This is a genomic window from Candidatus Cloacimonadota bacterium, from assembly GCA_021734245.1.
Taxonomy (GTDB): domain Bacteria; phylum Cloacimonadota; class Cloacimonadia; order Cloacimonadales; family TCS61; genus B137-G9.
In genome coordinates this window covers 1-57,671 of record JAIPJH010000003.1, presented here as the reverse complement: position 1 = coordinate 57,671, position 57,671 = coordinate 1, and the positions used below count along the sequence as shown (strand labels likewise).

At 38.2% G+C, this 57,671-nt stretch carries 39 protein-coding genes and 1 tRNA gene (1 of these 40 running past the window's edge); 18 read left to right on the top strand and 22 right to left on the bottom strand.

Annotation, left to right across the window (positions count from 1 at the left end; translation table 11 throughout):
* The 4 genes in view from K9N40_01125 to K9N40_01110 are tightly spaced (at most 20 nt apart) and all read right to left on the bottom strand, a layout consistent with a single transcriptional unit that may run on beyond the window.
* On the bottom strand, positions 1 to 420 hold the beginning of the coding sequence (locus tag K9N40_01125) for a GNAT family N-acetyltransferase (protein ID MCF7813062.1). The gene continues 708 nt to the left of window position 1, outside the view; the window shows 420 of its 1,128 coding nt (coding positions 1-420); it begins with the start codon at positions 418 to 420; its stop codon lies off the left edge, out of view.
* Between the two features lie 20 nt (positions 421 to 440).
* The gene (locus K9N40_01120) at positions 441 to 1,619 is read right to left on the bottom strand and encodes a hypothetical protein (GenBank protein ID MCF7813061.1); all 1,179 of its coding nucleotides are present in this window, start codon (positions 1,617 to 1,619) and stop codon (positions 441 to 443) included.
* Positions 1,619 to 2,233 (bottom strand): glycerol-3-phosphate acyltransferase, encoded by a 615-nt coding sequence (locus K9N40_01115; protein MCF7813060.1) that lies wholly within the window; start codon positions 2,231 to 2,233, stop codon positions 1,619 to 1,621. Before K9N40_01115 ends, K9N40_01120 begins: the two co-directional genes overlap by 1 nt.
* A 14-nt stretch (positions 2,234 to 2,247) precedes the next feature.
* Positions 2,248 to 2,943, bottom strand: coding sequence for a YggS family pyridoxal phosphate-dependent enzyme (locus tag K9N40_01110; GenBank protein ID MCF7813059.1), 696 nt, complete (start codon positions 2,941 to 2,943; stop codon positions 2,248 to 2,250).
* A 274-nt stretch (positions 2,944 to 3,217) separates the two neighbouring features.
* Between K9N40_01110 and K9N40_01105 the strand changes: the two genes are divergently transcribed.
* On the top strand, positions 3,218 to 5,527 hold the full coding sequence (locus tag K9N40_01105; protein MCF7813058.1) for a T9SS type A sorting domain-containing protein: 2,310 nt from the start codon (positions 3,218 to 3,220) through the stop codon (positions 5,525 to 5,527).
* Between the two features lie 612 nt (positions 5,528 to 6,139).
* Here the strand turns inward: K9N40_01105 and K9N40_01100 are convergent.
* The 6 genes from K9N40_01100 to K9N40_01075 all read right to left on the bottom strand — a co-directional run bounded on the left by K9N40_01100 (position 6,140) and on the right by K9N40_01075 (position 18,509).
* Positions 6,140 to 9,424, bottom strand: a complete 3,285-nt coding sequence (locus K9N40_01100; protein ID MCF7813057.1) for a S8 family serine peptidase — start codon at positions 9,422 to 9,424, stop codon at positions 6,140 to 6,142.
* A 513-nt stretch (positions 9,425 to 9,937) separates the two neighbouring features.
* Positions 9,938 to 12,388 (bottom strand): C10 family peptidase, encoded by a 2,451-nt coding sequence (locus K9N40_01095; protein MCF7813056.1) that lies wholly within the window; start codon positions 12,386 to 12,388, stop codon positions 9,938 to 9,940.
* A gap of 27 nt (positions 12,389 to 12,415) precedes the next feature.
* Positions 12,416 to 14,728: a T9SS type A sorting domain-containing protein gene (locus tag K9N40_01090; GenBank protein ID MCF7813055.1), complete on the bottom strand. Its 2,313-nt coding sequence runs from the start codon at positions 14,726 to 14,728 to the stop codon at positions 12,416 to 12,418.
* Positions 14,729 to 14,775: 47 nt separating this feature from the next.
* Entirely contained in the window at positions 14,776 to 15,774 is a 999-nt protein-coding gene (gene gap, locus K9N40_01085) for a type I glyceraldehyde-3-phosphate dehydrogenase (GenBank protein ID MCF7813054.1), read from the bottom strand.
* Between the two features lie 28 nt (positions 15,775 to 15,802).
* Positions 15,803 to 16,777 (bottom strand): class II fructose-bisphosphate aldolase, encoded by a 975-nt coding sequence (locus K9N40_01080; protein MCF7813053.1) that lies wholly within the window; start codon positions 16,775 to 16,777, stop codon positions 15,803 to 15,805.
* Between the two features lie 16 nt (positions 16,778 to 16,793).
* Complete coding sequence (locus K9N40_01075; GenBank protein MCF7813052.1) at positions 16,794 to 18,509, bottom strand: tetratricopeptide repeat protein; 1,716 nt, start codon at positions 18,507 to 18,509, stop codon at positions 16,794 to 16,796.
* Positions 18,510 to 18,660: 151 nt separating this feature from the next.
* On the opposite strand from K9N40_01075, the gene K9N40_01070 reads away from it, so the two are divergent.
* The 15 genes from K9N40_01070 to K9N40_01000 all read left to right on the top strand — a co-directional run bounded on the left by K9N40_01070 (position 18,661) and on the right by K9N40_01000 (position 38,162).
* Positions 18,661 to 19,113, top strand: coding sequence for a PTS sugar transporter subunit IIA (locus K9N40_01070; protein MCF7813051.1), 453 nt, complete (start codon positions 18,661 to 18,663; stop codon positions 19,111 to 19,113).
* Complete coding sequence (locus tag K9N40_01065) at positions 19,103 to 20,077, top strand: PorV/PorQ family protein (GenBank protein MCF7813050.1); 975 nt, start codon at positions 19,103 to 19,105, stop codon at positions 20,075 to 20,077. Before K9N40_01070 ends, K9N40_01065 begins: the two co-directional genes overlap by 11 nt.
* A gap of 726 nt (positions 20,078 to 20,803) precedes the next feature.
* Positions 20,804 to 22,897: a glycine--tRNA ligase subunit beta gene (glyS, locus tag K9N40_01060; GenBank protein MCF7813049.1), complete on the top strand. Its 2,094-nt coding sequence runs from the start codon at positions 20,804 to 20,806 to the stop codon at positions 22,895 to 22,897.
* A gap of 52 nt (positions 22,898 to 22,949) precedes the next feature.
* Positions 22,950 to 24,158, top strand: a complete 1,209-nt coding sequence (locus tag K9N40_01055) for a pyridoxal phosphate-dependent aminotransferase (GenBank protein ID MCF7813048.1) — start codon at positions 22,950 to 22,952, stop codon at positions 24,156 to 24,158.
* A gap of 6 nt (positions 24,159 to 24,164) precedes the next feature.
* Positions 24,165 to 24,416 carry a hypothetical protein gene (locus tag K9N40_01050; GenBank protein MCF7813047.1) on the top strand — a complete coding sequence of 84 codons (252 nt, stop codon included), beginning with the start codon at positions 24,165 to 24,167 and terminating at the stop codon, positions 24,414 to 24,416.
* 31 nt (positions 24,417 to 24,447) lie between these two features.
* Positions 24,448 to 25,347 (top strand): sugar kinase, encoded by a 900-nt coding sequence (locus K9N40_01045; protein MCF7813046.1) that lies wholly within the window; start codon positions 24,448 to 24,450, stop codon positions 25,345 to 25,347.
* A gap of 267 nt (positions 25,348 to 25,614) precedes the next feature.
* On the top strand, positions 25,615 to 26,436 hold the full coding sequence (locus K9N40_01040; protein MCF7813045.1) for a lipoate--protein ligase family protein: 822 nt from the start codon (positions 25,615 to 25,617) through the stop codon (positions 26,434 to 26,436).
* A gap of 99 nt (positions 26,437 to 26,535) precedes the next feature.
* The gene (locus K9N40_01035; GenBank protein MCF7813044.1) at positions 26,536 to 29,589 is read left to right on the top strand and encodes a carboxypeptidase-like regulatory domain-containing protein; all 3,054 of its coding nucleotides are present in this window, start codon (positions 26,536 to 26,538) and stop codon (positions 29,587 to 29,589) included.
* A gap of 33 nt (positions 29,590 to 29,622) precedes the next feature.
* On the top strand, positions 29,623 to 30,438 hold the full coding sequence (locus K9N40_01030) for a MotA/TolQ/ExbB proton channel family protein (protein MCF7813043.1): 816 nt from the start codon (positions 29,623 to 29,625) through the stop codon (positions 30,436 to 30,438).
* Positions 30,439 to 30,449: 11 nt separating this feature from the next.
* Positions 30,450 to 30,866 (top strand): biopolymer transporter ExbD, encoded by a 417-nt coding sequence (locus K9N40_01025; protein MCF7813042.1) that lies wholly within the window; start codon positions 30,450 to 30,452, stop codon positions 30,864 to 30,866.
* A gap of 9 nt (positions 30,867 to 30,875) precedes the next feature.
* Positions 30,876 to 31,283, top strand: coding sequence for a biopolymer transporter ExbD (locus K9N40_01020; GenBank protein ID MCF7813041.1), 408 nt, complete (start codon positions 30,876 to 30,878; stop codon positions 31,281 to 31,283).
* 7 nt (positions 31,284 to 31,290) lie between these two features.
* Entirely contained in the window at positions 31,291 to 31,926 is a 636-nt protein-coding gene (locus tag K9N40_01015; protein ID MCF7813040.1) for a TonB family protein, read from the top strand.
* A 23-nt stretch (positions 31,927 to 31,949) separates the two neighbouring features.
* Positions 31,950 to 34,970, top strand: a complete 3,021-nt coding sequence (locus K9N40_01010; GenBank protein ID MCF7813039.1) for a hypothetical protein — start codon at positions 31,950 to 31,952, stop codon at positions 34,968 to 34,970.
* A 13-nt stretch (positions 34,971 to 34,983) separates the two neighbouring features.
* Complete coding sequence (locus K9N40_01005; protein ID MCF7813038.1) at positions 34,984 to 36,009, top strand: PorV/PorQ family protein; 1,026 nt, start codon at positions 34,984 to 34,986, stop codon at positions 36,007 to 36,009.
* Between the two features lie 44 nt (positions 36,010 to 36,053).
* Positions 36,054 to 38,162 carry a T9SS type A sorting domain-containing protein gene (locus K9N40_01000; protein MCF7813037.1) on the top strand — a complete coding sequence of 703 codons (2,109 nt, stop codon included), beginning with the start codon at positions 36,054 to 36,056 and terminating at the stop codon, positions 38,160 to 38,162.
* Positions 38,163 to 38,227: 65 nt separating this feature from the next.
* Here K9N40_01000 and truA read toward each other — a convergent pair whose 3' ends face one another.
* The 12 genes from truA to groL form a co-directional block, all read right to left on the bottom strand.
* On the bottom strand, positions 38,228 to 38,977 hold the full coding sequence (truA, locus tag K9N40_00995) for a tRNA pseudouridine(38-40) synthase TruA (GenBank protein ID MCF7813036.1): 750 nt from the start codon (positions 38,975 to 38,977) through the stop codon (positions 38,228 to 38,230).
* Positions 38,965 to 39,603 carry a hypothetical protein gene (locus K9N40_00990; GenBank protein MCF7813035.1) on the bottom strand — a complete coding sequence of 213 codons (639 nt, stop codon included), beginning with the start codon at positions 39,601 to 39,603 and terminating at the stop codon, positions 38,965 to 38,967. The genes truA and K9N40_00990 overlap by 13 nt, the downstream gene beginning before the upstream one ends.
* A gap of 13 nt (positions 39,604 to 39,616) precedes the next feature.
* The gene (locus tag K9N40_00985) at positions 39,617 to 42,304 is read right to left on the bottom strand and encodes a tetratricopeptide repeat protein (protein ID MCF7813034.1); all 2,688 of its coding nucleotides are present in this window, start codon (positions 42,302 to 42,304) and stop codon (positions 39,617 to 39,619) included.
* 8 nt (positions 42,305 to 42,312) lie between these two features.
* Complete coding sequence (gene hutH, locus K9N40_00980; protein MCF7813033.1) at positions 42,313 to 43,836, bottom strand: histidine ammonia-lyase; 1,524 nt, start codon at positions 43,834 to 43,836, stop codon at positions 42,313 to 42,315.
* Between the two features lie 19 nt (positions 43,837 to 43,855).
* On the bottom strand, positions 43,856 to 45,382 hold the full coding sequence (locus K9N40_00975) for an aromatic amino acid ammonia-lyase (protein ID MCF7813032.1): 1,527 nt from the start codon (positions 45,380 to 45,382) through the stop codon (positions 43,856 to 43,858).
* A 32-nt stretch (positions 45,383 to 45,414) separates the two neighbouring features.
* Entirely contained in the window at positions 45,415 to 46,071 is a 657-nt protein-coding gene (locus tag K9N40_00970) for a hypothetical protein (protein ID MCF7813031.1), read from the bottom strand.
* Between the two features lie 16 nt (positions 46,072 to 46,087).
* Complete coding sequence (locus K9N40_00965; protein MCF7813030.1) at positions 46,088 to 46,759, bottom strand: hypothetical protein; 672 nt, start codon at positions 46,757 to 46,759, stop codon at positions 46,088 to 46,090.
* Positions 46,760 to 46,769: 10 nt separating this feature from the next.
* Positions 46,770 to 47,648: a hypothetical protein gene (locus K9N40_00960; protein MCF7813029.1), complete on the bottom strand. Its 879-nt coding sequence runs from the start codon at positions 47,646 to 47,648 to the stop codon at positions 46,770 to 46,772.
* Between the two features lie 10 nt (positions 47,649 to 47,658).
* Positions 47,659 to 50,844, bottom strand: a complete 3,186-nt coding sequence (locus K9N40_00955) for a T9SS type A sorting domain-containing protein (protein ID MCF7813028.1) — start codon at positions 50,842 to 50,844, stop codon at positions 47,659 to 47,661.
* A 13-nt stretch (positions 50,845 to 50,857) separates the two neighbouring features.
* Entirely contained in the window at positions 50,858 to 52,072 is a 1,215-nt protein-coding gene (locus tag K9N40_00950; protein ID MCF7813027.1) for a PorV/PorQ family protein, read from the bottom strand.
* Between the two features lie 101 nt (positions 52,073 to 52,173).
* Positions 52,174 to 52,260 (bottom strand) — tRNA-Leu (locus K9N40_00945).
* A 267-nt stretch (positions 52,261 to 52,527) separates the two neighbouring features.
* On the bottom strand, positions 52,528 to 54,165 hold the full coding sequence (gene groL / locus K9N40_00940) for a chaperonin GroEL (protein ID MCF7813026.1): 1,638 nt from the start codon (positions 54,163 to 54,165) through the stop codon (positions 52,528 to 52,530).
* Between the two features lie 445 nt (positions 54,166 to 54,610).
* Between groL and K9N40_00935 the strand changes: the two genes are divergently transcribed.
* Positions 54,611 to 55,015, top strand: coding sequence for a UPF0158 family protein (locus K9N40_00935; protein MCF7813025.1), 405 nt, complete (start codon positions 54,611 to 54,613; stop codon positions 55,013 to 55,015).
* A 158-nt stretch (positions 55,016 to 55,173) separates the two neighbouring features.
* A partial coding sequence (locus K9N40_00930; protein ID MCF7813024.1) for a hypothetical protein occupies positions 55,174 to 57,671 on the top strand: 2,498 nt, incomplete at its 3' end.

Here is a 57,671-nt window from a genome sequence, read left to right as displayed (position 1 = left end):
TTCAAAACCGTCCACCAGAAGTCCGCATTCATCGTTGGTAGAAAAATTCATCGGACCGCGAAGAGTATCTTTTCCACGCTCTTTGTTCCAGGCATAAGCTTCATCGATCAATTCATTGGCTACAGCCTGATCATTTATGCATTCAAAGAAACCGAAAAATCCTACTTTATCTTCGTGAAATTTATTGTGTTGAGTATTGGTTTGAGCCGAAATTCTACCTACAATTTCTCCATTTTTTTCTGCCAGGAAAAGCTGGACTTCCGAATGTTCATAATAAGGATTCTTTTTCGGATCGAAAAACTTTTTCTGCTCACTAATGATAGGTGCAACCCAATACGGATCATCTTTGTAAAGTTGAAACGGCAGCATTATGAATTGTTTCAAATCTTTTTTAGTTTCTACAGGAAATACATTTATCATCAAATTCTCCTCAAATTCCGTTAGATCTTCTTTTCGTAAATAGTGTAGGTTTTGCTGTCTTCCGAACCCATCATCTCGATGATTCTTATCACCATTTTATTGTCTTCCAAAACCCAACCCATATCGCAATAAGTATAACGAGTTCTGGTGTATTGCTTCTGTTTCCAGATCATCACGCCATCCAAACCAAGACGGCGGAATTTCGGTTTCACTCCCAGATAACCAAGTCGGAAGCCTTTTGTTTTTTTGGCTCCTAAAATCAATTTGATAGCTCTTATCAATTCCAGATGACGGAAGCTACCAATTCTTTTCAATTTTTCGGCAACGTTTGGCACACCACCGAAAAACGCAGCTGGTTCGTCTTTTATGTACAAGAAGATAAAAAGTTTTTTATCCATTATCATCAGCATATCATCGATTATCTGATCAAATTCTTCCTGTGTGAATGGAACAAAACCATAATTATCATTCCAGGCTGCATTATAGATTTCCAGCATTTCTTTTTTGCGAACATCCAGCGGTCTTTCATTCCAGGCTTCTATTTTCACATCGTAGCGATCGATGATCTTCTGACAGATTCTTTCCAGTTTTTCTTCCATAGGATTTTGCGGAATTACTTCCCAGGAAAGTACTCGTTTCACAGGTTTCATTCCCAGTTTTTCTACCAGTTTGGGATAGTATGGTTTATTGTAATGATAATACATCACAGGTCGTGAATCGAAACCTTTGGTCATGAAGCCGGGTGTTGCATCATTTACCGGCAGATTCTGCGGTCCGCGCATCGTGTCCATTCCATGTTTTTTCAGGAATTTCTCCGAGGCTTCCAATAAAATTGCTGCAGCTTTTTCATCTTGGAGGCATTCAAATTGTCCGAAAAATCCGGTCTTATCCTGCCAGTGTTCGTTGTGGCGATGATTGACAAAAGCGTTGCATCTGCCCACTAATTTCTCATTTTTATAAACCATAAAAAAACGCATCTCTGCATGCTTGAAGAAAAGATTTTTCGATTCAAAGAATCCTGTCATTCCAATCAATTTAAAACCAAGATATTCATAATCCAGAAGTGGCACGTAATTTGGTTCATCTTTGTACAATTCCCAATGAAAATCCACAAATTTTTTCAGCAGTTTTTTTTCAGCTTTGGATTCATTTCCAAAACTAACCAGCTCAAAACCATCGATTTGTTTTTTTTCGATCATCAGATCTCTCCTAATTTCTTAGAAACTATGAAATTTATAATTCCCATCAAAATAGCTGCAATAAACATTTTTCCTACTAAAGACATGGAATGAGTGAAAAAGAAAGTAAGAAATGGCGGCAGCAGAACGATCATGTATTGAGCAAAACGAATTTGCTTGAAAAATCCCACGATCAATAGTGCCAGAAAAGCCACGATTATCATCGGCCAGGGAGCAAAAAATGTAACGAAGCCAATATAAGTAAAAATTCCGCGTCCACCTCGAAAATGATGAGAAACAGGCAAACAGTGCCCAACCACCATCATGAAACCGAGAATCAGCAAATGATTTTGCGTTCCGATATCTGCTCCGATCCAATTTTGAACTGCCGACAATCCCAAAATATAATTGATAAGAACCAGGTAGAAGAAGACTTTTCCAAAATCGATGATGCCGGCAAAAATACCCAGTGGTTTTCCAATATTGTTATAGATGTTCAAAGTGTCGGGATGTCCGGTTCCGACTTTATAAATATTGATAGATTTATAATTTTTCGTAATGATCTTAGCCATGGAAAGGCAGCCCAGACAGTAGGAAAGAAGTGCCAGGATTATAAAACTGATGATTGATAACATGGTTTGTCCTTTTGTTAATAATTTCTGCTGCCGAAAATAGCTGAACCGATGCGGACGATGTTTGCTCCTTCCTCAATTGCCAATTCAAAATCGCTGGTCATTCCCATGGAAAGATATTTCATTTCTACGTTTGGAATTTTGGTATCTTTCACTATTTCCGATAATTCTCTCAGCATTTTAAAACAAGCTCTTATTTCATGCTGATTATCTGTAAATTTTCCGATCGTCATCAAACCTTTCAAATGCAAATTTGTAAGCTCAGAAATCTGTTTTACAAACTTAATTGTATCTTTTGGTTCGATGCCGAATTTGCTTTCTTCACTTGATGTATTCACTTGAACCAGAAGATCTTGTTCACGGTTGTACAATGTAAGATAATCATTCAATTTACGAGCTGTAGAAAATTTGTCGATGGAATGAATAAGCACAGGATTCAGCGGCATCAATTTTTTTATTTTATTGGATTGCAGATGACCGATAAAATGAAATTCGCTGAATTTTCCGGATAGTTGCGGAATCTTCTCCTCAGCTTCCTGAATTCTGTTTTCACCGATAGATCTTATGCCATTTGCCAGAGCTTCTTCGATGGTTGAAACGGGATGAGTTTTGGTAACAGCCAGCAGTTTTATCTCAGAGGAGTTTCTTCCGCACTTTTTTGCCGCAGCTTCGATACGGGATTTTACTTTTGCAATATTCTGCGCTATCGACATCTAACTTCCTCGTATATAATATTTTTCATAAACCATTTAAACGAATTTGAAAGTGTGTTTGTGTCAAGCAAAGAGTTTGAAATGACGCCATAGAAAGCGCAAATAGATTTGCATCGTTTATTTATTGTTGTTAATAGTTGATGAAAGGTGATAAAATTTTTTTTTGTTTCAAAATTTATTGCTTGACTCGAGCCTAGTTAATCAATACCTATCTAACTATAAGAAAAACAAAAAAATTAGAGATTTTGGATCATAAATAATTCAGGGAGGAATTATGAGGAAAATTTTAATAATTTTATCGTGTTTTATGTTTTTAGCAGGATTTTTGTGGGGACAGACGGAGATTGACACGTGGCAAAAATTGTCCGATGTCAGAAGTACTTTAACTGGTGACTATGTTTTAACTGGAAATTTAAGTAAATCTACTTCAGATTACTATACAGTACTATTTCCAGGAAAGACTTATAAGAATACTTGGGCAACAGGAACATATTATGTAAATGATTTAGTGTTGCACGATGGAATTTATTATTATGCAACCGTAGAAACTTCAAATGAGCCACCCCATGAAGATTGGGCAGAAGCTGAAGGTTGGAATCCAATCGGTGGTGGAGGAACAGCTGATAAATTCACAGGAACTATTGATGGAGATGGTAGTAACAACTACACTATTTCTGACATCTACATCAACCACCCCGATACGCCCAATGTCGGCCTCTTTGGACACATTGGTCGAGGCGCAGTTATAAAAAATCTTGGTTTAGAAACCGTCGATGTGAAAGGAGCCAGAGGTACCGGAAGTCTGGTGGGTAGAGTTACTGGTGATGAAACAACTTTTATTGAATATTGTTATGCGAATGGTGGTACAGTTGTTGGTGATGGTGCAACCGGTGGCTTGGTTGGTTCAAATAACAGCCATAGCACTTCGCCAAGTAACAGAAATGAACACCCTACGATTCAATATTCCTGGGCAAATATTGCTGTTTCTTGGTCTCAAAAATCCGGAAGTGGTGCAGATAAATTTGGAGGTTTGGCAGGATGTAACCAAAAGGGGAATGTCTTCTTCTGTTATGCCAGAGGTACTGTGACTGTAGACAATGATCCAGCGGTTACAGTATCTAATGATGATGGATCCGTTCCCTCGAGAATAGGTGGATTAATTGGTTGTATTTTAATCAGGGGTTTGGTAGAAAGTTGTTATTCTACGGGTTTGGTAACGACTAATGGCTCAGTAGCCAACGTTGGTGGATTAGTCGGCAGAGGCGGAACTGGCGGTGCCGGTGGTAATGCCTATGATAGCTTCTACCAAAGTCCAGTTACTGTTGATACCGAAGATATTGTTAATCCTAATCTGTTGAATGCTCCTGTTGGGTTGGTTGCATATACACCTGCAGGTGTTACGCTAAAAAATCAAACAGAAATGCAAACTCAATCGACTTATACAGATGCCGGTTGGGATTTTGATAATATTTGGACTATTTCTGGTGGTTATCCTGAATTAAGTAGTACTATGCCCACTATTTATAGTGTTGTATTAACAAATGGAAATTCATTTAATCCATCTGTCTCTCCTGGCAATTCAGACCAGACTATTGGGCGGTTTGCCTTAAATTTGGGATCTACTGGGACGAGTTATCTCGAGCGAGTAACTGTAAAACTGAATGGAACAAGAACTGGAGCATCAAACTTCAAATTATGGGAAAGTACAGATGAAAATTTCGGTTCGGGTACTCAATATGGATTAACAGTTTCATCCGATCCAGGTACGGGTGGATCGGTAAGTTTTGCAAAATCAGGTTTTACAATTAATACTTCAACAAAATATTACTTTCTTACCTGTGATGTAGCTTCTGATGCTACAGGTTCAATTGATGCAGAACTTTTTGATAGTTCAAGTTTACTTTTCTATGCAGGTGAATTGTCTGAAGATTATTTTGGAACAGAAGCAGATCCTATACTGCAACCCTTATCAGGTGATGATGCAACTCTTCCCGTCGTTCTTTCCGATTTTTCAGCTGAAATTGTAAATTCAACTCCGGTTATCAATTGGACAACCCAATCTGAAACTGAGAATCTGGGCTGGAACATTTATCGCAGCGAAAGTGAAAACGGCTGGCAGAATAATGATATTCTACAGATAAATAATGACCTGATCGCCGGCATGGGAACAACTACTCAGCCAACCGATTATCAGTTTAGTGATACGTATTCAGTAGAAGAAAACTCAACATATTATTATTGGCTGCAAAGTGTAAGTTATTCACAGGAACTTGAACTTTACGGACCAGTTTCATTATTTTATACTCAAAATGGAATACCTGAAATTCCTGCTAAATCCTGCTTATATGCCAATCATCCGAATCCATTCAATCCACAGACATCCATTTCATTTGATATTGCCGAGGGAGAAACTGGCTCGCTTTCGATCTTTAATATGAAGGGACAAATGATCTTGCAGAAAGATTATGAAGCAGGACAGCACAGTTATAATTGGAATGCAGACAACATTTCATCAGGCTTGTATTTGTATCGATTGGAAACTGATGAATTCAGAAGCACAAAGAAAATGCTGCTTCTAAAATAATTAACAGAACTGAATAACTTTAAACCTTCCAGGTTTTTGCAGACCTGGAGGGTTTTTCAGACTGGAGTTCAGTTCCATCTGGACTTCAGGATGAATACAACTAGAAGTTTCAATTTAATCGTCCTCGATCATTAAATATAAACTTCGGGACGAAGTTCAGAAACATACAGACTCCACGAGACGTGTAGTCCAACTTCCTTTTTAAATAATGAGTAGTAAAGTTGAGCGAAATCTCACGAGATGCTTCCGTTTTCGCAAAGCTTCGCCGGACACAGTCGTGGGCAAAGCTAAAAGTTAACTCAGGATGACGGTTTGTTTTTTCAACATTCGGATGAATCCAGAGGACACAATCCGAAGTTTCTGAACCTCGGAATGTACGAAGTTCTTCCGAGTGTTGTAAAACTTACTCCATTAATAATAAACATTCGGATGAATCCAGAGGATACAATCCGAAATTTCTGAACCTCGGAATGTACGAAGTTCTTCCGAGTGTTGTAAAACTTACTCCATTAATAATAAACATTCGGATGAATCCAGAGGATACAATCCGAAGTTTAGCATAAAAAAAATCCCGGCACCATTTCTGATACCGGGAAGTCTAAATTCTAAAATTTATTTAAGCATTATCATTTTGCGAGTACTTGTGTAACGTCCGCCTGCACGCATTTTGTAGAAATAAATGCCGCTTCCTACGGATTTGTTATTATCATCTTTTCCGTTCCAGGTAATCAGATGATTTCCTGAACTTTGATGTTCGGAAACAAGGTGCTTAACCAGCTGTCCTTTCACGTTAAAAATATCGATTTGAACCAGGCCATCTTCTGCAAGGCTGTAATTTATATTCGTGGTTGGATTGAAAGGATTGGGATAGTTTCCGCCAAGCATATCAACCAATGTAGGAATATTATGTGGATTGGTTCCTGTTGTAGCATCGTAGGCATTTCCTGTTCTGCGCGGATTGCGTTTATAATTTGCCCAGGAAACATATCCAGTTGGATTTTTGTAATCTACCAGAACGTAGGCAGTTTGATTTGGAACCAGAATTTCGATATCACCATCACTATCTGTATCGGCAATTGCGGCACTGGTTTTTATTGTAGAGCCCAGATTAACCGGAAAACCAACCGTTTCACTACCCGTAATATCGATGGAATGAAGATAACCGGAGTTATCACCAAAAACAATATCCTGTGTTCCATTGTCGTCCATATCTGCCAGAAGCGGAGTGGATTCTACACTAACGCCAAGATCTACAGGGAAGTTGGTGAATGGTGTTCCCTGATTATCAACAACAAACACTTTACCATTCGCAGTTACGAATGCTGCATCATCAATTCCATCGTTATCAAAATCGGATGTAACAATTGAAGTTTTGATCTGGTTTCCGATGTTTGTTTCAGAAAGCAGAGTTCCATCATGATTTATCACGAAGAACATGCTTCCCAGAGTTCCCACCAGAACTTCGGGTTCATCATCAGAATCTACGTTTGCCACGATCGGTCCGTGCCAGGAACCCATTCCCAAAGCATAAGGCCAACCCGCAAGTTGTGCTCCCGTACTTGTATCGATCACATCAAGAGAACCGGTCAAAGTTGCTATCACGATATCCATATTTCCATCTGCATTTAAATCTCCGATTGCAGGAGAACTGAGCATTCCACCACTAAGAGCTGCCGGGAAATTGGCGAATGATGTTCCGTCATTTTTGATAACATGAGCCTGACCACCAATGAATGTAGCTGCTACCACTTCATTTATGCCATCGCCATCAACATCAGAAATCATGGGAGTTCCTTTTATCGAACCACCGCAATCATAATCGAAGATCGTTCCACCATTATAATCGTAAGCGATCACGTGTCCTGCTTCATTGGCAATAACCATATCTTCAATTTCATCACCATCGATTTTGCCAATAGCAACTGCTCCGGTTATTATTCCACCAGTATCGATAGCATCAATAACTTCTGTTCCATCTGCATTCATTACATGCAGCATTCCCATTTGATCGCCATAGATAATTTCTTTATCTCCATCATCTTCCAAATCGACAATAACACCAGCAGACGCTGAGGCTCCACCCACAGAAACAGGCCAACCAGCTTGAACAAGAGTTAACTCAATTGTAAGTTCTCTATCAACTTCGTAGGGATAATCGAAAGTGTCATTTGCATTGAAAGTAATTGTTAAAGGAAGTTCATAAGATGAAATATCACTGGGAGTTTCAAAGCTGAATGGGGAAGATGTATTCCAAACAGTATCGCCACCAGTCAAGTCTGGGAATGTAATTGTATCTGAAAGGAATGTTACATCAGGATTTGTTGTGCTGATGGTTGCAGAAACTCCAAAAGCCACAAACCAGTCGGGAGTATTTGTGATTTCCAACATCAAATTTACAATTTCTCCAGGATTTGGCAGGCCGTCACCATCTCCTGTTTGTTCAAAGAAGCTGTAATCTGTAATATGAAGATCGGGAATAAGATCGTACATGCAACCAGTAAAAGAATTTATTCTGCCAGCGCCCAGCATTCCCACATAATCAGGATTAACAGCATCGATATTATCGCAGGTATCTTCCAACCGTTGCTTCAGAGCCATCGGATCAAGATCGGGATGCAAAGTTTTGATGAGAGCAGCAACTCCGGCAGCAACTGGAGAAGCCATGGAAGTTCCACCATAAGAAGCGTAGCCATTATTGGCAATAATTGTGGAATAGATATTATCTCCAGGAGCGGAAACATCTACGGGATCACCATAATTTGAGAAGTTTGCTTTCTGATCGCTGTTTGGACCTGTGGCTGCAACGCAAACTGCATTTGTAGCATTTCCAGGATAATGTGGATAAATTCCAATATCCAGGGCATCGTTTCCAGCTGCACAGACTACCATAGAACCTTGAGCAACCGCATAATTAACCGCCGTATTAGAAGCTGCTCCACCACCGGAACCGCCCCAGCTGCAATTAATAATATCAGCGCCAGAATCGGCACAATAATAAATCCCGTTATTTCCATAGTAAATGCTACTGGATGATGTATTTGTGGGAGCATGACGAGAAGAGATAAGTTTTACATTCATAATAGAGCCAACCACTCCGATGAAGTTATCTCCAACTGCACCTGCACAACCTGCTACGTGAGTTCCATGATCATTATCTGCGTAACTTTGATATGATTGGTTGCTCTGTGATCCATAAAAATTCCAACCGATACAATCATCGATCTTGCCATTGCCATCATCATCCAATCCATTTCCACCACTTACTGTTCCATTGGCCCAGTTTATGGTCATTGGATTTCCACCTGAAGTTGAATTCAATTCTGCTTCGTTTACCCAGATGTTATCCTGCAGGTCATTATGATTCCACATTATTCCTGAATCGACAATTCCAATTACGATCTCATCATCTCCGGTAGTATAATCCCAGGCAAGTTCACTCTTTATGTATTCATGATGCCATTGATTGGAATAAGATGGATCATTCGGTTCGTACGCAATTCGCAATATGGGATCGTATTCAGCAAAAATAATATTGGGATCTTTTTGTAATTCTGCTATTGCTTCTTCGATATTATCATTATGCTCCAGGTAAATTCGATAAATACAGCGAGGATAAATTCCATTATCATTCCAATCCAGATCTTTTACAAAATCGATGGTTTGCTGTACATCAGTAAAACGAAATTCCTGAGCAAGCGCATCAAAACTTGATATTCCTGTAGTCACGATTCCATCGGTGATTTCATAATCTAAAACAGACTCGCGATTACCGATGGCATCCCATTCAAAACAGGCTACAATAACCTTCTCATAATATTTATCTGCATCATAGGCAGGTACTTCTGCTACCATTGAAAAGGTCAGACAAATCGTTAAAAACATAATAATTTTCTTCATAATATTTCTCCTTTATTTATCTTTTCACTTATGAATATACAAGAAAATTATGTTTATTTAATGCTGTCAAGCTTGACTAAAATATAAATGGAAAATAGAAGATTGTTTTATCTCTCGGAATTTAAGAATTTTCTTTATTATTCTTACTCCAATTTAAAAAAATTATATTCTAAAGTCGAGTCAACATTCAGACGTGTCTCGCACGTCGTTCTTGTGTCTCCGTTACAGTAAGCCATCACAGGCGGGAAGGTTCTCTTTCGCAACTACGAGAAGTAAAGCTGAAAGAAATCCCGCGAGATATTTCGAATGTGAAGCTAAAGTCACCCTGAGCTTGACGAAGGAAATGGTGTGGTATATTCATTTAAGAATTGTCATATACCTCGAGTCCGTTCATATGACAGTTTTTTTTGGTTCTAAACATTCGGATGAAACCAGAGGTTACAATCCGAAGTTTCGAAAAAAAACCGGCACCATTTCTGATGCCGGAGAATTCTGAAATCTAAATTCGGATTTCTATTTAAGTAATATCATTTTTCTTGTACTTGTATATCTTCCACCGGCACGCATTTTGTAGAAATAAATTCCGGAAGATACATCTTTTTCAAGGTTATCTTTTCCGTTCCATTCTACTGAATGTTGACCTGCTGTTTGTTCATTTGCCACCAGAGTTTTTACCAGCTGTCCTTTTACATTGTATATTTCAAGTTCTACAAAACTGTCTTCAGCAAGACTGTAATTGATTGTTGTGGTCGGGTTGAATGGATTTGGATAGTTATTTCCAAGATCATTTGCGAATATGTTTGCTGTGTTATTATCTGAACCTAGAGTTTGAGTTATGATAGTTCCCTTGATGCAGAGGTTAAAATCAAAAGCTCCCGGTAGAGGAATCCAACCTGTTGTACGAACATATCCACCTTTTCCTGTGATCATAGGACCTGCATCGTGCCAGGCTGCAGGAATGGTTCCACCCAGAGAATGAATTCGATATCCTACATAATATTCAGCATCAGGATCGACAACAGCAAAATCTTCTAAAGTAGCATCTGCCCATTCACCATCTGTAAAATCTGTAACCTGCTTTTCAGAAACAAGCAGATTACCTTTCCATATCTGAGCATAGATCTCACCATCAGCAGGATTGAATGGAGCAATGAAACTTACTTTTGCTACTGCATCACCATCATAATCTGCAATGTCATCTTCAGCCAGCCTGATACCACAACTCATATCGCTGAGGAATTGGAATTTATCAGTGGGATCGCCAGCAAAATGCAATACGTGATCGTTGGGATATTCTTCCAGATTGAAATCAATATTCTGATTTGTAGCAGTTACTTCATAGAACTGTTCTTCAAAATAGCTGCCTGCCAAACTTGCTACGGCCTGATATGTTCCCGGCATTACACCCGGAATAGAGAAATTACCTGAAGCATCTGCCAAACCAGAAGTAATAAGAACATCATTCTGATAAACATTCACATGAGCATTTTCTGCACTTACAGGAGCTGTAACTGATCCCGATAAAGTTGTAAAATCATCCAGATAAATAATTACAGTGTTATTATTTTCATCGATTTGAACAGTTTCAGTTTTGTAGTAATAACCACCATCATCCAATTCAATTGTGGCAGTTGCCACATAAGTTCCGGCATGCATATAATCCGTGCCGAAATATCCGTTTGGATCATCAATGTCGAATTCGTAGTAGCGTGGACCTTCCAAAGTAAGGAAAGTTTGATCCAATGGCGCATTGTTGGCAAACACCATGCCAGTCATTTCAAATGGTACAGTTCCGCCTTCGATGTTTCGGATTGCTGAGTGAATTTGATTATATCCGGAAGGCATGTTCAATGGAATATCATACCAGCCGTTTTGATAGCCGCCCCAACCCATGTTCAGGTGGAAGTAATCTGTGTCTTCGTTCCAACCGTCACAAATAATAGCGTGTCCGCTGCCACCATTGGAAAGGATGCCAAAATAAACAGGACGGGCTTCCATCATGTCGATCTTGAGATCGTTGTAAAAAGCTGCATTTGTATAGCCTACGTATGTAGCGGTATCATAACCAAATTTATTCAAAAAAGCTGTATGAACGTCGGAAGAATAGGCACCTGAAGCGTTTGAACTGTAACCCATTTGAACTGCAATACCGGAAGCAAAATTGATCGCAGCGATCATATCGTTTGTGATAGGATAGCCAAGTTGATAGGCGATCATGGCATCGGTAAGATGGTCGTTCAATTCCGGGAACGAGGGGAAACTAAGAGCTACATGATCATCATCGATGTGAATTGCCGGACTGGTATAACTGGAATAATAGTCATCATTGTCATTGAAGCTTACCGATCCGATATAACGATGATAATGCAGGATTTGGGCAATAACTGTAGCAACACAACCAGTTACACTACGACCGCCATTTTGCGGATCGATCGGGCACATTGTATTGTAAGGAGAAGGAGATTGATCCCACTCAGTTTCCACCCAGCCTTCTGTAGCTGAATAACCAGCCGGAGGCCAAACTGTATCGCGGCTGTTGGCAAAACTGATGCTGCCGTTCTGATATTGCTGCCAGAGGTCGTTGTTAGCCTGAATTATATCGGGATTTGTATAAGGAATTGCTGCCAAACGCGAACGCATATCTGCTTCCACGAAAAGATATCCCACATTTCTATCTTTGTCTTCTACAGTGAAGTCGTTTCTGAAAGAATAGCCGACCACAGGTTTTATATCGGTATCGGTAGAAACAATTATAAATCCTTCAGGTTCAAGATCGTAAACATAAGCCAGCATTGTATCATCATCATCGAGCATATAATGGGTACTTTCAATATTTCGTGAAGTTTCATCCCAGGCTCGTAAATGCTGAGTTGCTGTTTGAAGTGCAGAATCTTCATCGATCCTGACTGCAAACATTGAACCTAATAACAAAGTTATAACGAATGCTATAACAAATTTTTTCATTTTTCCTCCTATGCCGCAGACAAAAAATTATTTCATCAACAACATCTTCTTATTTTTTTCTATATTCTCAATTCTTATCTTATAATAATATACACCACTACCAACCGCTTGCCCAAAGTTATTTTTTCCCTGCCAGATAATCTGCTGATTTCCTGCTGGTAAATTTTGCTTAATAAGATTGCGAACCAATTGCCCCTTCGTATTGTAAATATCCAGTTCCACAAATTTTTCTGAAACCAGATTAAAACTGATCGTTGTAGTGGGATTGAAGGGATTCGGATAATTGGAAAGTTGAATATCATCAACAGGAATTAATGGATCATTACTTGTAGGATTTACAGGAGCGGTATCAACAATTGTTCTTATCATCAATTCACCCGAAGAGATCATGTTCCAGCCATTTGCATTATCGTAGCTGAAACCGGAAGAATCTTCATCCAGACCGATCTGAGGTGAATTTACAAATTGAATATAACCGGCAAAGAAGCTGCCGGAACTGAATTCCTGAACAGCGTTTGACGGAATTTCAATTGTATTCCAGCCAAGTTGGAGCTCATCAGCATCTATGCTGATCGGAAATCCGGTCAATTCAGTATCGGGAAGGTCATTGTCATTCTGCCAGGCAGAAATAACGAGCGGCCCATCTGAAATGGAATCGAGATAAATTTGTAAATGAGTGAATGAGACATTTCCAGATGAAAAATCTGGTTCAAATAAAACAGCAGCTTTTTGTAAATTCAAAAGCAGTATTCCAGTTTCAACCGTACCGTCATCATGTTGCAGAATTTCTGCAGATTGGTTGGGAACGAAGATCCGCTCAAGATTGGAAAAATCAGATTCTCCCTCAGCAAAAACAGCAGTAACAGCATAGATATTAATTTCATTTTCAAATGGATCATTATCGATAAAATTCACATCTGTACTGGAAGCGATAAATTCAAATTCATTATTTTCTAATTTCCGATAAATGTTGAATTCCAGAGGTGCTGTTCCTGCCATTCCCCAATAAAGTTGTACATAATAATCATTTAAAAGAATAGCAACCAAATCACTTGGCGGCATTCCAGCATAAGAAGAAGCAGTAATTTTGAAATCATCGATTTTGATACCGAAACCTGAAGGCGTGTTTCCGTTGGAATGAAATCCCAATCGGAATTTTGCATACTGTCCGGCGATCGCAGAAAGGTCGTTGTAACCAGCCCAACCTTCCGATAAAAGTGTCCAATTATCAACTGAACCGGTAAAAACCACATTCAGCAGATTCGGGTCACCAGTTGGATTGGAAATGGAATTCCAATTTGACCACTCGTCATTTTCATAATAACTCACTTCCACCGAAAAATAATCACAATCGGGAAAGAGCGAGTCATCAAGAGCTGTTTGCAATAGCAAATCTACATAGATCTCTGAATCGGCAGGAAGAAATACTGAGCCTGTTGTCAGATAGTTTTTCATGTTGGAATTGTATAAATTAGTTTCAACATCAAAGCATCCAGCGGCAGAATTTCCATTTTGCGTAAATGCATGCCACAGATCGCCGCCGATCGGTGTATTGGTGAAGCCGTTGAAACCGGCAGTTGATTCGCCATCGTTATAAAAAACACCAGCTACATCTATTTCATCGATAAAGATACCGGAAAAATCGGGATTGGTGGCAGTGGAAGTGTTTTCGTCGGACGCAAATGCAAAACTGATGATAACATTTTCACCATGATATTCTGTGGGGATCACTACTTCGGTGCTTTGCCATGCGGTAGATCCGCCCCAGCCGGGAATTCCGGGATCTCCGTCGGGATCTTCACCATGAATTTCACCAAATCCATATAAGCTGTTGCAATTGTAAGCTGGATTACAATTGGTCAAAATTTCGGCATTTTCATAATCCTGACCTGCAAGACGGATACGAACGTTCAAGCCATCCCAGCCATCGAAATTTTCGTAATTACCTGGTTCCTCGATCGCGCGATATTGCTCGAAACTGAGAACCATGTTTCCCGAACCTGGTAAGCTGATTATCGGTGTATCTAAAACTTGATACCAGCCGTCCAGATAACCGCCGTTATTGCCTGTAAAGGTGTCGGCCATGCGCCAGGAACTGCCTTCCTCGCCAAAAGCGTTGTAAGGACTTGTAAACCAGTAGGAGCCGGGATCGGTTACGTCTTCGGAACTCCAGTTCAGTGGAATTCCGTTTTCAAAATCTTCTATAAAAATTACAGTATCATCCCGATTGGAGCCGTTAAATACACTATCGGGTTCATACTGCACGATGTTCAACGTATTACTAAAAAGTAAGCCTGTCAGAAACAGGCTCACTAAAATCAATATAATTATTTTTTTCATTAAAATAACCTTACAATTATTTACAACTTCAAATAATGATGCAGAAATTATTCCAAAGAAGTAAGTCTTTCAATAAGATCTACCACGCGACAAGAATAACCCCATTCATTATCGTACCAGCTCAGGATTTTTACTGCTTTACCATTTACCATGGTGCAATTCGAATCAAAAATCGAAGAAGCGGGATTACCGATGATATCGGTGGAAACCAGAGGTTGTTCTGAATATTCCAAGATTCCTTTCAAATTGGTTTCTGCTGCTCTTTCCATCAAATTATTTATCGTATCTTTTGTGGTTTCTGTCTTCAGGGTGATCGTCAGATCTACAAGTGAGCCATTTGGAGTTGGAACTCGAACAGCCATTCCATCGATTTTTCCCTGTAAGATGGGAATTACTTTTCCTGTAGCAGAAGCGGCTCCTGTAGTAGTTGGAACAATATTTACAGCTGCAGCACGAGCGCGTCTGAGATCGCTGTGTGGAAAATCCAGAAGACGCTGGTCACCGGTGTACGAATGGATCGTTGTCATAAAAGCAGATTCAACTTCAAAGTTATCGGTGATGACCTTCATAACCGGAGCAAGACAGTTTGTTGTGCAAGATGCATTTGACACAATTTCATGGTCTGCCTGCAGGATTTCATCGTTCACTCCCAGAACAATTGTTGCATCGACTTCATCTTTGGCAGGAGCAGAAATGATGACTTTCTTGGCACCGGCCGTTAAATGTTTTGCTGCTTCTTCTCTTGTACGGAAAACACCTGTAGATTCTACTACCAGATCGATATTCAAGGCTTGCCAGGGCAGATTTTCCGGTTCTTTTTCGGCAAAGATTTTTATCTCTTTTCCATCTACCAGGATGGCATTGTCTTTTACTATTACATCATGTTTGAATTGACCGTGGACAGAATCAAATTTGAGAAGATGAGCCAATGTTTTGGCATTTGTAAGATCGTTTATTGCAACAATCTCAAAACCTTCTCTTTCAAATAATTCTCTGAAAACTAAACGTCCGATTCTTCCAAAACCATTTATTGCTATATGTTTCATTATTTTCCTCCTAAAAAAAATTGTGAAATCAGATTAAAATCGATTTGCCTGCACTGCCGGAAATTTGCACTAATTCTTCTACGGAAGCCTGCATGGCATTTTCACTGTGAATGATCCATTTACGGGGATCAAAGCGTTTTTTGTCGGGCATGTAATCATCTTCCGAAATGCCGTCCGGTTTGGCGATAGCATCTTTTTCTTTTTCCCAATAAGCTTGAGTTTCTCTGGCAAAATCCATCTGATAATGAGTATCTTTATTGATCTTAACCACACCGTTTTTGATGGCATCCATCTGCTGTTTTGCTGTAAGACCGGAAGCTCCGTGCAGCACGATTCCGGTTTCCACGTTATTCTTAATAAGAAGATCATCAATTTCTTTTATCAGATCGAGTTTAAGTGTTACTTTTGATCCTTTGGTAACTCCATGGTTCGTTCCCACAGAAGCTGCGAAAAGATCTACGCCGGTTTTCTGGACATATTCCAGGGCTTCTCCGGGCTGTGTGTAAAGTTCGGTATCCGATACGATTTCGTCTTCTGTTCCCTTGATGTATCCGATCTCTCCTTCTACCAGAACTCCATGTTTATGAGCTACTTTTACTACTTCTTTAGAAATGCGGATATTTTCTTCAAATTCCTCTTTGGAAGCGTCGATCATTACCGAAGAAACAAGATCATTTTCGATGCAGTAAACCACAAAATCAAAGTAATTTGGTGTAGCATGATCGATGTGCAGACCAACTCCGGAGTTTTTGAATTGTGATGCGATAATTTTCAGCATCGCTGAAATAAGCTGAGCACCAGCCTTTATATCATTGGTATTTCCGGCAGCATATTTACAGGCTCCGGCACTCATCTGCAGAAGTCCGTCTGATTTTTGAGCTTCATAACCTTGAACGATACCACGTATCTGGCTGTCGAATACTATATTCGATGCGATAATTCCAAATCGTTCTTTTTTGGCTTTATCAAATACTTGTTTTAATTTATCTCCTGTATAAAACATCTAATTCCTCCCAGGTTTATTCATTTGTATTTTCATTTCCTTCCGATTCGAAGATCTCTTCAAAATCGTGCTTTCCATCGATCTCATCGATCATGAATTGAGCAGATTCGTGAAGTTCTTCTTCCGGATAATCATTGATCACATTTTCGAAACATTCACGAGCTTTTTCTTTGTCGTCCATTTCTTCGGAATACAGGAATCCTTTCATGAACATGGCTTTATAATCATCTTCATTGTTCTGATAATGTTCGATAATCTTGTCGTAATAAAAGATTGCATCGCTGAATCTGCGGCGTTTTTGTGCACTTTCTGCTTTTTCGAAATATTCCTTGGCAGTTAAAACTACAACCATTCTTTCAGGATATTTTTTCAGATTATATTTCTCTTCCAATTCTTTGCTGACAGATTCAAAATTTGCCTGAGATTCATTCTTTAGTTTCTGTTTTTTTACTTTTGTTACGATCTCATCAAAAGGCGTAGCTACTGCTTCGATGTTGTCTACTACATGGAAGAAAGTCCAGACATCTTTGGAATTTTGGAAAACCTTACTCAGTTTTTTTGGTTTTGTTTTCCACACATATTCGCTGTAAACTTCGTCTTTTCCAAGACCAGGAATAATTCCGTTATTGTAAACATGATCTAACATTCCATCTTTTTTCTTGTATTCGGAATGCTCTTCGATCAGTTTGCTGACTCCTTCCTGATCTCCTTTTTTAAGCATTTTCTTAACTTGTTTGCGCATCTTTTTGGCTTCATCTTTGGTGGCAAAGCCAAATGCCTGGATCTTTCGATATGGATTGGTGCTGAACAGTTCAATATTTTCATCGTAATACTTTTCAAGACTGAGTGTATCTAATTCAATTGAATCTACAACGAGTCTGTTGTAAATTGTTCTCAGCATCATATTGCGATGAATTTGTTCAATTGTTTCCTGAATGAATTCTCTATCTTCATAACCATTGGCAATAGCTTCCTGGAAGAAGAGTTCCAATTCGGTAATGTTTTCCAGATATCTTTTCAGGTTATCATTTGTTTTGATCGCCATTTTGTTCTGATCCGGCATGAGATCCCATTTCTCTACCAATTCTCCCACGGTTAATTTTATATCGTCAATATTACTGTCTATCAGAACTTGATCTGCATTAACAAGATTGCTATCGATAGCCGATAAATTGAATGCCATAATTGCATCTTCATTATAAGTTACATCATACTTTTCTTCAAATCTGGTCTTGTATTTTGTAAAAATTTCCTGTTCTTTTTGCGGACGTAATCTTTGTTCAACTTCTGCTGAAGCTTCTTCGTAGGTTTTACCAGGAAAAAGTTCAGAGTGTTGATTGAAATATTCCACCTTTTCTGCTTCTGTAAATTTGATCTCTTTATTCACCAGATCTTTTTTCAGTTCACCTAAATATACAGATTTAATCTGAATGTCGATCTGACTAAAATAACGCTTATCTTGTTTCACATTTTGTTCCAGAGCTTCTCTATAAAAAAGTTCTTCCACGCAAAGATCATCCAAGAGATCTGCTTTTCCTTCAGGAGTTGAGTATTTGGGTTGATAAATGGGAGGTATTTTTTCGATTCTTGCTTCCAGTTGCCCCATTGTAATATTTCCACCATCAAATTCTGCGACAACTGTTTCAGCTGGAACTCCTGCAGCAGAGATAACAGAAACGAATCCAAGTAAAAGCGCAGTAAGTAAAATGTGCATAATTTTTTTCTTTAACATGTTTATAAACCTCTCTTATTTATTAATCTGCATCACAAAAATTATTTGACTATTTCAAGTCAAGGAAATAAATGGATGAATTTTAAAAGCCGAAGTAAGTGTTTGGGACATAATTTTAGAAGCTTCGAGTTTGGTTTTGGGAATATAATTTATGAAAATTTTTGATGAAAATCTGATAGAGATGGGTCATTATGCGCTGGATAAAAAAAGCTGCCTTTACGAGATGGCTGAACTTCTGGAAAAAAGACAGATAATTTCATCAGCAGATGATTTTTTTGACGTGATAATGGAACGGGAAAAATTGATGTCTACTGGAATCGGCAGAAAAGTTGCAATCCCACATGCCAGAACAGAAGTAGCTCTGAAATTAAAAATAGCTGTTTATCTGCTTGACAACGAACTTGAGTACGGAGCAATTGACGGTGAATCGGTAAAGATCATCTTTATGGTGGCTGTTCCAGATTCAATGAAAGAAATATATATGAAGGTGTTAAGTGCGATCTCAAACTTCTTTCGCAATGAAGAAAAAAGGCAGGAGATTTTGAATTGCACTTCTCTTGAAGAAATGTGCAAAATCCTGAAAGGAATTGAAAATGAAGTATAATTTATCATCGGCAAAAAACACAAAATTTAGCGTTTTGTGTATCTTACTTCTCATCCCGATCTTTCTTGTTGGGATCGATGAAGATGCAGGAACAACCGGTTTCACATTTTTAAAAGTTATTTACAGTGCAAGAGCTGCAGCGATGGGAAATGCCTATACTGGGCTTTCCAATGATGCAAGTGCTGTTTTCTTTAATCCGTCTGGCTTGGTTCAACTTACAAAAAATGAAGCTCAAATTACGTATATGAGTTATCTGGATGGTGTGAATTGCGGATCTGCAGTTTATGGCTACAAGTATGATGAAAAAACTTCGTTTGGATTTTTTGCTAAAGGCTTGAATGCCAGCGAAGATAGAACTATCGTCGATGAATATGGGCAATATGCTGGAACTGATGGAACTTTTGGAGTTTCAGATTTTGTGGTCGGTATTAGTGCAGCCAGAACTTTATTGCCAATTCTGGACTTAGGTGTAAATGTAAAATTTCTGCAGGAATCACTGGATGATCAATCGGCTACTGCTGCAGCTTTTGATGTGGGAATTATGCATCAAACCACAAATAAAAATCTTAAAGTAGGAATTGCGCTGCGAAATATTGGTAAACAGCTTTCTTATTTTACTGAAAATGAATATGAAGAAAAAATGCCGATCACTGCAACTTTGGGTTTTAATCTTCATCCTAATGAAAAATTATATGCAACTTTAGATATTTATAAACCGCTGAATTACGATTATCTGGGCAGGATCGGAGCTGAATATAAAATCCATGAAATGTTGTTTTTAAGAGCAGGATATAAAACCAATGCTTCCGATTGGAAAACCGGCGGCGATGATGAAGCTCTGGCAGGAATGTCATTTGGTTTTGGCCTGAATTTACAACAGTACAAACTCAAAATGGATTATGCTATTTCTTCCTACGGTGATTTGGGCTTTGTAAATCAGATAACGATGGGATATTTATTTTAAACAAAACCGCGATTAACGCTGATGAACACGGATAGGATCTTTTAAATTCCGTCATTCTGACGATGCTTTCACGCTGCTCTCTGGAAGAATCTCATTTTCCTTTACAAGAAGTAAAGCTGAAAGAAATCCCACCAGATCCTTCCGTCTTCGCAAAGCTTCGCCGGACACAGTCGTGGGCAAAGCTAAAAGCTACCTCAGGAAGACGGCGTTTTTTATCTTTTTAATCGAAAGAATTCCTCGCTGCTCTGCATCGGGGTTTTCCAAATTTTCTCCCCTGTTTGAGGGGAGATCCGGCAGTTGCCGGAGAGGGGTAAATAATGAAAATTCGATTTTCAGCTTGCTGAAATTAATTTAGCGAAATACACCTTGGCTCTGCCACGGTGATAGTCAAATTTAAGAATTTTCTTTATTTATCGACCTGGCAGGTCGACCTACACTCCAGCTATTTCTCGTTCCCAAATTCCGTTTGGGAATGCAATTTAGGCAAAACTTCTGTTTTGCAGTAAACTTCCCATTTCGTACTTCGTTCACGAGTCAAGTCTGCAGGAACTTGATAATAAAAGTATGTGAGAGAAGGTTTCGGAAAGAAAAACCTCTTCAATTTCAGTTTTTTGCAAATGATATATTTGTTACAATTATCTTCCAGATCAAAGAATTTATCTCAAAAAAGGTTAGACATAAAAGTTGTAATTTATTTTTTGGAGCAAATTAATTTTTGGGGTGAATATGCCGACAAAAGATTTTTTGTTTGAGCTTGGCGTAGAAGAAATTCCAGCAGGATATATCGGGTCTGCAATAAAAAAACTACAATCACATTTCGAAACACGGTTAAAAGAAGAAAAATTATCATTTTCACATATCAAGACGTTCTCCACTCCTCGACGTTTTGCCATCAAAATAACCGAATTACAGCAAAAGCAGGAAGATGAAATTATTGAAAGAGTAGGACCGGGAAAAAAAGTAGCTTATGACGCAGATGGCAATCTTACCAAAGCAGCTTTGGGTTTTATGCGAGGAGCTGGTGCTTCAGCGGAAGATATCTTCATAGTCGATTCACCGAAAGGTGAAAAAATTGCTGTAAAAAAACAAATTAAAGGCAAAGAAACCAAAGATATTTTAGCACAAATTATTCTGGAGACTGTTCCGAAAATCAACTTTCCGAAATCGATGAAATGGGGTGATACAAAACTAAATTTTGCCCGTCCTGTTCGTTGGATTTTAGCTCTTTGGGACGATGAGATTTTAACTTTTGAAATCAATGGTTTGAAATCTGGGAAAAAAACTTTTGGAAATCGCTTCCAGAAACTGGATAATCCCATAGAAATAAATAAAATAGATAAATATGAAGATAAATTGAAAGCGGTTTTTGTAATACCAGACCGAAGTAAAAGAAAAGCCTTGATTGAAAATCAACTGAAAGTACTTTTCGAAAACTCCGATAAAGAGATCGTTGAAGATAAAAATTTACTGGAAATTGTAACCGATCTGGTTGAATTTCCTACAGCAGTAATAGCAGATTTTGACAAAAAATATCTGCAGCTACCGCAAAAAGTGATCACTTCCACGCTTTCTCAACATCAGAAATATTTTGCAGTGAAAGATCAATCGGGAAAGATCACCAATAATTTTGTATTCATTTCCAATGGCGATCCGAATTATTCCGATCTGATAAAACTGGGAAATGAAAAAGTAATAACTGCCCGATTGGAAGATGCCAATTTCTTTTATCAGGAAGACACCAAAATTAAATTGGAAGAGTTTGTTCCAAAATTAAAGGAAGTTACTTTTCAGGAACAATTGGGAAGTATATTTGAAAAAACTGAGAGAATCGTAAAAATTACAGAAAATCTGCTTTCCAAAATAAAAATAAACGAAAAAGATAAAATTACTGCAAAAAGAGCAGCATATCTTTGCAAAGCCGATCTTGTTACGCAAATGCTTGGAGAAAAAGAATTCACCAAATTACAGGGTTATATGGGAAAAATGTATGCAGCTGCTTGCGGAGAAACAGATGCTGTAGCAGAGGCAATTTATGAACATTATCTTCCAAGAGGTGAGCGTGATGCACTGCCATCTTCAATTGCCGGAGCTCTTGTAGCGATTGCTGATAAACTGGATACGGTTTGTGGAATTATCGGTGTTGACATGATCCCGACCGGTTCCAAAGATCCTTTTGCTTTGCGTCGTGCCGCCAATGGAATCGTGCAGATAATCGATGCTTTCGATCTGGAAATAGTTCTTCAGGAATTGATAAAAGATACTTTCCAAATTCTGGAAGATAAACTTCCGAAATCACATAATAATCTTGATTTTGTGTTGGATTTTTTCCGCCAAAGAGCGGAATGGCTTCTGAAACAAAAAGACATTGAATACGATGTTATCGAAAGTGTAATGCACATCGATTTTTCAGTAATTCCTGATCTGGTGAAACGAGCTTCAGCTCTGCAGAATTTTAAAAAACGTGATGATTTTATCAAACTCGTTCTCGGTTTCAAACGTGTTTCCAATATTATCGCAGAGCAGGAAGATATTTCTGAAATTAAGGAAAAGTTGCTTCAAGAAGAATCTGAAAAGGTTCTTTTTGCAGAATTAGCAGAATTGAAACATAAAGCAGAAAAGCTGCTTTCCAATAAAAAATACGAAGAAATTTTGGAAGAACTGGTTAAGTTTGGATATTTTATCGATAAGTTTTTCGATGATGTTCTGGTGAATGTGGAAGAAGATGAAATTCGCCTGAATCGTTATAATTTGTTGAATGAAATCAGACAGCTTTTCCTGGAGATCGCTGATATTTCCAAGATCGTAGTAGAAAGCGAATAATATATTTTTTAGAATTTTAATAGAAAATGAAGATTAAATAGGAAGGAATGATATGAAAATTCAGATTTCTCATCGGGCAAAAGCAATTAGACCTTCTCCCACACTCACTGTTTCGGCCCTGGCAAAACAGATGAAAGCAGAAGGAATCGAAGTAATAAACTTTGGAGTTGGTGAACCTGATTTTAACACACCGGATTATATAAAAAAAGAAGCTCATGTGGCTTTACATCAAAATTTTACACGCTATACCGATACATCAGGAATCCCAGAGCTGAGAAAAGCGATTTCAGAAAAATTGAAGCGTGATAACAATCTGGATTGTGATCCGACTGATATTCTTGTTTCTCCTGGTGCAAAAGCTTCCATTGTTTTTGTGCTTATGACCATCTGCGATCCTCGTGATGAAGTTCTTATTCCGTCTCCATACTGGGTCAGTTATACAGCGCAGGTGGAAATGGTTGATGCCTTTCCGATCTTGCTTCCCACAACAATGGCTAAAAATTTCAAGATTAATGCCAAGCAACTGGAAGAAACAATTTTAACCCTCAGCAGTCCCAAAGCTTTGATTCTGAATTCTCCTAACAATCCAACCGGAACCGTGTATACGATGAAAGAACTTGAAGAGATTGCTGAAGTTTGTTTGAAACATGAGATCGTGATAATTTCTGATGAGATTTATGAAAAATTGATTTATGACGGATTGGAACATGTTTCGATTGCTACAATTTCTCCTGAAGTTCGTGAGCAGACAATTTTGATAAATGGACTTTCCAAAGCTTATGCAATGACTGGTTGGAGATTGGGTTATGCTGCTGGGCCGAAAGAAGTTATTCGGCGTGCCAGCAGAATACAAAGTCACACAACATCCTGTGTGAATTCCATGACGCAGAGAGCAGCAGTTGCTGCCCTTAGAAATGGTGATGACAGCATCATAAAAATGAGAGATCAATTTGAAAAAAGACGAAATTTTTTAGTAGCAGAATTAAATAATATTCCTAATATAAAATGCCGTATGCCGCAAGGTGCATTTTATGCAATGCCAAATATTCAATATTACCTGCAAAATAACAGGCAGGGCATCAAAGACACGGTAGACTTTTGTGAATATATGCTAAAAGAAAATAGAGTTGCAATTGTACCAGGATCAGCTTTTGGAGCAAATAAATTAGTAAGATTCTCATATGCCAACAGCATGGAAAATATCGAAGAAGGATTGAAACGGTTTAGAAACGGTCTGGACGAAATGTTGTATCGTAAATAAAGAATAATGTCTTACAATAAATTTAAAGAAGAACTGGAAAGAAGAATACACGAACGCAGAAAACAGAAAACTAATTCCTGGTTCAATCTTATAATTCGTATCCTGGCTCTGGTTTTTGTTGTCATGATTATTCGCTATTTCGGATCGCTCCGTGCCAAAAAATATGAAATGATGCAAAAAAGATATGAACAACACAAATCTCAGGTGGAAGATGACAATCAATCCGATCTGAAATTGCATAATGAAAGGAATGAATAATGGAACTTGTACAACTGAGGAGTGAATAATTATGGATCTTGTAATTGTCGGTTCTGTTGCTCTGGATGCAGTTAAAACTCCTTATGGCCAAGTAGATCGCGTACTGGGTGGTTCTGCTGTTTATGCCTCAATGGCAGCCCGGTATTTTTGCAGACCTGGAATCGTGGGAGTAGTAGGAGAAGATTTTCCAGCCGAATATTTGAAATTGATTAAGGATCAGGAAATAGATACTTCTGGATTGCAGACAAGAAAAGGTAAAACTTTTTTCTGGAAAGGAAATTATAATAATATGAATTGCGCGGAAACGCTGGATACTCAATTGAATGTTTTTGCCGATTTTGATCCAATAATTCCTCAAGAATATAGAAAAACAAAATACATCTTTCTGGGAAATATCGATCCTGTTCTTCAATTGGAAGTTCTGCAGCAAGTTGAAAATCCTGATCTAACAGCAATGGATACAATGAATTTCTGGATAAATGGTAAGCGAAGTGAATTGTTAGAAGTTATCAAAAAAATCGATGTTCTTTTTATTAACGAAGATGAATTAAGAATGTTAACGGTTGAAAAAAATATTCTGAAAGCTGCCAAAGAAGCCTTGGAATATGGGCCACAATTAATTGTTTGTAAACGCGGAGAATATGGAGCTTTTGTATTTGGAGAGGACTTTCTTTTTTATTGTCCGGCTTATCCAATATTTGATGTTATCGATCCAACTGGAGCGGGAGATTCTTTTGCTGGGGGTTTCCTGGGATATTTGGCTCAAGCAGGAAAGATTGATAAAGAAAGTTTCAAAAAGGCAATGCAGCTTGGAACTATCACTGCTTCTTTTTGTGTAGAAGATTTCAGTTTGAATAAACTATCAAAAATCGAACTGAAGAAGATCGAAGCAAGAGCAGGATCACTGCAAAAATATGTTTCTTTCAAATAGAGTTTTATGCGGAACAAAATGCCACATATTGTTGAAAGAATTCAGCAGAAAGATGAAATTTAATGTTTCCCATAAAAGGTAAAATATTTCTTTGTGTCACAATTTTAACTTTATATGCAGCAAAGAATTGATAAAACTTCAGATCTTTCTTTTTGTTTCAAACTCCCCGATTCAAATTTAAGGAATGCAATTTGCATCTTATTTTGATGATAGAGTGGAGGATTTTGGAAATTATTTTGAAATGATCGATGTGAAATTGGAGTTGCTATGAAATGGAGAATTTTATATTCAGGCAAAATGGGATCGGCAGAAAATATGGCTGTCGATGAAGCAGTTATGGAAGGAGTAATCAGTGGAACTTCACTGCCAACTATTCGCTTCTACGATTGGTCACCTCCAACAGTTTCATGCGGTTATAATCAAATCATTTCCAAAGAGGTAGATTTAGATTTGGTGACAGCACAGGGATATGGCTTTGTGCGAAGACCGACAGGTGGTCGGTTGGTTTTGCATGAAGATGAAGTCACTTATTCGATAATTGCACGCTGTAAAGGGAAGCTCGGCGGCAATGTTAGCGAAAGTTATTATGAGATAAGTAAAGCTCTGGCAACAGGTTTTAGAATAATTGGCGTAAATGTAGAACTTGAAAAAGGGAGTTTATCATCATCTCATCAGCGACAGGATGTAAATCCTTGTTTTGCCAGCAGTTCCAGGTTTGAACTGAATTATAATAGAAGAAAAATCGTAGGAAGTGCTCAAGTAAGAAAAGAAGGTGTTCTTCTTCAGCATGGCTCAATTCTGCTTGATCATGATCAAAGTAAATTAGCTTTCCTGATGCCTAATATTGATACTGACAAAAGAAATAAACTGGCAAAATACTTAGCCAAGAAAACAGTAGCTTTAAATCAGATATTAGATACACCAATAACCTTTTCGGATGCTGTTTTGGGCTTTACAATAGGATTTGAAAAACACTGGAATAATGATAATTTTATTATTTCAGAAAAGCTTAGTTCGAAAGAAGAAAATGTTGTAGAGAATTTAGTTAAGACTAAATACTTGACAGCTGAGTGGAATAAAAGAAAATAAGATAGAGAAAATAAAAAGTGTCCAAAAAAAAATTGACACGAATTTTCTCGATAATGTTTTTGTTTGAAGCATAAATTATAATCATAGGGGGAGAATTTGATGCTAAAAAGAATTCTTTTTTTGCTGTTAGTAACACTGTTTGTAAGCACATCACTTTTTGCTGGAACCACAGGTAAACTTGCAGGTAAAGTAACCGATGAAAGCGGTAATGCTGTGCCTTTTGCCAATGTGGTATTAGAAGGAAAGGAGATTGGTGCACAAACAGATGACAAAGGTACTTATATAATCATAAACATTCCACCTGGAGAATATGACATAGTATGTATGCGACAAGGTTTTCAATCTGAGCGTGTAACAGGTGTGAAGATCAACCTGGATTTAACAACAATTCTTAACTTTGAGCTTTCTAAAGATATTGTTGAGATCGAAGGTTTTACAGTTACGGAAGCTGCCATCGAAATGGTTCAAAAGACCAAAACAAACTCTGGTCGAACCATTAATACTAATGATATTGAAGATGTAGCTGTTAATGATTTGGAAGGTGTAATTGCTATTCAAGCTGGTGTAACCGAACAAAATGGTGAACTTCATATCAGGGGTGGACGTTCCAACGAAGTAGCCTATACTGTAGACGGAATGTCAGTTTCTGACCCTGTCGATGGTGGATCTGCTCTTACTGTTGACATGGATGCAGTAGAAGTGACCGATGTGAAAACCGGTGGTTTTACTGCCGAATATGGAAATGCCCAATCTGGAATCGTAAACATCATAACCAAATCTGGTTCTGAAATTTATTCTGGAAAAATTGAAGCATCTTCCGACCATCTAATCCCGGGAACTTTGCATTCCAATAATGATGAAACAAAGTTTGCCTTTGGCGGGCCTGTAATTCCATTTGCTGGTGAAGATCTGAAAAAGAAATTTACCTTCTTCTTAAATGGTGTTGGAAGTTGGTCAGATTCCAGATATTGGAAACACTATAAAAATGATCCTAATGAAGAGTTAGAATATCTTACTGTTGAATCATTTGAAGAGAATGATCCATATGCATCTCGTGATGATATCCTGGGGTTTGATACTGGAAATAGAAATTATAATGACTATAACGCAAATATTAAACTGAAATATGAATTCAGTCCTACATCAAATATTACTTTCGCTGCTCGTGGAGACAAAGCTGAATATAATGTTTTCAATTATTTCTGGAAATATGCTATGGAACATTATCAGCATTACGAAAGTTCCCAGCAACAATTTGTAACAACTTATGATCATACTTTCAATTCTCAAACTAACTTAAAAATAAAAGCAAGTTACTATTCAAAAGATGTTCAAAGAAAACCTATAGGAATTAGCCTGGATGATTTTTTTGTTCAGGATGAAGCCAATTTTGATTATTTTGCTGAAAATCAACTTTATGATTGTTCCGGTATTGATTACTTAACAGATGAGCAGGGATTACTGGGAAATGAAAGTATTTATCCTTGGACGATTTTCACATCGAGTGGTGTTGAAGAACCTTTGGGCAGTTATACTAATTTTGTCCGTCCCGGAGCAATTTATGGATTTTTCCAGGATGATGAGAATAGCATCTTAACTCTGAGATCAGATTTTGAATATCAATACAATGAAATTCATGGTTTTAAAACCGGTTTCGAATTTATAAGGCACGATATAAAGAAAAATCAGGTTATCAGCCCTTGGACGGTTGATGAAACTCGTTATCAAGATTTTTTAAATGGTTCAGATCCTGCCTACTGGTTCTATGATTTTTCTGATCTTACAGAAGACGAGATTGATGATTACATCGCAACATATAATTTGAGTCAGAAAGAAAATTCTGATTATATATATTACAATTCAAATATGTATGAAGAACCTGCTGGTGAAGAATTAGATGAATATTTTACTATAAATACTTATGATTTAGACGATTATTACAATGCAACTGTTTTTGCTTCCGGCCAAACTGATGGTTACGAAGCAAATCCATACCAGGCAGCCTATTATCTGCAAGACAAAATGGAATGGGAAGGTATGATCGTGAATGCAGGTGTAAGATTAGATTTCTGGTATCTTGGTGAAAAGTATAAGATCATCAAAAACGGTGGAATAGAACGATGGGAAGAATTTGATAAAGATGAAAGATTCCAGATGCTTGTTTCCCCGAGGCTTGGTGTTTCTCATCCAATTTCTGAATCTTCCGTATTACACTTTGCCTACAATTATCAAAACCAATTACCACAGATGCAATATATTTTTACTACCTACACAGAGCAAGATGCTGTTACAAGTAATGTGCCGGTTCAGGTTGGTAAACCAAGCTTGGAACCTCAAGTTACTGTAACATATGAAGTAGGTTTGCAAAAACAGCTGAGTGACGATTTTGTAATGGATGTTAATGCATATTTCAAGAATATTTACAATTATCCAAGTTTAGTTCAAAAGGAAAGTGAAACTGACGATAATGTAACCTGGTTGGAATGGGATTCTCAAGATTATGGTAGTGCCCGAGGAATTGACTTCAACCTGGAAAAGAGATTGTCTTCGTTTATCATGGGATCTGCCTCTTATTCTCTTGCCTGGGCTTTTGGAAATAACTCTGATGATGTCGTTCAATCTGAAACAACTGATCTGCGTGAATTTCCGTTGGATTGGGATATGAGACATAACTTTACTTTCAATGTTACTTTCAGAGTTCAAAGAGGTGAAGATTTTTATGTGCCATTCACAGATTTTGCTGTTCCACAATTCATTACAAACGACCTTTCTACAAACTTCAACTACAACATAACTAGTGGAACTCCCTACACTCCTACAACTGTGGAAGGAAATGCTCTGGAAACAAACAGCAAGCTTAAACCACATTACGAAAAGGCTAATTTAAGATTAACAAAGAAAATCAAATTATCTCAATCTACAGAAAAACTATATCTTAGAGCTTATTTCGGTATCGATAACCTGTTCAATCGCAGAAATGTAAGAAACGTATATCCTATCACAGGTTCACCATATTATGATGGTGCAGATATCAGTGATCCGACTGGGTTCACATCTGAAGAAGTACAATATGTTCACGACTTATCAACAAAAAATCCTGCAAATGTTGATCAGGGTCGTACATATACATTTGGAATTTCATTCCATTTCTAATTAAATTAAAAAAATATTTAGGAGGATATAATAATGAGGAAAAGATTCTTAACGATCTTATTATTGATGGCAGTGGCAAACTTTCTGCTTACAGCACTTGCCTATGCACAGGAAGAAACAGCAGATCAAACTGCTGAAGAAGTAGTAACGGATGAGGTAACACAAGAAGCAGAGGAGCCATTTGAAGAATCACCTCAAACCAGCGGGTTGGAAATGTTTGCCCGTAAAATTGTCGGAAGTGGTTTAGTTGATCTCTTTATTCAGGGTGGATTTGTAATGTATCCCTTATTACTTCTGGTAATTTGGGGTGTAGCTACAATTATCTGGAAAATTATTTCATTGAGCTATGCAAAGATTAATTTGAAAGATTTTCTGGATAAGTTAGTACCACTTCTTCAGAATAAAAAATATGATGAAGCCGTGAAACTCTGTGAATCTACAAAGGGACCGGTTGCAGCCATTCTACATGCAGGTCTTCTAAAAGTGGACAAAGGTGTGGAAGCAGTTGAAAAAGCTGTTGAAAACGCTGGAGTTATCGAAATGGCATTCCTGGAAAAAGGATTTATCCCACTATCTACTACTATCAATCTCGCTCCTATGTTTGGTTTCTTTGGAACAATCGTTGGTATGATCCGAGCTTTCCGTGATATTGCGGCTGCTGGAGAAGTAGAACCTACAATCGTGGCTACAGGTATCCAAATAGCTCTGATCACAACTGCTGCCGGTTTGGCTGTGGCTATTCCTATGCAGTTTTTCAATAATATGTTTCTGGGAATGGTTGATGGTCTTGTAATGGATATGCAGAGAGGATCAGAAAAATTAGTTGAAACATTGGTAGAACATAAATAAAGGGAGGTAGAATGCTGCGCAGAAAAAGAAAAGATATGGGAGGAATTCCCACTGCATCAATGTCTGATGTAGCTTTTCTGCTGCTTGTTTTCTTTCTTTCTACTACCAAATTCGATATCAAAAAGGGTTTGGGTATAAATCTACCAGCTGCCAGTCAGAAAGCTGACAAAAAAGTAAGACTTAAAGAAGAAAATATCACTAAAGTTTGGATTGATGCTGATGGAGTTATTACCCTTAAAACAAAAGACAGCGAAGAAACTGTATCGATGAACCAACTTGAATCTAAAGTAAGAAAAATAGTCTTCAATAATCCGGATATGGTGGTATCATTAAAAACAGATAGAAAAAGCAAGTACCAGAATATGGTAAAAGCACTGGATCGCTTACAAGCAGCCGGAGCTGAAAAAATCTCTCTATCTACAAATTAGGAAGGAACTATGGCAAAAATTAAAAAAGCAGCGCGGCCTGAAACACTGATTCCGACAGCCTCAATGTCGGATATAGCGTTCCTGCTTCTTCTTTTCTTCATGGTTTCCACTGTGTTTGTAAGAGAGAAAGGTTTGAACGTAAGGCTGCCCAAAGCAGAAATGATCCAAAAAATACCCAGAAATCACTCTGCTACCATATACGTTAGCAGGAGTGGAACTATATCAATTGATGACATGATCGTATCGATTCCTGATGTGAAATATGTAATGCAGAAAAAATTGATGGAAGATTTTAATGTGATTGCCTGTTTCAGAACAGATAAAGATACTAATTATGGTATCATGTCGGACGTCATGAATCAACTTCGGGAAGCTGAAACTTTACGGGTTTCTTTCGAAGCGAAACTAAAAAGGTAGGTGATGTATGAACAACAAGAATATAGATTGGAAAGATATTGCCGACAGCTATTACGATAAAGCTGTAAGCTTGGCTATTCTAATTGTTCTCTTTGCTTTCATAGTTTCACCAAAAATTGAAGTAAAACCTTTTGAACGAAAAATTACAATTACTGAAACTATTGAAATTCCACCAGAGATCAAGGAAAAGATCAAACCTCCGGAAGAAACTGTGAAACCGGTAGTTCAAATCGTGGTGGAAGATGATCTGGAAGGTGAAGAAGACGAAGATATAGAAATTATTGATACAATTGAAAAAACAACTTTGGATCCATACGAAGAAATTCAAGAAAATATTATAGGTAAAACTTCTAAATTCGTAGTTTACGAAGAAGCACCATTTCCAATTCGAAAAGTTCCACCAGTTTATCCTGAATTTGCCAAAAAGAGTGGTATTCAGGGTGATGTTTGGCTGGAAGTAGAAGTGTTCACTGATGGATCTGTTGGTGCTGTTGAAGTTAAACAGTCGCTCATGTCAGGTCCTGGCGGTTTAGATCAGGCTGCTGTAGATGCTGTGAAACAATGGGAATTTTCACCTGCAAAAAGCGGTGGAAAACCTGTTGCCTGTTGGGTTACGTTTCCAGTAGGATTTTATTTAGATTAATAAAAATAAATTGGGGGAAATATATGAAATTACTGAACTCAAAATTAATTTTGATTTTGATTGTGCTTATCCTTTGCGGAGGATTTCTCATTGCCAGATCTGTAGACGGTGGTGGAGCCAGTAAAAAATTCGACCTTATCAAATATCATAATGTCGGTAATATCTGGTTGCGCGTAAGTAACTATGGTTTCTTCGGCTCAGGAGATGACATCCAGCCGCAATGGCCATCACTGGAATATCCTGGTGGAAGCGCTATTGATTATCTTTATCAGGGAGCTTTGTGGTTTGGAGCTAAAAAAATCCGTAGAAATGCTTTTGGTGAAAAGCTCTACTGGATAGAAGATCAACCAACAGATCGTGATGACTGCATTCCTAGCAGCCATCCAGACTGGACAGATGATATGCAGCTGGTTGTCGATACACTGACTACGGTTGGTTTCGACGGCGATGCCGACCTTTATGAATTTTTACCTGCTTACAATCCCTTGGAAACATCAACCCTGGGAACTCTTTACAGTCAGTATAATGTTGTTGATACCATTATGACGGCATCTATACGAAAGCACCGTCGTGGAGTAGATGATGATGGTGATGGACTGATCGATGAAGATCCGGTAGGATATGCATTTCCACTGAGAACTCTGGAAAATGGCATTCCGGAAGTGTTTGGAAATTTGGGTGGAAACTTCATAGCAAATGCCACAGAAGAGGATTTGGCAGCAATTGATTCTTATTCTGATATCTGGTATCCTCTGGGATTTGTAGATCTTTCTTATAACGGAAATGACAATTTTAATTTCTGCGAAGTGAATGATGATGATAATGACGGCCTTTTCGATGAAGACGGTTATCCCATTTCTGAACAGGATTTTATTTCATTTTATTATGATTATAGTCCTTTTGGAACTTCTGGAGAAAGAGACTGGGGTGGAAGCTCTTCTAGTAACAATCATGGTGATGCTGAAAAACTGAACATTCGAGTTCGCCAGATGAGTTATCAGTGGAGTTATGATTATATTAAAAATCTTGTTTATGTAGAATTCAACATTACCAATATGAATCCTGTTGACACACTTTTTGACTGTGCAATGGGTATTTATATGGATTCCGACGTTGGTCCTCAAGCTTATGATGGCGATACAAGATCTCTTGACGACATCAGCAGTTACGTTCCTGGTGAAGGATTTGAGTTCGCTTATACTTATGATGCTGATGGAGACAATGGCTTGACTACTGGTCTGGTTGGTTCGCGTGTATGTACGCCAGACCCGGAACAGCTGGAATTTGCCTGCTGGTATTGGAATCGTGGAGATGGACCGGATGATGGAGATCCCCTGAACGTTTCCCCATCTGGAGTAACTGCAAATCAGAAATACTGGCTGCTTACAAACAAGAATCCGGCTTCTGGAACCTATATCTCACTTCGTGATGATCCAGGTTCCCAATTGGATGCTCCTGACGATACAAGATATCTGTTTGCTTTTTATGGAGATATGCAGGGATTGAACGATCCTACAGATGGTTCATGGAACCTGTCACCTGGGAAAACAATGAAGATCGTTATTGCTATATTCCCGGGCGAAAGCCTTACAGAACTGAAAACTCAGGCTGTTTGGGCAAAAGATATTTACGAAAATCCACAAAACTTGGTAGAAGTGATTCTTCCTGACACACTTCCTCATTATCAAGCGCCAGAACCACCCACAATTCCAAATATGTATGCTGAAATGGATGCGGCTGGAAATTCAATAACAGTTTATTGGGATAATAGATCTCAAATGGAAAATATCGATACAAAAACTGTTCCAAATGAAGATATTGGATGGCAAGATATTTATCCAAATTTAGATAGTTACGTAGGAAAGTATGACGATCAGTTAGCACTTTATGGTTACTTCCCCGAAGAATTTGCACCTTATGACAGTACAGGAGCACCGATAGTTACAAATTGGAATCCTAATGGCATTATTAATCCTTGGACGGGATACAGACTTCGTCATGATTTCCAGGGCTACGCGGTTTGGAGTCGCTCTGGAAGTGGCTCACAAGAATATTGGGTGCTGCAGGATAGATGGGATAAAGAAGATACAAATCAAGATTTAACAGATTATGAAACTAATATTGGTGAAGATCAATATAAATACTTTGGCGGCAGCGGTTCCATGTGGTACAAAGATAAAGGCCTTCCAGAAGAAAATGTGGCTGATGCTGAAGATACAAATTACTATCGCTATGATGACTTATATGATTTAGTTCCTTACGAAATTGGCGATAAAATTTATGGAAGCCCTATTTATGATTACTCAAAATCGTTTGCTGATATTCCCAGTGACATATATTCATGGAGTTTTAGCGATCAATCACTTTGGTTCAAACATCCCGATATGAGAGATGATGTTTATCTTGCTATTTATGATGACAGATTGATACCTCTGGAAGAACACCTTGGTGAAAATAATGTGGTAAATGGTGTGGAAGATCCGGAAGCTGTAAAAGATCGTTTGGCCAGAAGGTATTATTCTGCTTCGATAAATAATCCTCCAAAAGGTATTGAATATTACATTTCTGTAACTGCCTGGGATAGAGGAATTCCTAGTGTGGACTTACTTTCTCTGGAATCTGGCCGTGACGGCAATATGAAGATATTCTTCCCTGGCCCATCTGCAGCAGATGACATGGACGATATTTATGTGGTTCCAAATCCTTATGTAGGTCAGAGTGATTTTGATGGAAGAAGAAGTAATGATGAAAAAGGTGACCGAAGCCGCAGAATCTGGTTCGTAAACGTTCCAGAAGATTGTAAGATCAAGATTTTCACATTGGCGGGAGACCTGGTAGATACAATCGATCATAATGGTGCATATTCAGAAGATATTATCACTATCAGTAAAGCTGCCTCATCGGGTATTGCACCCAGTGGAATGGCTACCTGGGATCTGCTCTCAAGACATGAACAGATCATTGCACCAGGTGTTTATTTATTCTCGGTTAAAGATAACGACAGTGGCGACATTAAAGTCGGCAAGTTTGTCATAATTAAATAAGAAGGGGTAAATCATGAAAAAATACATTTGGTTCTTGCTAGTATTGATAATAATTCCCGGGCTCTTATCGGCAGAGATTTTTGCAAAAACAGGAACAGCTGGACTGCAGTTCCTTAAGATAGGCGTTGATGCCAGAGCTATTGGAATGGGTGAAGCTTATGTGGCTGTTACCGATGATATCTCTTCTGTTTTCTGGAATCCAGCAGGTTTGGCTCTGAAACCTACTGATCAAGTTTTTGTTTCACATACAGAATGGGTAGCAGGTATTCGCTATGAATATGTTGCAGCTTCTAAAGTGACAGACTGGGGAACATTTGCCCTTAGTGGTGCAGTTCTTCATATGGATTATATGGATGTAACAACAGAAGAAGTATTTGGTCCTACAGGTGAAACATTTACATGTAGCGATATTTCTGCCGGTCTTACATACTCGAATGCTTTTACAGACAAATTCTCATTTGGAATAACAGCTAAATATCTGCGTGAGAATCTGGATGAATACGATGTAAATGGTGTTTCTGTAGATTTAGGTTCTATTTATAATACTGGATGGAAAAATCTTACTATCGGGATGGCTCTAAGAAATTTCGGTCCAGACTTGAAATATGATATCGATAACGATGGTGACGGTCAGACGGATGAAGATCCTTTTGACCTTCTGGATAACGATGGTGATGGTCTGATCGATGAAGATAGAGAAGAAGTGGGCTTCAAAATTCCCATGAACTTCTCTCTGGCAATTTCCGGAGATCTTTTCCGTGCTGACAATCAGTCACTTATTGGTTCTGTTCAACTGGACAACTGTGTAGACAGAAGAGAAACGTATAATGCCGGTCTCGAATATAAACTTGGCACATTTAAAATTCGTTCCGGTTATCAATTTGAATTGGATGCAGCAACTTATTCGTTTGGATTTGGTTGGACTATTCCTACCAGCTTTGCTGTGATCGATCTGGATTATGCTTATTCAAATTACGGTGATCTAACAGAGAGTTTTATCAAAACTCCTCACCGTTTATCATTGAAATTCTTTTTCTAGTAGAAAAGAATAAATTTATGTAGCACAAAAAAAAGGGAGGAAAAATGAAAAAGGCTATTGTATTATTAGCTCTTGTCGTATTAATGGGTACGCTGTTTGCGGACCTGATGAAAGAAGTTCCACGTAATGAGGAAACCTTTCATGGAGTAAAAGCACCTAAGGTGTATGAAAACAATTCACGTCCAGTTCCAGATTGGGAATTTTATCGTGATCCAGTGGGAATTCTGACAAACTATTATGACTATCAACCAGGTAGTTATAACAGTATTCCAATCAGAATTCAGCCAGAAGCTGTTGGCGGTGGAATCTATATTACATTCCATGCACGCGAAACAGCTGCATCTACTCGTAGAGAGTATTATGCTTATATCGATGCTAACGGCAACCTGACAAACGTTGCCACCATCGGTACTGACGACATTCACGAAGGTTATTCTGGTGTGGATATCGATCCTGAAACAGGTGATCCTATTGTTGCCTGGCACGTAAACGTGGAAACAGGATCAGCTGACCTTGAAGTTGTATGTACTTATGACATGTATCATCTTGGCTCTCCAGGACTTTGGAAAACTCCATTTGTAATTATTGACGATACAATGGGACCAAATGCTCCTGCTGATGAATTCATCTGGCCATATACTCATATCGGACCTTCTCCTGTAGCTGGAAAAAGAAGAGTTTATGTGCAAGCAAATAACTCTGATGACAGCCCCACAGGAAGTCCATCTGAAAACCAGTTGGTTGCTTATGCCGATTTTGATGTAAACGACTTCAATATGCAATCAGAATTGGATTGGTCATACTTTACAATTCCACAAATGGATGACTGGCACATGGGTAATCCTGAATGGATGCGACCCAATGGTGGTATGGTAGTTTCCGATGATGGTAAAGTAGCTTTTATGGGCTATGTTATTACAGATGGTGAAACTTCTACAACACCAGACAGAATGTATGTATTCTATAATGACAACTATGGTGAAGGTGACTTCACATTCTACGAAGGACAAGCAGAATTTGACGTAGATAATCCTCAAAATCAAGACGGAACTTATGTGTTTGTAGATCCTGATACAGGTCAGCCACATGAGATCTATTTCGAACCATATCTGTGTAACCACCAAAACATCGTATTTGCTGAAAATAACAACAAATTGATGTTCCTTGGAAATATGAATATGATGCTTCATCCATCTTCCTGGTATCCAGATCTTCCACTTATGTATCCCAAGATGTATACATTCGATCTGACAACTGAAGAATTCAGTTTCCAAGATATTTACCTTGAAGGTGCAGATCCTAATGATAATAATCCAATGGTACCATGGGATTTGGACGAAGATGGTGTAGTTGATCAATTTGATCCAGATGGTTATGCTATGTGGGTTGACGGCTGGCCAATTTATCACTTTGATAATGGTGTAGCTTTCCATGAAAATACATATCATATGGCAACAAATCAAGATCAGGGCTGGCTGGCTGCTGTTTGGTCAGAAGGTCTGAAATCACGTCTTGGTAACGTTCCAGAACCAGGATACGAAGACTGGGCAGAATATCCAGAAGTTGCAATTTCTGTTTCTGGTAATGACGGACAAACCTGGGAAGAAACAATTATCTTCAACGCAAAATCTGATGATACAAATTATGCACCAGAACTTGATGGAATGATCCCATGTTATATTTATGCAGGTGATGAAATTGAAGATCTTGGTGATGGTTACGGAATGGTTCACTTATTCTTCTTAGATGACAATAGTTATGGTTCATCTATTCAAGGACATGGAGAAAATCTTGGTGGTACAATGACTTATGCTGCACTGAAGATTTTCTTTGGTGATAACAGCGGTAGCAATAACAACACAGTTGTTCCACAGATAGCCAATGTTTCTCAAAACTATCCAAATCCTTTCAACCCAGTTACTAATATCGATTATAGCCTGAGCCAAGCTGGTGATGTTACAATCGAAGTATTTAACGTGAAAGGACAAAAAGTTACTACTCTTGTAGATGAATACAAAGAAGCTGGTCATCATGAAGTTGTTTGGAATGGTAAAGATGCCAACAACAGAAACGTTTCCAGTGGTGTTTATTTCTACAAAATGAAAGCTGGTGGACGTTACACAAGCACACGTAAAATGATCCTTCTGAAATAATTCAGCTGGTGAAATAATTAAAGGGGCATTTTCGAATGCCCCTTTTTTGCTTTATAAAACAAATTCTACAAAAAATATTTCTTTGGATATTCTACATCAAACAAATACAAACCTTCTGCTGGTGCAGTGGTTATCAGTTTATTCTCAGTAGTTTTGGCTTCTATCAATTCTATAATGATTTCAGGATCAACATCAGTTCTTGAAACATTGATTATAGTACCGATCAAGCGCCTTACCATATTATGTAAAAATCGATTTGCAGAAATTATGAAAACATAATCTTCATCGGTTTCAATTAGATTAAAATCCTGTATTTCACAAATAGTTGATTTAATTTCAGGATTGAATTTGCTGAAAGAAGTAAAATCATGTTCCCCAATAAAATATGACAAACATTTTTGGATCTTATTAAAATCCAAAGATATTCCTGGAAAATAGCTTTTGTAGAATCTATTGAAAGGAGTTCTCTCTTTTGCAATAAAATATTTGTAGCTTCTTTTTTGGGCCTTAAATCTGGCATGAAATTCATCTGTGACCTTCCAGATAGAAATAATCTTTATATCAAAATCCAGTTTGGTTTGAAGAGCTAATCTTATCTGATCTGTGGTCATTTTATTTTGCAAGTCAAAATGAAAGTATTGTCCAAATGCATGAACTCCCGAGTCAGTTCTACCAGCTGCAACTACAGGAATATTATTCTTAGCAATTTGTGAAAATGCCTGTTCTATTTCTGCCTGCACAGTTCTACCTGTCTTTTGAATCTGCCAGCCAACGAAATTGGTGCCATCATAACTTACTTTTGCTAAATAACGCATGAAATATCCTTATAATATGAAAATACAATTAAAAACATCATTAAGATTAGAGTAAGGTTTGAGATAAGATCAAATTTTCTGGCTTCATCATCTATACTCTTCTCAGCTTTTTCTTCTACTTTCTGTATGGAGTTTAAACTCTTCTCAAAAATACCAATAATTCCAGATATAGATAGTTTCCTGCCTGCTGCTTGTTTGAATTGCTCAACCATTTCCGGAATAAAAAAAATGACGGCTACCAAAAAATATCTGACATCGGAAGTGAATCTAAATCTATTTAGAAAAACCGTGTCTGCCACAAACGAGTAAATAGTGGATGTATTTACCAGAAAAACTGATAATAACAGGATCAGAGAGAGCCTTCCCAATAGATAGAGTTGCTGCAGAAAAGGTGTAGTGAATATTAAACTGAAGACAAGTATGGAAATATACAATGGCAGCAGTTTTATAATTGTGAAGATCCAATTTTTTATTATTAATGGTTGTAGAATTAAAAAAAAAAACAGATTGAAAACGGTTAGAATTATAAAGAAATTAATGTTCGAAAATGAGATGATGAGTGTTTGAATGATTACATAAAGAAGTTTGACCAATGCATGTTGCCGAAACAGGATCGGGCTTTTCATTATCAAATATTATTTAATTTTCTGCTGGGTCTGCTGTTTCTTCGGCAGTTTCGGTATCTTCGTTTTCTTGATCTTCATTATTCTTTTTGCCGGTTGAACTGTCAGTGGAATTCTGTTTTATTTTATTTCCAGTAGAATCGGAAACAGCTTCTTCATTATCTATTTTTGGATTTTCTTTGTTTTTATTTTCAGATTTTATTTCCACTTCTTTGTCCCCAGATTTTTCGTCTGCATTCTCAGTTTCAGGAACTTCATCTTTAAGTTTGGTTTCTTCGCTTTCGTTTTTGTTTTGCTGTTCATTTGTTTGTTCTTCTTTCTGTGGTTGCAGAATTTCTTGCTGTTCTTCTTTTGCAGGATTTTGAATTTCCTGTTCTTCTTCATTTGTTTGTTCTTCTTGCTTATCTGGTTCTTGTTTGTTCAGTTCTTTTTTATTATCATCTGTTTTATCTTTCAGCTTTTCAGGTTCGGATGTCTTTTCTTTTTGTTCCTTCTGCTTTGCTTCTTCTCGTTTTAGTTTCTCGGTTTCTTCTTTCTCGGATTGTTCAGATTTTTGATCTAATTCTTCTTCAGTTTTGGTTTCTTCTTCTTTTTGCTGATTTTCTTTTTGTTCCAGGGCAACTACTTTTGGTAAACGGCTCAGTGTTTGGAATTCTTTATTTACATAGAATTTATTGATTGTAGGTTTGTAAACATTTTCAGCATCATGTTCCAATACAAAATTGTAAAAATCTTTGGCTTTTGTAGTATCTTGAAATACAAAATGATTCAAATAGCCTAAACTATATTTTGCCTTAAGATTGTATGTGTGCAAGGAATCGGCAGCAATTTTTTCTAATTTGAGTTCAGCAATTTCCGGTTGAATAGAAAGTGGTTCAATCGCATCTGCATATTCTGCAAGGTCTTCTTTTTCTTTTTTTGTAATAATTTCCACATCTTTATCGTGGATCATCAGATTTGCAGCATAAGTATATTTATTTTCAGGATGTTCATCCTGCATCTTTTGATAAACCTCATTGATTTTCAATGAATCATTATAAACATTTTTGTAGAGCCAGATCTTTATGAATTGTGCGAATGGAATAAATTCTGAATCATATTTTTTAATATCTTCTTTGGCTCTTTCGATATAGAGTTCTGTTGAATTTACATTTGCTTCCTGCTGCATCAGAAGAGCTTGGATACTCTGCTTTTCGGTACTTGTAGAATCTGTAGAAACAGAATTCAGTAAAGAATCGGATAATGCAATTTCTTCATTCAAAAGAGAATCTTTCTGAGCTATTTCTTTCTGTGATTCTTCTTTTGAGATCTCTTCAGTTTTAGTTTTGTCGAGTGCTATTTCTTCTTGCTGGGAAAGAGAATCGATTTGGGCCAATTCAACGATCATCAAGGTGTCAGTCGAAGCTTGATCTACCAAAATAGAATCATTTTCCGAAGCTGCTATATTTTTGAGAGAATCGTAAACTGCTTTTTCCTGCAATAGTTTGGTTTCCATCGAATCGAGTCTTGCGATAAGATCATTTTTCTGAGAAATTATGTAATCATATACATAAAGTGCAGAATCCGGCATATCCAGAACTTCGATATAGAATTCTGCTAATTTAAACTGTTGCAGAACCAGATCTTCTACAGCAATATTTGAATCAGGATTATTGAATTGAATTATCTGACTGGCAACAGCACTTTTGGTAACAGCCTGTTCCACATATTCCGATTGATTATATTCTTTCTTAACTTCATTATAATTTTCGATAGCTTTTTCGTAGTTGTGAAGATTATTGAAATAAAGTTCTCCCAGAAAGAATAATGCTTCAGCGGAAAGTTCAGTTCTTTTATTATCTGCTACGATTGTTTCAAACAAAGCAATTGCATCATCATTTCTTTCTACTCCACTCAAACTGCGAGCTTTCTGAAGCTGGATCTTGGAAATATGATTTTCTCGATATTCATCTTTGAGAAGTTTATTGGAAATTTTCAATCCTGTTTCTGCTTCGTCCAGAAGAACATGATTCCTGGCAATATAATATCTTGCATCAAGCTTCATTGTTCTGGGAACATTGGATTTTAGCAAAGAGTTAAATACTTCGTTGGAAGCGGCATAATTTCCCGCTTCATATTGAGCTTTGCCTTTCAGAAAAAAAGCATCTTCATATTCATCAGAATCTGGGAAGTTCTCGATTAATCTGTTCAAATAAAAATCTGCATTTACATAATCTTCATTTTCCAGATGAAAGTCAGCCAGGATCTTCAAAGCTTTGGGATAGTGATTTTTCATTTCAGGATCCTGCAGAAATTCTTTCAAGAGTTCATATGCTTCTTCCTGACGGCGGAATTGATAATTACATTTGGCAATGTAAAGTCTAGCATCAGGAATGAATTCACTATTGGGATAGAACTCGATCAAATCTTCAAAATGTTTGATAGCTTGAGTATAATTTCTTCCAATATAATAAAAACAGCGCGCCATCAAAAACAGCGCATCATCTGCATATTTGCTGTCTTTATAATCAGTAAGAACAATACCACATTTTTTGATGGTTTTGTTGTAGTTTTGAATTGCGCTGGCGGTTGGTTTTCCATTGTCTCTCAATTCTGTTTCCTGTGCCTGCTTGAAATATTGCTCGGCATTGAAAAAGGTGTTGTAATACACGCATCCCGATGCCAGCATCAGAATAATGAAAACCATCCAGCCAATTCTTTTCATTAAATCTCCTAATCCAAATCTACAAATTTGGACACTACATCGATTAGAATTGCGGAGTCAATGATTCTTTTCATATTATTTATATCAACGTTAAGTAAACGATCTTTCTTCAGAGTTTTCACAGTTTTTCGAATTTCACCTCGCACTGCTTCCAGTGGAGGGGAAGAAATTAGTGGCCGGGAATCCAGAGCTTGAATAGCTATCATCAATTCGATTCCCAGAATAAAGGAAACGTTTTCGATGATAGTTCTTGCTTTCATAGCTCCAATTGTGCCCATACTCACATGATCTTCCTGGTTGGCTGATGTTGGCACAGAATCTACAGAAGATGGATGAGCGTGTATTTTATTCTCGGATACTAACGATGCTGTAGTAACCTGAGCTATCATAAATCCGGAGTCAAGTCCGGGTCGTGATGCCAGGAAGGGATTTAATCCTCTGTTCAAGGCTGGATTTAAAATGTGTTCCAGTCTGCGATCGGCAATATTGCCCAATTCTGAAACAACTATTCCCAAGGTATCCAGAGCAAAAGCTACCGGCTCACCATGAAAATTTCCACCGGAGATAACTTTATCTTCATCCGGGAATATCAGCGGATTATCTGTTGCGGAATTTATTTCTACTTCGATCACACTTTGAACATAATCCAAGGCATCTCGTACAGCTCCATTTACCTGCGGAGTGCAGCGAATACTGTAGGCATCCTGAACATTTTCGCAATTTTCGTGGGAACAATTCAGTTCACTTTCTGCCAGAAGTTTTCGCAAGTTTTCGGCAGAAGTTAATTGACCTTTGTGCGGTCTCTGCTTATGAACCAGTGCATCGAAAGCAGAAGCAGTTCCCAACATTGCATCGATGCTGGCTGCTGCAATGATATCAGCCTGTTTTACCAGGTTTCGCGCACGAATCAAGTTCAGTGCCCCAACTGCTGTCATCACCTGGGTTCCATTATTCAGAGCCAGACCTTCTTTCGCTTTCAGTTTTACTGGTGCAATTCCGGCTTTTTTCATCGCCAGCTTTCCGCTGATGATCCTGCCATTGAATTCTGCTTTTCCTTTTCCCAGCAAAACCAGAGCAAGATGAGAAAGCGGAGCTAGATCTCCGCTGGCTCCTACAGAACCTTTTTCGGGAATGCAGGGATGGATTCTGGCATTCAGCATATCGATGAGAGTTTGCAAAGTGGAAAGACGAATTCCGGAATGACCACGCGCCAGAACATTTATACGAAGCAGCATCACAGCTCGTGTTTCCGGAATTGAAAGATAATTTCCCACACCTGTAGAATGACTGATTATCAGGTTTTCCTGCAGTTCTTCGATTTGATCGGCTGGAATGCGAACAGTGCTGAATTTACCGAAACCGGTGGTAAGACCGTAAACTACCCGATTTTCTTTGATGATCTTTTCCACATAATTGCGGCATTTGATCACCTTTTCCTGCGATATTTCATCCAATTCGATAGTTTCGAAATTATAGGCGACATTCCAGATGTCGGCCAAAGTTAGATCTTTTCCTGTAATTTTAACAGGCATTAATTCACCTCAAAAAAAATTAGTATATTTTCAGTTCTCCGATCGCTTCTTCCACAGCATGCAGAATGTCTCGATTTTTAACTGTTTGCATCATGTTGTTATGATCATCAAAAAGAGGACGATCTTCATCCAGATGATCTACTACTTTCCTGACTGCTGCATGAGCTGCTCGAGTACCTTTTCCTGGAGTGTAATCTCTAAAATCCAGGGCTTGAGCTGCAGCGATAAATTCAATTCCCAAAATGCCGTAAGCATTATCCAGAATTTGACGAGTTTTGAGAGCGGTATTCATTCCCATACTTACGAAATCTTCCTGATCGGCTGCGGCGGGAATGGATTGCATACTGGCTGGTGTTGATAAAATTCGCTGTTCCACGATCATCATATCAGCTGTATATTGGCTGAGCATATGGCCGGAATACATTCCTGCACCTTTGGTAAGAAAGGCGGGAAGACCAACACTGAGAGCAGGATTTAGAAGACGATTCAATCTACGTTCAGAAATCACGCAAACCATCGTGATAACAGAGCCCAGCATATCTACTGGAACAGCAACAGGAGAACCCTGAAAGTTTGCTCCGGTAAGCACTACTCCATCTTCCGGCAGGAATACAGGATTGTCGCCAACGCCGTTCAATTCAATTTCGATCTGGCTTCTGGTCCAGCGCAGTTGATCGCGAGCAGCACCCAGAACTTGTGGTGTAGAACGCATACTGTAAGCATCCTGCACTCGAACTTTCATGCCTTTCAAAAGATCGGAATCTTCGATAACTTTTTTTATATTTCCGGCAGAGGTAACTGCTCCCTGAAATCCACGCAGTTGATGCAAACGTTCATCATAAGGTTTCAGATTTGCCATCAAAGCTTCCAGAGTCATAGCAGCGGCAATTTCCGCCTGCTTAAAAAATCTTTCTGTTTCGTAAACTATCAGAGCAGAAATGGCTGTAAGCAGGTTGCTGCCGTTGATGGTAGCAAGTCCGTCACGCGCTTTCAAACCGGGAACTTCGATTCCGGCTTTGTCCATTGCATCTTTGCTGGGCATTCTTTCGCCTTTGTAAAAGGCTTCACCTTCACCCATCATCAGAAGAGCGATCTGACTCATGGGAGAAAGGTCTCCACAAGCTCCCACACTGCCTTTTTCGCAAACCACAGGAGTTACATTCTTATTCAAAAGTTCAATCAATGTCTGCGTAATTATCGGACGACAACCGGAATTTCCATTGGCATGAACATTTATCCTGCCCAGCATAGCAGCACGCACATGTTCGATAGGACAGGGTTTTCCGATTCCGGCAGAATGATTATAAATAAGATATTTTTGAAATTGTTTGATCTGTTCATCATTCAAGATAACTTCCGAAAATTCACCGATTCCAGTATTTACTCCATACATGATCTCGCCTTCTTCGATCTTTTTCTCGATGAAGGTTCGGCATACTTCGATCCGTTCCAGAGCATCAGGATGAAGCTCTACTTTTTCTCCTCGAACCGCTACATTGTAAACATCTTCAATTTTTAAATCTTTTCCTGTAATAACAACAGCCATTTTTTCCTCCGATTTTTTTATAATTTTTTTTCTTAAAATTTGTAAGTTGCCAGAAAGGTGGGATTGAATTGTTCATCAAAATCCATGCTCAATTCCACATTATTTATCTTATTGGCGATCATGAGAGAATTGATAGCACTGAACAGATGATTGGCGATTATACCACCGGTAATTCCTTTAATATATCCATCGTATTGCGTCATTCTTTTGCGCAGGATGGCATAATCGTGTTTGCGTTCCGTATCATCCCAATTCCAGTAATATTCATCAGAATAGGTATTTTCATCGATGTAGGCGGTTTGAGCGGCTGGATCATCCGGGAACATTGCCATTGCCTGTTCCACGATTTTCGCATTGTATCCACCTGCCTCATAGCCGGAACTCATATATTTTTTTACATCATAAAGATAATCTTCGGTCAGCTCAATATCGGTGTTGATGTGCGCATATTTGTATGCATAATTTTTGGAAGCTTTCTCTTTCAGATCGATCTCGTTATCAAAATAGAAGGTTGCTGCCCACAAAATAAGTTCAGTTCCCATAAAAAAATAACCCGAACTTTTCTTCATGCTCAATTCTCCCCAGCCGGGAATCAGAGCAGATTTTAAAGCTTTTGATCTTGGCTTGACTTCACAGAAAATATTTATCGCCAGGATCATCAGCAGGAATATAATTATCAGCTTTTTCAAAATAACATCCTTTGTTTTAAAACTTGATTTCGTATTTCAATTTTAAACCCATATTTGCCAGGTCCGGGTAAACTTGCAGGCTGCCGATATTCTTCTGCTCTTTATTGAATCTTCTGGTTAGGATCGCAGAATCAACTACACTTATAAAACGATTTACAATTGCAGCCGCAAAAGCGAATTTCATGTAAATTTCCATGTTTTGTTTATCACGGCGAAGATCTCGGAATTTGTACCAGTTACGATTATTTTCCCAGTCCCACGCACTTTCTTCCGGAACCAGATATTGCTCCAGATATTCTTCGTAAGCCACCGGATCATTCTGATAAATGAGATAATAATTTCTGGCATCACGAATAATATCGGCATTGTAAGTTTCACTATCAGGATAATCCTGCAGAAGTTGATAATACCAGTCTGGACTGTCTTTGGGAGTTTCCGTAATACTGGAAGCAAAATCTTTGTAGGAATTCAGTGCCCACTGGCGTTCCGATTTCAAACGGAAATAAGCAAACCAGGTTGCGGCTTCTACTGCCAGAAAAGTGGCAGCTCGGTTATAATTTTTGGAATACATTTCTCCCATTCCCGGCAAAATAGCCGAAAACAGCATTGCTTTTCGTATGGATTTGGTTTCTGCTGCTATGTGTGAAATCATGATCAGGAGCAGAACAAATAAGATTATTTTTTTCATCTTCAAAACCTTAAAATTTTGCTGAAATAAAAATTGCCGGAGATACCTGGTTGTTCACTAAAACCGGTGAAACTTTGATATTCCAATTTTTAGCAAGTGCAGCATTTTTCTTTCTTGCCAGCCGATTGGCATCTAAAGCGCTGGCAATATGATTTGCCAGGATTCCATAACTAAAATATCTGCCCATGTCGTAAAAATCTTCAGCTTCATTTCTCATTTCGATATAGTCATTAATAAATCTGCTGTAGAGCCCGTTATCTATATGAAAAACAGCTTCATCTCCTACATAAAAATCAGAATCAGGGTAGTTGGGTTCGCTCACTCCGATAGCAATATCGTTTTCATCCCAGATCCAGAGTGGTTCAGCAAAATTGATGCCATCAGTAGTTGCATAAACTTCATACCAATCTATCCAGCCGAAGAAATATTTGCTGTATTTTCCGATATCTTCATAAAAATGTTGCGTGTTATCATTTGTTATGTCGATAAGATTTCCGTCTTCATCCACTTCGATTCCATCTAAACGGAAATGATTGGCATAGGTTATCGGATTTGCCTCAGGATTATTTTGCAGTGCATATTGTACGTTGTATTGATATTGCCTGTTATAATGTTCATCTGCATAATCTTCATATTCTTCTTCTTTATCGAGTCCTTTATTATAATAAACCAGGTATCCAGTCCAAAGTCCTATTTCCAAAATCGGAAAAAGGTAAGTCGTGAAGCTGGATTTATCGGCATAATACTGTCCTGCTCCGGGGAAAAGTGATGAGAGCAGCATTGCTTTTTTGGCAGAAACCTGTCTGGTTTTCAGTTCCGGGTTTCCATCGGCAAATATTACGGCAGTAAAACTGAATATCAACATGATCAAAATGATTCTTGTTTTCATTTTCATCTCCCTAATTTTCTACTGCAAATGGTATTTTTTTAATTTGACCATCAACTTGAATTATAGCAAAATAAACACCGGAAGCGAGATTGCTGGTTTTGATGCGGATGTCTGTATTTTGAGTAACATTAGCTTCTGTTTCTTTTTGTCGTATTTTGTTTCCGGCTGCATCAAATATTTTAATTTTGATTTTGCTGTCGGCATCCATTACATGAAATCTGATCTCGCCTTTTTTGGCTGGATTTGGAAAGGCATAAGCACTGAATTTCAGTTCCATTGGAGGAATTGGTGCTTCCCAATTTCCATTAAAAATGGAATAACCATTATTTCTGAAACCATTCCAGATAATTGGATTGTTATCTATGTTTTGTAGATAACTGGAATAAAGTTCGTGATCTTTATTTGCATAGATATAGAAGAGTTTTTCATCCACACTATCCCAATAGAATTGATCCTGAACATCGTTTTTGCTCCAGAAAAATGAATATTTAAGTTCCATCTTTGCCTCAGAATTCACAGCTACAAAGCCACCTGCATCTTCTTCCAGGATTATCATCGTATCTTCTGGAAAATCGATCATACGTGGATAACTATAAGGAGTTATTGTTCTATTTTCCAAATAAGCGGGAAAACCTTCTAACAAGGTTCCGTCCGGCATGATGGCAAAAACTCTGTTTCCTGCTCCAAAAGTAAGACAAATATTGCCTTCAAATCCAATATGACCCAAAGCCAATTGAGAAGGTTTTTTATTCGTGTAGGCAGAAAGTCGGAAGATCAGTTCCTTCTCGCCATTTTTTATTTTATAAATATTACCGTTTTCTGTTTGAACAAAGGTAGCATTATTTTCTGGAATGTTATCATCCGCTAAACTAACAGGAGTGTAAACTGGGTCATAATCTGGAATTGAAACATTATAACGCGGAACACCGCTCGTAGAAATATCCGGCAAAAAACTGATCATTCCATCATAAGCTGCTATCAAATGAGTCCCGTTGAAAGCAATTTTAGCATTTGGAGTATCATAAGTCGATTCCTGATCATCATCATAATACAGGTGAATTCCATCAGCGGCAGGAATTACAAGCGTCTCATAATACCAAGCGTTAATCAGTAGCGGAGCATCACTCAATTGATCCGAAAAAGTAGTTTCTTCAATTCCATCAGAAGTTACAGAATTTATTACATTATTCTCTACAAAGATGAATTCATCATCACCATTTTCATCAGTATCGATCGGTAAAACATCAAAATCAGAAGTTCCTGTAAAAGGCAGAGAAATCCCGTAATTATCTGCCCAGTTCTGCTGCATCAAAGAGTAAAATGAAATCTCCTGATCCGCTAAAATAGGAAAGGTGGGAAATCCCATGGAATTTCCTGCTTTTCCAATGACCTGGATAGAATCGAATTCAGCTATTTTTTCTGTTACATCAAAAGATTTAATTCCAAACTTGAAACTCATCAATCTGGTAACATCAAGTTCCAGCGAATAACTGCTGATATCTGTGATCGAAAAAATTGATGGATCACCGGTGTTTGTGATAAGTGCAGGTTCAGAAGTTGATGATAATTCGTTACTGAAGATCGTTCCAATGAATTCCAACTGACCATTGTTGTTAACTATTGTTTCATTGTCCCAACCAAGGAACCAGCCATCCGAATCGAGGATCGGCATGTATTTGTAAAAAGGTTCGTATTCTGTTCCCTGCCAATACATGGAAAAGGGATTTCCAATATCATCAATATTATCAGCTTCTACTATTTTTACTGCTCTGCGTTCATGCAGAACGTTCACAGTATTGTTTTCATAATTATCATTTTCCTGCAATATCGAATTATCGATATGCCAAACCAGAAGACCTCCACCGTAAGAAAGATAATCTTCATCGATAAATCCCGGCAGCAGATAATCGTATTCATAATTTGGTCCGGTATTGCTGTTGCGAAAGCTGGGACAAAGCACAATTCTGTTGTCATCGGTCGTAATGATAGTCGCTCCACCGTCGCCATCAGGATCGAGCTGTCTATTTTCGATAATGAGATATTCATCATCGTTGAGTGGTACTTTTACAAAATATGCTGTTGAATCTGTAATTGCTGAAGGATCGAAAATAAGGCTGGAAGGTAAAACATTGATTGATTTGGCAAGATCAAAATCGGAAATATCCTTCAGAATTCCGCGTGCTCTGAAATCATCTTCAAAAGCCTGCAAACGAGACCAGGGACTGGGAAGTGCAGGAAAAACACCTTCTAAAAAGAAAGTACTGTCTGCTGCCCAGGGATAACCAATCGATGCTGCGCCGCCGCTATCCATAATTCCATAATAACCGACTTGAGGAGTGTTGTTCATGGTATTATAAAGATCGACAAATCCGATTGAATGACCAAATTCGTGGACCAGGACAGAATTGATAACTCCGTAATTGAAAAAGTAATGATCATTACCCTCGGTCTGTTCTTCCACATCCTGAATGATTGTTTCGGGAACATTACAAGCGTGGTCGATAACTGTGCCATCACTGGTCGTGTATTCTTTTCCTGTTCCTATTTGGATAAAGAAGGAGGGAATATCCGCTGGAGTATCTCCATTTATATCATGTTGATAGTCGGAGCCGGCATGAATTACTAAAAAGTGCTCGTATTGGCTGAAATCGATATCTTCGTCCTGATCTGCTTCTGCAAAAATATCTGTAAAGTATTCTTCGAACCTGGAAATCATCAAATCGAAATCTGCGCCTGGAGGATTGTAATAACGCATTTCGTTTGGCAGTGTGTATGCACTGAAATTTCCCGGATCGGATTGTGGATAAACATCATAATCCACATCGAAAGAACCATAGCTAACCGCCAGATAATAGTAACGCAAAGCTTCCATCATCTGGCTAAAATATTCATGATCGTGGGGTGGACTTCCGATGTCTATTGGATAATCAGCAGGATCTTGAACGAACTTTCCATTTCCGGTAGATTGCGTGTCTGTATCTTCCTGAAAATCGATAAGCAGAACCAGAAGTTTATTGAAGTTTCTGGAATTCCTTTCAATCTTTCGAGGTTTATTGAAATATTTTTCTACAGGATGTGAACGCAGTTCTACCTTTTTATTCAGCTTAGTTTTCGGCAGAAACGTTTTTCTGGCAAAAGATAGATTTGGAAATAAAATCCCAAATACTATCAAAATTGATAGTAGTAGCTTTTTCATATGAGATCTATGTTTAGAATTCTACTTTAACGGAAAGAGTCTGGTTATAATCCTGTAGTTCACCACCAGGTTGGAAAGCGTAATCGATGCCGATAAGATAAGATTTATTCAGTAGATAATGAACTCCAAATCCAAACGCTAAACCTTCAACCGATCCGGCACGGTCCAGGTAATATCCGCCACGTAGAGAAAGCAGATCGAGATATTCATATTCTGCACCAAAACACCAGATTATCTCTTTCATCTCGATCGAATTAACGAAATTATTCAATGAAGCAAAATCATCGATCGTTTCTCCACTGTCGTTGGTTCGGTTGTTAAAGTCATCAGTCCAGGCTGTGAAAAGTCTCTGGTATACCGGATCATCATTTGCCAGCATTTTGTTCATATCAGCATTAATTCGAAGTTTATTATATTTGCTTTCGATTACTCTATAAGAAAAACCCATGCGCCAGTTCATTGGCAGCGGATCTGCCTGAGATTCATTGATATAAGTAATGTTCGGTCCTACATTCTGCAGGTTCAAACCAAAATCCAGTTTATCTACAGGAATGCTGTAATCGCTGTAACTTGCAGGTTTAAAACCAACCAGAGATCCAATTCCATTGTAGGCAGCAATCGCACCATTATAAGGAGAAACGAGGACCTGGCCAAAATCGACACCGATATGCTTTACTCCAAAATCAAAGGCATAAGAAATTCCCTGTCCGTTTTCATCCTGCTCGGTAGAACCTGTTCCTTTGGGAGCCAGATCACTGAAGATGAATTTGAATGTGATCCCGATTCCTGTTTTAGGACTGGTTTGATATCCATAAGATATCGCACCGCTGATATCATAACTTCTAAATGTACCGTCAGAGTTACCATTCAAATCGGTTCTTTCCTGTTCACCGTATGACATATAAGTCGCATTTACTCCAAGATTTCCAATATCTTCATAGTAGTTGTTCCAGGCTGCATGGAAATAGTAAATATCCGGGAAAACTTCTCCCAGCCAGTTGGAGTACATGGAAGCGAATTGATTTTTTCTATTAAAGGCCATTGCACCAGGATTCCAATATCCGGCAAAACCATCGTCTGCTTGTGCAACATAAGCCTGTCCCATTCCAGCCGATCTTGAGCCCGGTTCGATCAATAAATATATAACCGCAGCTTCAGAAATCGCACCTACCGTTACCGGTATCAGAATCAGTGAGACAAGGGCGAATAAAATTATTTTAGTTTTCATTTAAATCCTCCAGAAATACAATTTAATACTTACAGAAATTTTGCAATCAGAATGTTGCCCTAGCAAAGATTTATAAGACCCTCCAAATATTTCTTCATAAATGGTGCCGAAGGCCGGACTCGAACCGGCACGAGCAAATGCTCGGAGGATTTTGAGTCCACTGCGTCTACCAATTTCACCACTTCGGCACTCGGCACGTATCAAAAAAATGGTAGTATCTGGTGTCAAGAATTTTTACACACATTTTCACAGCACCATTCACACCTATCAAAATCATGTTATTGCAACATTTGTACCATTAAATCAAAAAATGATTGAAATATGCATTTCGAAATCTAAATTAGAATGAATTGCTTCTACTTTATAGAACAAAAAAGAGAGCGTACATTCATAACTATAGAGTAAAAAAAAGAGCAGACATCAGCCTGCTCTTTTTTATTTTTTTAGTTCTTTTACTAATACATTCCCGGCATTCCACCACCGCCTGCTGGCATTGGAGGCATGGAAGGAGTTTCTTCCGGAATATCTGTAACGATGCATTCTGTTGTAAGGAAAAGTCCTGAAATACTTATTGCATTTTGCAGAGCACTCTTTACAACCTTGGCAGGATCGATTACACCATTTTGGAAAAGGTCTTCGAATTTACCATCTGCAGCATTAAATCCAAAATGTACATCTTTAGATTCTTTGATCTTTTCTACCACGATGGCACCTTCTTCTCCTGCATTGGAAGCGATCCAGAAAGCTGGTTTTGTAAGAGCCTTTTTCAAGATTTCTGCGCCCACTTTTTCTTCGTGAGATTCCAGTTTCATACCATCGATGGCACGGGCAGCATACATCAAAGTAGTTCCGCCACCGGTAACGATTCCAGCTTCTACAGCAGCTCTGGTAGCGTGAAGTGCATCATCTACGCGAGCTTTCTTTTCTTTCATTTCGGTTTCTGTGGCTGCACCGATCTTGATAACAGCTACACCACTGGAAAGCTTAGCCAGTCTTTCCTGAAGTTTTTCTTTATCATAATCGGAAGTAGTTTCTTCTATTTGAGCTTTGATCTGCTTAACTCTTGCTTCCAGATCTTCATCGGAACCAGCACCTTCGCGAATAATTGTGTTTTCTTTTTCTACGATCACTTTCTTAGCAGTTCCCAGATCATTCAAAGTAGAAGATTCAAGTTTGCGTCCCAGGTCTTCAGAAATAACGGTTCCACCTGTCAGGATTGCAATATCTTCCATCATGGCTTTTCTTCTGTCGCCAAAGCCGGGAGCTTTAACTGCAGCGATATTCAAAGTTCCGCGCAATTTATTTACAACAAGTGTAGCCAGGGCTTCACCTTCGATGTCTTCAGAAATTATCATTAGAGATTTTCCAGTTTGAGCTACTTCTTGAAGTATCGGAAGCAAGTCTTTCATCACGCTGATCTTTTTATCGAAAAGCAGGATGTAAGGATCTTCAAATTCTGCAATCATTTTGTCGGCATCTGTAACAAAGTAAGGAGAAAGATAACCGCGATCGAACTGCATTCCTTCAACTTTTTCCAGGTAAGTTTCGATAGATTTAGCTTCTTCCACATTGATGATTCCTTCGTTGCCTACAGACTCCATTGCATCTGCGATCAATTTACCGATTTCTTTGTCGTTATTGGCAGAAATAGCTGCGATTTGAGCGATCTCTTTGCTGTCTTTGATCTCTTTACTGAGTTCATCGATCTTTTCGATTACAACTTTGACTGCTTTGTCCAATCCGCGCTTAAGATACATCGGGTTTACGCCGGCGGTAACATGCTTCAATCCTTCTTCAATAATTGCCTGAGTAAGGATCGTTGCGGTTGTTGTTCCATCACCTGCGATGTCGTGTGTTTTTTCTGCTACTTCTTTCACCAGCTGGGCACCCATGTTTTCAAATGGATCCTCCAATTCAATATCTTTGGCTACCGTTACACCGTCTTTTGTAATTGTGGGAGATCCAAATTTTTTGTCTAATACTACATTTCTTCCTCTGGGTCCCAATGTTACTTTTACTGCATCGGCGAGTTTATCCACGCCTTCTTTTAAAATCGTTCTAGAGTCATGACTGAATTTAATTTGTTTTGCCATAAAACTTATGCCTCCTATTCGTTTATTTTTTTATCTATTTTTTAAGCACTTGAGTGATTGACTTTTTAGTTTTTAGCAATCACTCATCACGAGTGCTAAAGAAAGTTTAATCATTTTTTTGTCAAATAAAAATATTTTTTTAGAAATTTTGTTTGCTTTCTAAGCTATTAACTCAAAATTGTATGAGATTTGATAATCATTATTGAATTTTTAGAAATTGGAGGATGTGTGAAAAACAAGAATTTACCAAAAATATCTTCAAATTTGTTAAAAGAGATTTCAACTCCAAACAGTTTTTTGAGAAGAAAATATTATTCAAAAGTAGATAGATAGTTGAAATTACTAATGAAATAAGACAAGAAATGAAAAAATATTTTCAGGAACTGTTGCAGAAATATAAGATGCATCGGGTTCTGAAAGATGAATTACAAAAGGTGGGAATAAAATGAAATATTCTGATAGTTTGATCGAAGAAATAATAGTAGCACTGAATAATGCTAATTATGAAGTAAGATATTATTTTAACAAAGAAACCCGAGAAGTTGATTATTCTGTGGAATACATTATTGAAGAGCAGGATAACGAAGAAGGGCGAATTGATTTTAGTGATTGGATAGAGATCGAAGGCATTAAATCTTATGAAAAATATAATCTTATGCAAGATTTTACTGCAAGGCAAAATGATAGATTGCGAGAAATTCTGGATGTCGCACTAAATGGAAAAGGTACATTCAGAAGATTCAAAGATGTGCTGTATCGATATCCTGAGGAAGAGAAAAATTGGTATGAATTCGAACATAACTGGCTCAAACAAAGGGCAATCGAATTTCTGGATAAGGTTTATAGTTAGATATACAACATCCCACTATTATTTATTTTGATCTCATTAATTTGAATACCACAAAATATATACTTCCAGAGAAGTTCAATAAAATTTTTGAAATAAATTCATTGCCGTTTTTTAATCATATTTTTAAATTTCCCAAAAGAGTATTCTAGGAGGAATTGATGAAAAAAATAGTTTTTTGTTTTGTATTAATTTTTGTATCGACGATATTGTTTTCAACTCCCACTTATGTGCCAAATCACCGACATCAGAACATGACAATTTACACAGAAACGACGCGAGCAGATTCGGCACATGGTTTTGATATCACCAATTATGATATCACGATAGAGATCGATGATGCGAATGATTATATCTGGGGCAGTGTAATAGCAACTGTAACCGCAGAAGAAACGATCACAGAAATTTCTTATGAGCTGACGGATATGACTGTAAATGCGGTTCTATTGGATGGGAATGCAGCAAGTTATGATTACAGCAACGATCTGATAACAATTCAACTGGGAACGATGAATGCCGGAGATACATTTACCACGCAGGTAGATTATGAAGGTTATCCCACCTGGAATGGTTTGGGAATGTATTTTGGAAATTCCAATATTTTCACGATTTCCGATCCAAATGCCTCGCGTTTCTGGTGGCCCTGCTACGATCATCCCTGGGATAAAGCTGTCACCGATCTGCACATTACCTGCCGCGACGACTGGCTGGTGGCCAGCAACGGAATTCGCACCTCGATCGTGGATAACGGCAACGGAACTAAAACTCATCACTGGGATTGCGATTATCCGATGGCAACTTATCTGGTTTCACTGGTTTGCCAGTCTTATCTGGAATTGCTTGATACTTTTGGAACAATTCCGATCCAGAATTTTGTGCCTTCCAACCTGATAGGAAGTGCTACGGAAGATTTTTCCAACCTGCCGTTTATGATGCAGGTTTACAGCGATAAATACGGTCCTTATCCTTTTGAAAAATATGGAAATGCGGTTACCAATTTTGCCACCTACAGCGCTATGGAGCATCAAACAATGACAACTCTGGGCAGCACAAATATCACAGGAAATCACGGACATGAAATGACGATTTGTCACGAATTGGCACATCAGTGGTATGGAGATTGTCTTACCCATCTTACCTGGAAAGACGTGTGGCTTTCCGAAGGTTTCGCAACTTATTCGGAAGCGGTTTACATGGAACAATGGCAGGGATTTGATGAAATGGTGAACTACATTGAGATCAGTATTCAGAATTATTATAAAAACTGGGCGGGCACTACCCCCTACACGATTTACGATCCGGCAACTCCCAATCAGTATTTCACGCCGGTTACTTATGAAAAAGCAGCTTCGGTACTGCACATGCTCCGCTTGAAAGTGGGAGATGATCTTTTCTGGCAGATCATGCAGACTTTTTTCAATGATTTTATGCATTCCAATGTGATAACAGAAGATTTCCAGCAAGTTTGTGAAAACGTTACAGGCGAAGATTTTGACCAATTTTTCGATCAGTGGATCTACGGCAGCGGAATGCCTTCCTGTGAATATACTTATTTTTTCAATCCTTATCTGGCAGTTCCCAGAATAATGACTTATGTGCAGACTTATTCCAACAGCGATACCGATTTTTACATCGATATTCCAGTTCACATTTACGGTGCTGCAGGACAGGATTCTGTTCTGGTTCAGGCTGCTCCAGATGTACCTCTGGAAACGATCGCCATTACGAATGTTCCGGTTTATGATAATGTGGAATTTGATCCCAATAACTGGGTGCTTTCCACTTCCAGCACTTTGCGTGGAGTAAGTATTAACAATGCCTATTCGGCAGATGGAGAAGTTATTGTTTTCTGGGAAGAATTCTGGCCGGAAGTTGGAATAGACGGCTACAATCTTTATCGTGCAGAAAACCCAGATGATCCGTTCATCCAGATCAATCAGGATTTGATAACAGAAACCAGTTACGTGGATGATGATGTGGTAAATGGAACAACATATTATTACAAGCTCAAGGCAACAAAGGACAATGGTTTTGAAACTCCATTTTCCCAGGTTTATGAAGCAACTCCTATCAATTTTCCAATGAATCAGGGAGTTCTGGTTATCGATGAAACAAAAGACGGAAACGGTACAGTGGGAAATCCTGATGACGCTGAAGTTGATGATTTCTATGAAGCTGTAATGCCTTCTTCATACACCAGTTGGGATTATGAAGATGACGGCTCTCCAGATCTGGAAACTCTGGCAGATTACTCAACCATCATCTGGCACGATGACGATCTGGCACAGCATTTCATTGAGAATAACATCAATAAACTGGGCTGCTATCTGGCAGCTGGTGGAAACCTTATAATTTCCGGCTGGAAAACTGCAGATGAAATTCCTGATTTCTTTAAAACCGATTTCTTGAATATCGATGATACCTATTTAGTTTCATTGTGGGAATTTACAAGTGCCAGTTCCGACGATTATCCTGAACTTCTGATCGATTCTGATAAATTGAATCCTGCCTTCAGCGGAACACTTCCTTATGTAGCTATTTTCCCAGATGCGGCAAATGGAATTTATAATTTTGAAGCCAGCGGCGGCAGCCAATATATCGGAGAAGCATGTGCTATCAAAAATGAGCCGATCGGAACTTTTGTGCTGCTGGGCTTTCC

What these genes read in the sequence shown, in the direction of transcription:
- K9N40_01120 (MCF7813061.1), bottom strand. Translation starts at nt 1,619, where the DNA reads ATGATCGAAAAAAAACAAATCGATGGTTTTGAGCTGGTTAGTTTTGGA.
- K9N40_01115 (MCF7813060.1), bottom strand. Translation starts at nt 2,233, where the DNA reads ATGTTATCAATCATCAGTTTTATAATCCTGGCACTTCTTTCCTACTGT.
- K9N40_01110 (MCF7813059.1), bottom strand. Translation starts at nt 2,943, where the DNA reads ATGTCGATAGCGCAGAATATTGCAAAAGTAAAATCCCGTATCGAAGCT.
- K9N40_01105 (MCF7813058.1), top strand. Translation starts at nt 3,218, where the DNA reads ATGAGGAAAATTTTAATAATTTTATCGTGTTTTATGTTTTTAGCAGGA.
- K9N40_01100 (MCF7813057.1), bottom strand. Translation starts at nt 9,424, where the DNA reads ATGAAGAAAATTATTATGTTTTTAACGATTTGTCTGACCTTTTCAATG.
- K9N40_01095 (MCF7813056.1), bottom strand. Translation starts at nt 12,388, where the DNA reads ATGAAAAAATTTGTTATAGCATTCGTTATAACTTTGTTATTAGGTTCA.
- K9N40_01090 (MCF7813055.1), bottom strand. Translation starts at nt 14,728, where the DNA reads ATGAAAAAAATAATTATATTGATTTTAGTGAGCCTGTTTCTGACAGGC.
- gap (MCF7813054.1), bottom strand. Translation starts at nt 15,774, where the DNA reads ATGAAACATATAGCAATAAATGGTTTTGGAAGAATCGGACGTTTAGTT.
- K9N40_01080 (MCF7813053.1), bottom strand. Translation starts at nt 16,777, where the DNA reads ATGTTTTATACAGGAGATAAATTAAAACAAGTATTTGATAAAGCCAAA.
- K9N40_01075 (MCF7813052.1), bottom strand. Translation starts at nt 18,509, where the DNA reads ATGTTAAAGAAAAAAATTATGCACATTTTACTTACTGCGCTTTTACTT.
- K9N40_01070 (MCF7813051.1), top strand. Translation starts at nt 18,661, where the DNA reads ATGAAAATTTTTGATGAAAATCTGATAGAGATGGGTCATTATGCGCTG.
- K9N40_01065 (MCF7813050.1), top strand. Translation starts at nt 19,103, where the DNA reads ATGAAGTATAATTTATCATCGGCAAAAAACACAAAATTTAGCGTTTTG.
- glyS (MCF7813049.1), top strand. Translation starts at nt 20,804, where the DNA reads ATGCCGACAAAAGATTTTTTGTTTGAGCTTGGCGTAGAAGAAATTCCA.
- K9N40_01055 (MCF7813048.1), top strand. Translation starts at nt 22,950, where the DNA reads ATGAAAATTCAGATTTCTCATCGGGCAAAAGCAATTAGACCTTCTCCC.
- K9N40_01050 (MCF7813047.1), top strand. Translation starts at nt 24,165, where the DNA reads ATGTCTTACAATAAATTTAAAGAAGAACTGGAAAGAAGAATACACGAA.
- K9N40_01045 (MCF7813046.1), top strand. Translation starts at nt 24,448, where the DNA reads ATGGATCTTGTAATTGTCGGTTCTGTTGCTCTGGATGCAGTTAAAACT.
- K9N40_01040 (MCF7813045.1), top strand. Translation starts at nt 25,615, where the DNA reads ATGAAATGGAGAATTTTATATTCAGGCAAAATGGGATCGGCAGAAAAT.
- K9N40_01035 (MCF7813044.1), top strand. Translation starts at nt 26,536, where the DNA reads ATGCTAAAAAGAATTCTTTTTTTGCTGTTAGTAACACTGTTTGTAAGC.
- K9N40_01030 (MCF7813043.1), top strand. Translation starts at nt 29,623, where the DNA reads ATGAGGAAAAGATTCTTAACGATCTTATTATTGATGGCAGTGGCAAAC.
- K9N40_01025 (MCF7813042.1), top strand. Translation starts at nt 30,450, where the DNA reads ATGCTGCGCAGAAAAAGAAAAGATATGGGAGGAATTCCCACTGCATCA.
- K9N40_01020 (MCF7813041.1), top strand. Translation starts at nt 30,876, where the DNA reads ATGGCAAAAATTAAAAAAGCAGCGCGGCCTGAAACACTGATTCCGACA.
- K9N40_01015 (MCF7813040.1), top strand. Translation starts at nt 31,291, where the DNA reads ATGAACAACAAGAATATAGATTGGAAAGATATTGCCGACAGCTATTAC.
- K9N40_01010 (MCF7813039.1), top strand. Translation starts at nt 31,950, where the DNA reads ATGAAATTACTGAACTCAAAATTAATTTTGATTTTGATTGTGCTTATC.
- K9N40_01005 (MCF7813038.1), top strand. Translation starts at nt 34,984, where the DNA reads ATGAAAAAATACATTTGGTTCTTGCTAGTATTGATAATAATTCCCGGG.
- K9N40_01000 (MCF7813037.1), top strand. Translation starts at nt 36,054, where the DNA reads ATGAAAAAGGCTATTGTATTATTAGCTCTTGTCGTATTAATGGGTACG.
- truA (MCF7813036.1), bottom strand. Translation starts at nt 38,977, where the DNA reads ATGCGTTATTTAGCAAAAGTAAGTTATGATGGCACCAATTTCGTTGGC.
- K9N40_00990 (MCF7813035.1), bottom strand. Translation starts at nt 39,603, where the DNA reads ATGAAAAGCCCGATCCTGTTTCGGCAACATGCATTGGTCAAACTTCTT.
- K9N40_00985 (MCF7813034.1), bottom strand. Translation starts at nt 42,304, where the DNA reads ATGAAAAGAATTGGCTGGATGGTTTTCATTATTCTGATGCTGGCATCG.
- hutH (MCF7813033.1), bottom strand. Translation starts at nt 43,836, where the DNA reads ATGCCTGTTAAAATTACAGGAAAAGATCTAACTTTGGCCGACATCTGG.
- K9N40_00975 (MCF7813032.1), bottom strand. Translation starts at nt 45,382, where the DNA reads ATGGCTGTTGTTATTACAGGAAAAGATTTAAAAATTGAAGATGTTTAC.
- K9N40_00965 (MCF7813030.1), bottom strand. Translation starts at nt 46,759, where the DNA reads ATGAAAAAAATAATCTTATTTGTTCTGCTCCTGATCATGATTTCACAC.
- K9N40_00960 (MCF7813029.1), bottom strand. Translation starts at nt 47,648, where the DNA reads ATGAAAACAAGAATCATTTTGATCATGTTGATATTCAGTTTTACTGCC.
- K9N40_00955 (MCF7813028.1), bottom strand. Translation starts at nt 50,844, where the DNA reads ATGAAAAAGCTACTACTATCAATTTTGATAGTATTTGGGATTTTATTT.
- K9N40_00950 (MCF7813027.1), bottom strand. Translation starts at nt 52,072, where the DNA reads ATGAAAACTAAAATAATTTTATTCGCCCTTGTCTCACTGATTCTGATA.
- groL (MCF7813026.1), bottom strand. Translation starts at nt 54,165, where the DNA reads ATGGCAAAACAAATTAAATTCAGTCATGACTCTAGAACGATTTTAAAA.
- K9N40_00935 (MCF7813025.1), top strand. Translation starts at nt 54,611, where the DNA reads ATGAAATATTCTGATAGTTTGATCGAAGAAATAATAGTAGCACTGAAT.